Source organism: Variovorax sp. BGA-UO-ETr-C22, from assembly GCF_059567965.1.
On sequence record NZ_JCAQPA010000010.1, the window covers coordinates 1,187,377 to 1,242,145 of the forward strand.

The 54,769-nt window shown below is 69.2% G+C and carries 56 protein-coding genes (2 of these 56 running past the window's edge); 17 read left to right on the top strand and 39 right to left on the bottom strand.

All coding sequences use genetic code 11. The annotated features are described in order from the left end of the window. From AC57B8_RS18920 to AC57B8_RS18965, 10 genes are all read right to left on the bottom strand, one after another. Positions 1–175, bottom strand: partial view of an NADH:ubiquinone reductase (Na(+)-transporting) subunit F gene (locus AC57B8_RS18920; protein ID WP_496480414.1) — the 5' end (the start) only. 884 nt of this gene lie to the left of the window's left edge; only the first 175 of its 1,059 coding nucleotides appear in the window; its start codon is at positions 173–175; the stop codon falls past the left edge of the window. An 18-nt stretch (positions 176–193) separates the two neighbouring features. Continuing rightward, positions 194–556: a phenol hydroxylase subunit P4 gene (locus AC57B8_RS18925; protein ID WP_369645214.1), complete on the bottom strand. Its 363-nt coding sequence runs from the start codon at positions 554–556 to the stop codon at positions 194–196. A 95-nt stretch (positions 557–651) separates the two neighbouring features. Further along, complete coding sequence (locus AC57B8_RS18930; RefSeq protein ID WP_496480415.1) at positions 652–2,235, bottom strand: aromatic/alkene/methane monooxygenase hydroxylase/oxygenase subunit alpha; 1,584 nt, start codon at positions 2,233–2,235, stop codon at positions 652–654. 37 nt (positions 2,236–2,272) lie between these two features. After that, positions 2,273–2,569: an MmoB/DmpM family protein gene (locus AC57B8_RS18935; RefSeq protein ID WP_174250302.1), complete on the bottom strand. Its 297-nt coding sequence runs from the start codon at positions 2,567–2,569 to the stop codon at positions 2,273–2,275. A gap of 32 nt (positions 2,570–2,601) precedes the next feature. Beyond that, positions 2,602–3,606: an aromatic/alkene monooxygenase hydroxylase subunit beta gene (locus tag AC57B8_RS18940; protein WP_095746811.1), complete on the bottom strand. Its 1,005-nt coding sequence runs from the start codon at positions 3,604–3,606 to the stop codon at positions 2,602–2,604. Between the two features lie 43 nt (positions 3,607–3,649). Then, a complete protein-coding gene (locus tag AC57B8_RS18945; protein ID WP_495262382.1) occupies positions 3,650–3,919 on the bottom strand; it encodes a phenol hydroxylase subunit in 270 nt (89 codons plus the stop codon). 222 nt (positions 3,920–4,141) lie between these two features. Beyond that, on the bottom strand, positions 4,142–5,815 hold the full coding sequence (locus tag AC57B8_RS18950; RefSeq protein WP_496480416.1) for a sigma 54-interacting transcriptional regulator: 1,674 nt from the start codon (positions 5,813–5,815) through the stop codon (positions 4,142–4,144). A 172-nt stretch (positions 5,816–5,987) separates the two neighbouring features. Continuing rightward, on the bottom strand, positions 5,988–7,628 hold the full coding sequence (locus AC57B8_RS18955; RefSeq protein WP_496480417.1) for a 3-(methylthio)propionyl-CoA ligase: 1,641 nt from the start codon (positions 7,626–7,628) through the stop codon (positions 5,988–5,990). Positions 7,629–7,673: 45 nt separating this feature from the next. Then, on the bottom strand, positions 7,674–8,888 hold the full coding sequence (locus AC57B8_RS18960; RefSeq protein WP_496480418.1) for an ABC transporter substrate-binding protein: 1,215 nt from the start codon (positions 8,886–8,888) through the stop codon (positions 7,674–7,676). A 67-nt stretch (positions 8,889–8,955) separates the two neighbouring features. Beyond that, the gene (locus AC57B8_RS18965) at positions 8,956–10,194 is read right to left on the bottom strand and encodes an ABC transporter substrate-binding protein (protein ID WP_307696468.1); all 1,239 of its coding nucleotides are present in this window, start codon (positions 10,192–10,194) and stop codon (positions 8,956–8,958) included. 174 nt (positions 10,195–10,368) lie between these two features. On the opposite strand from AC57B8_RS18965, the gene AC57B8_RS18970 reads away from it, so the two are divergent. The 7 genes from AC57B8_RS18970 to AC57B8_RS19000 all read left to right on the top strand — a co-directional run bounded on the left by AC57B8_RS18970 (position 10,369) and on the right by AC57B8_RS19000 (position 16,829). Beyond that, entirely contained in the window at positions 10,369–11,622 is a 1,254-nt protein-coding gene (locus tag AC57B8_RS18970) for an acyl-CoA dehydrogenase family protein (protein ID WP_496480419.1), read from the top strand. Positions 11,623–11,645: 23 nt separating this feature from the next. Beyond that, positions 11,646–12,737 carry an acyl-CoA dehydrogenase family protein gene (locus AC57B8_RS18975; protein ID WP_496480420.1) on the top strand — a complete coding sequence of 364 codons (1,092 nt, stop codon included), beginning with the start codon at positions 11,646–11,648 and terminating at the stop codon, positions 12,735–12,737. An 11-nt stretch (positions 12,738–12,748) separates the two neighbouring features. Beyond that, positions 12,749–13,948 carry a CoA transferase gene (locus AC57B8_RS18980; RefSeq protein WP_492686507.1) on the top strand — a complete coding sequence of 400 codons (1,200 nt, stop codon included), beginning with the start codon at positions 12,749–12,751 and terminating at the stop codon, positions 13,946–13,948. Positions 13,949–13,950: 2 nt separating this feature from the next. Continuing rightward, on the top strand, positions 13,951–14,622 hold the full coding sequence (locus tag AC57B8_RS18985; RefSeq protein ID WP_492680382.1) for a nitroreductase family protein: 672 nt from the start codon (positions 13,951–13,953) through the stop codon (positions 14,620–14,622). 14 nt (positions 14,623–14,636) lie between these two features. Further along, on the top strand, positions 14,637–15,167 hold the full coding sequence (locus AC57B8_RS18990; protein WP_496480421.1) for a hypothetical protein: 531 nt from the start codon (positions 14,637–14,639) through the stop codon (positions 15,165–15,167). Between the two features lie 193 nt (positions 15,168–15,360). Next, a complete protein-coding gene (locus tag AC57B8_RS18995; protein ID WP_496480422.1) occupies positions 15,361–15,810 on the top strand; it encodes a hotdog family protein in 450 nt (149 codons plus the stop codon). A 41-nt stretch (positions 15,811–15,851) separates the two neighbouring features. Beyond that, positions 15,852–16,829 carry a Bug family tripartite tricarboxylate transporter substrate binding protein gene (locus AC57B8_RS19000; RefSeq protein WP_496480423.1) on the top strand — a complete coding sequence of 326 codons (978 nt, stop codon included), beginning with the start codon at positions 15,852–15,854 and terminating at the stop codon, positions 16,827–16,829. 22 nt (positions 16,830–16,851) lie between these two features. On the opposite strand, the gene AC57B8_RS19005 is transcribed toward AC57B8_RS19000, so the two are convergent. From AC57B8_RS19005 to AC57B8_RS19015, 3 genes are read right to left on the bottom strand one after another with little or no spacing between them, the layout of a single operon-like run. After that, entirely contained in the window at positions 16,852–17,838 is a 987-nt protein-coding gene (locus tag AC57B8_RS19005; RefSeq protein ID WP_157755190.1) for a Bug family tripartite tricarboxylate transporter substrate binding protein, read from the bottom strand. 41 nt (positions 17,839–17,879) lie between these two features. Next, a complete protein-coding gene (locus tag AC57B8_RS19010) occupies positions 17,880–20,000 on the bottom strand; it encodes an acetate--CoA ligase family protein (protein WP_496480424.1) in 2,121 nt (706 codons plus the stop codon). Between the two features lie 20 nt (positions 20,001–20,020). After that, positions 20,021–21,013 (bottom strand): tripartite tricarboxylate transporter substrate binding protein, encoded by a 993-nt coding sequence (locus AC57B8_RS19015; protein ID WP_062475192.1) that lies wholly within the window; start codon positions 21,011–21,013, stop codon positions 20,021–20,023. Between the two features lie 201 nt (positions 21,014–21,214). Between AC57B8_RS19015 and AC57B8_RS19020 the strand changes: the two genes are divergently transcribed. The 5 genes from AC57B8_RS19020 (at position 21,215) to AC57B8_RS19040 (ending at position 26,013) form a co-directional block, all read left to right on the top strand. Further along, complete coding sequence (locus AC57B8_RS19020) at positions 21,215–22,768, top strand: long-chain-fatty-acid--CoA ligase (protein ID WP_496480425.1); 1,554 nt, start codon at positions 21,215–21,217, stop codon at positions 22,766–22,768. An 87-nt stretch (positions 22,769–22,855) separates the two neighbouring features. Further along, positions 22,856–23,221, top strand: a complete 366-nt coding sequence (locus AC57B8_RS19025; protein ID WP_354344656.1) for a hypothetical protein — start codon at positions 22,856–22,858, stop codon at positions 23,219–23,221. 28 nt (positions 23,222–23,249) lie between these two features. Further along, positions 23,250–24,071 (top strand): helix-turn-helix transcriptional regulator, encoded by an 822-nt coding sequence (locus tag AC57B8_RS19030; RefSeq protein WP_496480426.1) that lies wholly within the window; start codon positions 23,250–23,252, stop codon positions 24,069–24,071. Positions 24,072–24,106: 35 nt separating this feature from the next. After that, on the top strand, positions 24,107–25,087 hold the full coding sequence (locus AC57B8_RS19035; protein ID WP_496480427.1) for a DMT family transporter: 981 nt from the start codon (positions 24,107–24,109) through the stop codon (positions 25,085–25,087). A gap of 8 nt (positions 25,088–25,095) precedes the next feature. Next, positions 25,096–26,013 (top strand): alpha/beta hydrolase family protein, encoded by a 918-nt coding sequence (locus AC57B8_RS19040; protein WP_496480428.1) that lies wholly within the window; start codon positions 25,096–25,098, stop codon positions 26,011–26,013. Positions 26,014–26,038: 25 nt separating this feature from the next. Here the strand turns inward: AC57B8_RS19040 and AC57B8_RS19045 are convergent, their stop codons facing one another. Next, positions 26,039–26,266 carry a hypothetical protein gene (locus AC57B8_RS19045; protein WP_062475204.1) on the bottom strand — a complete coding sequence of 76 codons (228 nt, stop codon included), beginning with the start codon at positions 26,264–26,266 and terminating at the stop codon, positions 26,039–26,041. A gap of 380 nt (positions 26,267–26,646) precedes the next feature. Between AC57B8_RS19045 and AC57B8_RS19050 the strand changes: the two genes are divergently transcribed. Beyond that, positions 26,647–26,967, top strand: coding sequence for a hypothetical protein (locus AC57B8_RS19050; protein WP_496480429.1), 321 nt, complete (start codon positions 26,647–26,649; stop codon positions 26,965–26,967). A gap of 14 nt (positions 26,968–26,981) precedes the next feature. Here AC57B8_RS19050 and AC57B8_RS19055 read toward each other — a convergent pair whose 3' ends face one another. The 3 genes from AC57B8_RS19055 to AC57B8_RS19065 form a co-directional block, all read right to left on the bottom strand. Then, on the bottom strand, positions 26,982–27,257 hold the full coding sequence (locus tag AC57B8_RS19055) for a hypothetical protein (protein ID WP_496480430.1): 276 nt from the start codon (positions 27,255–27,257) through the stop codon (positions 26,982–26,984). A 241-nt stretch (positions 27,258–27,498) separates the two neighbouring features. Beyond that, positions 27,499–28,551 carry a hypothetical protein gene (locus AC57B8_RS19060; protein WP_496480431.1) on the bottom strand — a complete coding sequence of 351 codons (1,053 nt, stop codon included), beginning with the start codon at positions 28,549–28,551 and terminating at the stop codon, positions 27,499–27,501. Next, a complete protein-coding gene (locus AC57B8_RS19065) occupies positions 28,548–29,558 on the bottom strand; it encodes a hypothetical protein (RefSeq protein WP_496480432.1) in 1,011 nt (336 codons plus the stop codon). The genes AC57B8_RS19060 and AC57B8_RS19065 overlap by 4 nt, the downstream gene beginning before the upstream one ends. A gap of 305 nt (positions 29,559–29,863) precedes the next feature. Here AC57B8_RS19065 and AC57B8_RS19070 point away from each other — a divergent pair, with 305 nt between their 5' ends. After that, on the top strand, positions 29,864–30,313 hold the full coding sequence (locus AC57B8_RS19070; protein WP_070062806.1) for a helix-turn-helix domain-containing protein: 450 nt from the start codon (positions 29,864–29,866) through the stop codon (positions 30,311–30,313). A gap of 17 nt (positions 30,314–30,330) precedes the next feature. After that, on the top strand, positions 30,331–30,723 hold the full coding sequence (locus AC57B8_RS19075; RefSeq protein WP_496480433.1) for a VOC family protein: 393 nt from the start codon (positions 30,331–30,333) through the stop codon (positions 30,721–30,723). A gap of 34 nt (positions 30,724–30,757) precedes the next feature. Here AC57B8_RS19075 and AC57B8_RS19080 read toward each other — a convergent pair whose 3' ends face one another. From AC57B8_RS19080 to badH, 17 genes are all read right to left on the bottom strand, one after another. Further along, positions 30,758–31,789, bottom strand: a complete 1,032-nt coding sequence (locus AC57B8_RS19080) for a phosphotransferase (protein ID WP_496480434.1) — start codon at positions 31,787–31,789, stop codon at positions 30,758–30,760. Further along, positions 31,786–32,595, bottom strand: a complete 810-nt coding sequence (locus AC57B8_RS19085) for an enoyl-CoA hydratase-related protein (protein WP_095947997.1) — start codon at positions 32,593–32,595, stop codon at positions 31,786–31,788. The genes AC57B8_RS19080 and AC57B8_RS19085 overlap by 4 nt, the downstream gene beginning before the upstream one ends. A 37-nt stretch (positions 32,596–32,632) precedes the next feature. After that, on the bottom strand, positions 32,633–33,850 hold the full coding sequence (locus tag AC57B8_RS19090; protein ID WP_496480435.1) for an ABC transporter substrate-binding protein: 1,218 nt from the start codon (positions 33,848–33,850) through the stop codon (positions 32,633–32,635). A 70-nt stretch (positions 33,851–33,920) separates the two neighbouring features. Continuing rightward, positions 33,921–35,204, bottom strand: coding sequence for an acyl-CoA dehydrogenase family protein (locus AC57B8_RS19095; protein ID WP_095947995.1), 1,284 nt, complete (start codon positions 35,202–35,204; stop codon positions 33,921–33,923). A 3-nt stretch (positions 35,205–35,207) separates the two neighbouring features. Next, positions 35,208–35,582 (bottom strand): DUF6285 domain-containing protein, encoded by a 375-nt coding sequence (locus AC57B8_RS19100; RefSeq protein ID WP_496480436.1) that lies wholly within the window; start codon positions 35,580–35,582, stop codon positions 35,208–35,210. After that, positions 35,582–36,598, bottom strand: coding sequence for a phosphotransferase family protein (locus AC57B8_RS19105; RefSeq protein ID WP_496480437.1), 1,017 nt, complete (start codon positions 36,596–36,598; stop codon positions 35,582–35,584). The genes AC57B8_RS19100 and AC57B8_RS19105 overlap by 1 nt, the downstream gene beginning before the upstream one ends. Continuing rightward, positions 36,588–37,616 carry a branched-chain amino acid ABC transporter permease gene (locus AC57B8_RS19110; protein WP_496480438.1) on the bottom strand — a complete coding sequence of 343 codons (1,029 nt, stop codon included), beginning with the start codon at positions 37,614–37,616 and terminating at the stop codon, positions 36,588–36,590. The genes AC57B8_RS19105 and AC57B8_RS19110 overlap by 11 nt, the downstream gene beginning before the upstream one ends. A gap of 4 nt (positions 37,617–37,620) precedes the next feature. Beyond that, positions 37,621–38,493 carry a branched-chain amino acid ABC transporter permease gene (locus AC57B8_RS19115; protein WP_056577629.1) on the bottom strand — a complete coding sequence of 291 codons (873 nt, stop codon included), beginning with the start codon at positions 38,491–38,493 and terminating at the stop codon, positions 37,621–37,623. Positions 38,494–38,506: 13 nt separating this feature from the next. Continuing rightward, positions 38,507–39,226: an ABC transporter ATP-binding protein gene (locus AC57B8_RS19120; RefSeq protein WP_095746832.1), complete on the bottom strand. Its 720-nt coding sequence runs from the start codon at positions 39,224–39,226 to the stop codon at positions 38,507–38,509. Further along, positions 39,223–40,041: an ABC transporter ATP-binding protein gene (locus AC57B8_RS19125; protein WP_095746833.1), complete on the bottom strand. Its 819-nt coding sequence runs from the start codon at positions 40,039–40,041 to the stop codon at positions 39,223–39,225. Before AC57B8_RS19125 ends, AC57B8_RS19120 begins: the two co-directional genes overlap by 4 nt. A gap of 91 nt (positions 40,042–40,132) precedes the next feature. Beyond that, positions 40,133–41,311, bottom strand: a complete 1,179-nt coding sequence (locus AC57B8_RS19130) for an acetyl-CoA C-acetyltransferase (protein WP_095746834.1) — start codon at positions 41,309–41,311, stop codon at positions 40,133–40,135. Between the two features lie 124 nt (positions 41,312–41,435). Beyond that, positions 41,436–42,218 (bottom strand): enoyl-CoA hydratase-related protein, encoded by a 783-nt coding sequence (locus tag AC57B8_RS19135; RefSeq protein WP_095746835.1) that lies wholly within the window; start codon positions 42,216–42,218, stop codon positions 41,436–41,438. A 4-nt stretch (positions 42,219–42,222) separates the two neighbouring features. Beyond that, positions 42,223–43,251, bottom strand: a complete 1,029-nt coding sequence (locus tag AC57B8_RS19140) for a Bug family tripartite tricarboxylate transporter substrate binding protein (RefSeq protein ID WP_496480439.1) — start codon at positions 43,249–43,251, stop codon at positions 42,223–42,225. A 42-nt stretch (positions 43,252–43,293) separates the two neighbouring features. Continuing rightward, positions 43,294–44,964 (bottom strand): cyclohexanecarboxylate-CoA ligase, encoded by a 1,671-nt coding sequence (gene aliA, locus AC57B8_RS19145; RefSeq protein ID WP_095746837.1) that lies wholly within the window; start codon positions 44,962–44,964, stop codon positions 43,294–43,296. Positions 44,965–45,015: 51 nt separating this feature from the next. Beyond that, positions 45,016–46,167: a cyclohexanecarboxyl-CoA dehydrogenase gene (gene aliB / locus AC57B8_RS19150; protein WP_095746838.1), complete on the bottom strand. Its 1,152-nt coding sequence runs from the start codon at positions 46,165–46,167 to the stop codon at positions 45,016–45,018. A gap of 19 nt (positions 46,168–46,186) precedes the next feature. Further along, positions 46,187–46,978: a 2-ketocyclohexanecarboxyl-CoA hydrolase gene (badI, locus tag AC57B8_RS19155; protein WP_095947987.1), complete on the bottom strand. Its 792-nt coding sequence runs from the start codon at positions 46,976–46,978 to the stop codon at positions 46,187–46,189. Positions 46,979–47,013: 35 nt separating this feature from the next. After that, the gene (badH, locus tag AC57B8_RS19160; protein WP_095746840.1) at positions 47,014–47,781 is read right to left on the bottom strand and encodes a 2-hydroxycyclohexanecarboxyl-CoA dehydrogenase; all 768 of its coding nucleotides are present in this window, start codon (positions 47,779–47,781) and stop codon (positions 47,014–47,016) included. Between the two features lie 135 nt (positions 47,782–47,916). Here badH and AC57B8_RS19165 point away from each other — a divergent pair, with 135 nt between their 5' ends. Continuing rightward, positions 47,917–48,426 (top strand): MarR family winged helix-turn-helix transcriptional regulator, encoded by a 510-nt coding sequence (locus AC57B8_RS19165; protein ID WP_139704429.1) that lies wholly within the window; start codon positions 47,917–47,919, stop codon positions 48,424–48,426. Between the two features lie 21 nt (positions 48,427–48,447). On the opposite strand, the gene AC57B8_RS19170 is transcribed toward AC57B8_RS19165, so the two are convergent. Continuing rightward, positions 48,448–49,605, bottom strand: coding sequence for an acyl-CoA dehydrogenase family protein (locus AC57B8_RS19170; RefSeq protein ID WP_095746842.1), 1,158 nt, complete (start codon positions 49,603–49,605; stop codon positions 48,448–48,450). A gap of 170 nt (positions 49,606–49,775) precedes the next feature. On the opposite strand from AC57B8_RS19170, the gene AC57B8_RS19175 reads away from it, so the two are divergent. Beyond that, positions 49,776–50,570 (top strand): enoyl-CoA hydratase, encoded by a 795-nt coding sequence (locus AC57B8_RS19175; RefSeq protein ID WP_095746843.1) that lies wholly within the window; start codon positions 49,776–49,778, stop codon positions 50,568–50,570. Positions 50,571–50,591: 21 nt separating this feature from the next. On the opposite strand, the gene AC57B8_RS19180 is transcribed toward AC57B8_RS19175, so the two are convergent. From AC57B8_RS19180 to AC57B8_RS19195, 4 genes are all read right to left on the bottom strand, one after another. Beyond that, positions 50,592–51,374 carry an SDR family NAD(P)-dependent oxidoreductase gene (locus tag AC57B8_RS19180; RefSeq protein ID WP_062478161.1) on the bottom strand — a complete coding sequence of 261 codons (783 nt, stop codon included), beginning with the start codon at positions 51,372–51,374 and terminating at the stop codon, positions 50,592–50,594. A 59-nt stretch (positions 51,375–51,433) separates the two neighbouring features. Beyond that, a complete protein-coding gene (fadB, locus tag AC57B8_RS19185; RefSeq protein WP_496480440.1) occupies positions 51,434–53,584 on the bottom strand; it encodes a fatty acid oxidation complex subunit alpha FadB in 2,151 nt (716 codons plus the stop codon). An 89-nt stretch (positions 53,585–53,673) separates the two neighbouring features. After that, a complete protein-coding gene (locus tag AC57B8_RS19190) occupies positions 53,674–54,090 on the bottom strand; it encodes an EthD domain-containing protein (protein ID WP_095746845.1) in 417 nt (138 codons plus the stop codon). Then, positions 54,087–54,769, bottom strand: the 3' portion of a protein-coding gene (locus AC57B8_RS19195) for an acyl-CoA thioesterase (RefSeq protein ID WP_095746846.1). Its footprint extends 145 nt past the window's final position; only the last 683 of its 828 coding nucleotides appear in the window; its start codon lies beyond the right edge, outside the window; the stop codon is at positions 54,087–54,089. Before AC57B8_RS19195 ends, AC57B8_RS19190 begins: the two co-directional genes overlap by 4 nt.

Below are 54,769 nucleotides of genomic sequence, written 5' to 3' on the forward strand. Positions count from 1 at the left end.
CGTCGCCGTGCTCGCACTCGCCTTCGAGCACCTGCACCTTGCAGGTGCCGCACACGCCGTGGCCGCAGGCGTGGGGCAGCCATACGCCGGCGCGCAGGCAGGCATCGAGCACGGTCTGCCCGTCGCGCGCCGCCACGGCCTGGCCGAGCGGCTCGATCATGATCTGGAAGCTCATGGCAAGGCCCTCCCGTGCTCAGCTGAACGAGCCGCCGATGCCCGTGAGCCCGGGCGTGCGAAAGCGCAGCGCCGACTTGTGGACCAGGCCGTTGTCGGCCAGCGACTTCGACGCGTCGGGCGCGAAGGGCTTGCCGGAGTCGAACCATTCGACCTTCGACCAGTCGACCTTTTCGAAGTCGGGGTGGCTGCCGTACACGCCGGGCAGCACGTCGCTGACGAGCGCGCCGAAGGGCATGGCCGCGGGCAGCGGCAGGCACACGGGGGCGCAGAAGAGCAGGTGGTCTTCCCAGCCGATGTAGAGCAGGCGGTTGCCATGGAAGCGGTCTTCGCTGTCCATGACGGTGCCGGTGTAGCCGGGGGCGAGTGCAACAACAGACATGTCGGTCTCCTTGTTTCGGGGTGAGCGCCGCCCACGCCGTGCGTTGGGCACGGCGGGAGCGCGGGGGTCGATGAGGGGTGGTGGGGCCTGGGTGCTCAGGCCACCTTGGGCTCGGCCGTCGACAGGTCCTGCCCTGTCCAGCGTTCCCAGTTGGCCTTGTCGGGCGAGGTGTTGAACTCGCCGTTGTCGGCGCCGACGTTGATGTGGTAGTAGTCGAGCACGGCCGCCAGCGGGTTGAAGCCTTCCACCGTCGGGTCGGTGCCCTCGGGGAAGCAGTTGCCCTGGTAGATCTGGTGCACCGGCAGCCAGGCCTGCACGTACTTCTCGGGCTCGCCGTCGAACACGTCCTTGCAGCCGTCGGAGCAGAAGTGGTACTTCATGCCGTGGTAGCTGCTCTCGCGGTAGCAGATCTTGGTGGGGTCGTCGGGCTCGGTGAAGGCCATCGGGATCTGGCAGGTCTGGCACAGCATGGGCAGCGTGTTGTTGAACCAGCGCTTGCCCTGCTTCTCCTGTTCGGCCAGCCACTCGAAGCGCGGGCGGTACAGGCTGTCGAAGGTCTCGGGGTACTTCTCGGCCAGCCAGCTCATCTCGTCGGGCTTGGGTGCCCAGACGTTGAAGTTGGCGGCATGGCCGTAGTTGTTGAAGATGGCCCAGGCCTCGTGCGAGATGCGGCTCTTTTCCTTCGAGGCCACCTCGTGGTACTTGGGCATGCGGATGCCGTAGCGCGCGAGGTCCTCGAACAGCGCGCCGCCGTTCTTCTCGAAGTACATCTCCCAGGCCTCGGACCAGCTCATGACGCGCTTGGGCAGCATGTAGTCCATCATCATCGCCACCAGCGTGAGCAGGCGGTAGCCGCGCCAGAACCACTTGTCGACCCACTTCTGCACGATGGGCACGTTGTCCGGGTCCTGCTCGAGGATGAACTTCACCACCTCCAGGCCCAGCGTCATGTGACGCGACTCGTCGCTCTGCGCCGAGAAGCCGAAGGTGACGGTGGCCATGTCGCCGTTGTAGGCGGCGCCGCTCATGAAGGGCATGAACAGCAGGTTGGTCAGCACGTACTCGAAGGAGAACGAGATGGCGGTGATGAACTCGAAGGGCCCCGCGCTCATCGCATCTTCGAAGTAGCTCTTGGGCACCGACAGATACCACACGCGGTCGTGCATGTGCTGCGGGTCGTGCAGGCCGTGGAAGTACTTGTTGAAGTGGCTGATGGTGTGGAACTGCGTCTGCGCATGGCGCAGCTCGTCGATCGACTGCATCTGGCAGGCCACGCGCGCGCCCACGCCGCGCAGCGAACGCCCGGCCATGGCATAGCCGCGGTGCGCCGCGTACTCCAGCGGCGAGACGCCGGTGAGGAACAGCTTGAGCGTGTTCAGGTAGCGCGGGTCGCTGATGTTGAACTGGCCGTTGTTCTGCTGGAATGCATCGATGATGGCGTAGAGTTTTTTCTCCTTCTCGCCCTGGAACTTCCAGTAGGCGTCCATCGTGAGGCGGAACGGGTCTTCCCACTTATCCCAATCGTGGATCTTGATGCCCTCGAACTTGTCGAACGGGAACACGTCGTCCATCGACTGGTAGGTGGTCTCCCAGCCGAGGCCGCGCGTCATCATGGCGTAGCGTTCCTTCAGGCCGAGGCGCGGGGTCGTGGGGGTCTTTGCTGCTGCTTGGGTGGTCATGGCGTGGTCCTTGGTCGTGGTCCGGTGAGGCCTGGGCTCAGGCGCCCCAGTGGAGGGTGAATTCGTCATCCGTCTCTTCGATGCTTCCGGACAGCGAGATCAGGCTCAGGTGCAGTTCCTGCAGGTCCCAGCGGCGCCCGACCAGGGCTTCGACGCTCTCGCGACGGATCACGAGGCGGCCGGGCGCGTCGATCTTCACCATCGCGGGGTACTCGGTGACGGTGGCCCCGGGGTTGTCGGCCACGATGGCCTCGACGATGGCGCGCGCGGCCTCGCCGGTCTGCAGGGCAATGAAGACGGGCGGGCGGGACACTTCGGCGGTGGCGGTGGTCATGGGTGGTCTCCTTGGTTCGATCGGTTCGGTCGTCAGGCGGCAGCGCCCGTGCGCACCAGCCGGGCCACGCGCGCGTCGAGCGCGGCATGCAGCGTCTTGAGCACCTCGGCGCCCTGCGCACCGAGCGCCAGCGCGGCCAGCGGCGCCAGCGCCTGCACGGCCTGGTCGCGCCAGCTGGCATACCACTGCGCGAGCAGCTCGGCGTTGGCGGGCGACTCGTCGGCGGCGGTCTTCAGCGTGGCGTCGACCCAGCGCACGTTCTCGTCGAACCACTCGTTCATGAACTCGGTCAGCATCGCCAGCGCGTTGCCGGTGGCGGCGCTGTGCGCGTTCACGTAGTGGCGGTAGACCAGCGGGTACAGCAGGCCGTCGAGCACGAGGTTCTGGGCCACGAACACCTCGAACCAGTCCTTGGTGACGAAGAGGTTCTCCATCAGGCGGCGCACGCCCTGCCAGGCCGGGTGCGCGAGCCAGGCTTCCTTTCCGGCGTCCAGCGCGCGACCCGAGTTGGCGTCGATCTGCAGGCCGACGCGCGAGAGGTACTGCGCGATGCCCAGGCGGTCCATGGCCGCGTAGATGAAGGGCTGCGTGATGGCCGTGCCGTAGCCGTAGCCGCAGCAGTAGCTGTGGTTCATGTTGGCGCCCCACTCGTAGTGGCGCAGCGGCACCAGCACCTGCTGCAGCGACTCGCGCACGCCCGCATCGGCCTGGGCCAGCAGCTGGCGCTTCTCGGCGAACTCGAACTGGCGGTCGGCGCCCTCCCCCTGGCGCGCGCGGGTCATGGTGTACACGCCGTAGTAGTAGTGGCGCGGGTCCTTGAAGCTGTACCAGTCGGCCATCACGAGCGCCGTGCGGCGCTTGTCGTACAGCGCGTGCTGCGGGTCCCACAGCGGCCGGTAGTGGAAGTTGGCGGTGGGCTGCATGTCCAGCGTGGCCTCCTGGTAGCGCGAGGCCGGCTTGTCGCCGAGCCGCCGCGCCACATGCGAGAAGGTCTGCCGGATCGGCCGGATGTCCGAGGTCTTGATGTCGACTTGCACGGGGTGTCTCCTTGGTTGTCGCGGGAAAAAAATGCGGGGGTCGTCAGTGGTCGATGCCGGGCGCGCCGAAGCGCCACTTCATGCGCTCGAAGTCCAGCCGCGCACCCTCTTCGGTGCTCAGGTGGCGCACCGTGTGGCGCGCGCAGAACTCGCGGAACTGGTCGAACTGCAGCACCAGCTCCACGGCCAGCTCGGGGTCGCCGATGGCGAACTCGAACTCCACGAAGCGCGTGCCGCGCGTGCCGGTGACGCGCACGAAGCACGGCTGGCCGGTCATCTGTGCGGCGCTGCCGCTGCGGGGGTCGGGCTGCATCGAGGGCATCACTTGTTCAATCCATCAACAGGTGGACGGCACCAGCGCCGCCCGGCCTGATAAGGGCAACGGGCGTGCCAGCGTGGCTAAGTGATTGATTTGCATGGGCCCGCTGCGCCTGCGGGCCCGAAGCACCGGGAAGTCCCGGATGCTGGTTTGATCATTTGCTGCGGTGCAGCTTGATCAAATGGTGAAAACCGGAAAACGCCGGCCGGCGTCCGCTCAGGACGTGGGCAGGCCTTCTTTCTTCAAGCGGTAGGCCAGCTGCGGGCGCGTGATGCCCAACAGGCGCGCGGCCTGCGACAGGTTGCCCTTGGCGCGCTGCATCGCGGTCTGCATGAGGCGCTGCTCGAGCGAGGCGATATCGATGTTCTGTTCCAGCACGCGCTGGCACAGCGCGTCGAGTTCGCTCGCGTCGGCGCCCGAAGCCGAGGCCCCCGTGGCGACCTTGCCGCTGGCGTCGAGCTGGTTGTCGGCCGGCGCGCCCGGCGGCTGCATCCACAGGTGGCAGGCCTCGATGTCGCCGTGGTCGGGCGCCAGCAGCACGGCGCGCTCGATCACGTTCTCGAGCTCGCGGATGTTGCCGGGCCAGGCGTGCTTGTGCACGTCGAGCGCGGCCTTGTCGGTCAGGCCGCGCAGCTTCTTGCCGTACAGCGCGCTGTACTTCTCGACGAAGCGCGCCACCAGCGCCGGGATGTCGGCGGTGCGCTCGCGCAGCGGCGGAATCTGGATCGGGAAGGTGTTGAGCCGGTAGAACAGGTCGGTGCGGAACTTGCCGGCCTGCATGGCCTGCTGCAGGTTGACGTTGGTGGCGGCCACGATGCGCACGTCGACCTGGGTCGGCTGCTCGGCGCCCAGGCGCTCGACCTCGCCGGTCTGCAGCACCCGCAGCAGCTTGACCTGCGCGGCCAGCGGCAGGTCGCCCACCTCGTCCAGGAACAGGGTGCCGCCGTGGGCGCGCTCGAAGCGCCCGGCGCGCGCATGGTGGGCGCCGGTGTAGGCGCCCTTTTCCACGCCGAACAGCTCGGCCTCGATCAGGTCGGCCGGAATCGCCGCGCAGTTGACGGCAATGAAGGGCTGCTTGCCGCGCGGCCCGTTGTCGTGCAGCCAGCGAGCGAACACTTCCTTGCCCACGCCGGTCTCGCCGAGCAGCAGCACGGTGATGGCGCTGTCGACCGCGCTGCGCATGAGCTCGAAGGCGGCGCGAAAACCCGGCGACACGCCGACCAGCTTCTGGTCGTACTCGCGGCGCGGCTGCAGGCGGCGCAGGTGCTGCAGGCCGAGGTTGAAGTCGATGAGCTTCTCGGCCACGTGGTGCTGGCGGAAGTACTCCAGGTAGTGCTCGTCGTTCCACGCCTCGGCGGCCTGGCCGACGATGCGGCAGCGGCTGTCGCCCATGCTGGTGCATTCGACTTCCTTGAACACCACCAGCCGCCCCATGAAGGCGGTGGTGTAGCCCGAGGCATAGCCGATCTGCGACCAGCACTGCGGGTCTTCCCCGTAGCCGAAGTCGGCCACGTGGGCTTCGCATTCCCATGAGTTCTCCCAGAGGAACTCGCCGTAGAAATGCTTGGTGGCCACGTCGAGGTCGACCTGCACCTTCTGCACCGAGACGATGCCCTCGATGGAATGCAGGCGCGGCCCGAGCATGAAGGCGTCTTCGGCGCGCATGCCGGCAAGGCGCTCGCGCACGGCCACCTCGCCGTCGCGCAGGCCGGAAGCAAAACCCATGCGCACCAGCAGGCCGCGCGCGCGCTCGATGCCCAGCGAGTCGAGCAGTTCGCGGCGCAGTTCGGCGAAGGCCCGGGCATGCATGAGCAGCATGCGCTGCTCGTCCAGCCAGATGTGGCCCGAGCCGGCGCTGAAGCGCAGGGGAGAAAGAAGTTCTCCCACCATGTCCCCTTTACTTGTCTGGAATCCGTTCCTCCTACATTCTCCTGCAAGGACGGACGACAAGGCTGCTCAATCAACAGGCAACGTGGTGCGAAGCCGCGCCAATGCTCGCTTTGCTGGCTCGCCTCCTCAGGCAACCCACAGAGTTATGCACAGAAAGAACGAACAACTGTCATCAAGTTGACTTGGCCGCGACGTAGCCCTTGAACTGCTCGCGCAGCTTGGTCTTCAGCAGCTTGCCGGTGGCTGTATGCGGCAGGCTGTCGACGAAAGCCACGTCGTCGGGCAGCCACCACTTGGCCACGCGCTGCGAAAGAAAAGTGAGCAGTTCCTCGCCCGTGACCTCTGCGCCTGCACGCTTCACGACGATCAGCAGGGGCCGCTCCTGCCACTTCGGATGCGCGATGCCGATCACCGCCGCCTCGGCCACGGCCGGGTGCGCGCTGGCGGCGTTCTCCAGGTCGATCGACGAGATCCATTCGCCGCCCGACTTGATGACGTCCTTGGCGCGGTCGACCAGCTGCACATAACCGTCGGCGTCGATGTTGGCCACGTCGCCGGTCGGAAAGAAGCCCTCGGCGTCGAGCACGTCGCCGCCTTCGCTGCGGAAGTAACCGCTCGCAATCCACGGGCCGCGCACATGCAGGTGGCCGAAGGCCACGCCGTCGTGCGGCAGGCGCTGGCCGTTCTCGTCGACGATCTTGAGCTCCACGCCCCACACGCCGCGGCCCTGGCGCATCTTGACCGTCGTCTGCTCCTCTTTCGGGAGCGCGAGGTGCTTGGGCAGCAGGTTGCCGATCACGCCGATGGGACTGGTCTCGGTCATGCCCCAGCCTTGCACGAAGTCGGCGCCGAAGTCGCGCTCGAAGCGCTCGATCATGGCGCGCGGCGTGGCGGCGCCGCCCACGCCGATGCGCTTGAGGCCGATGGCGCGGGTGTCGATCTCGGGGTGGGCGTCGAAGTACTGGAACAGCATGAGCCACACGGTGGGCACCGCCTGCGAGAAGCTCACCTTCTCGTCGCGCATGAGTTCGTACAGGCTCTGGCCATCGAGGTGCGGGCCGGGCATGACGAGCTTGGCGCCCACCATCGGCGCCGAGTAGGGCATGCCCCAGGCGTTGGCGTGGAACATGGGCACGGCCAGCAGCAGCGTCATTTGCGAGCACACGCCGAAGGTGTCGGGCGCGCATTCCATCAGCGAATGCAGCACGGTGGAGCGATGCGAATACAGCACGCCCTTGGGGTTGCCCGTGGTGCCTGACGTGTAGCACAGCGACGAGGCGGTGCGCTCGTCGAACTCGGGCCAGGTGTAGTCCTCGCTCTGCGCGCCGATGAGCTCGTCGTAGCACAACAGGTTGGGCACGTCGATGCTCGGCATATGCGCGCGGTCAGTCATGGCGACGAAGGCGCGCACGCTCTTGAGCTTGGGCGCGAGCTTCTCGACCAGCGGCGCGAAGCTGGTGTCGAAGAACAGCACCTTGTCTTCGGCGTGGTTGACGATGTAGTCGATCTGCTCCGGAAAGAGGCGCGGGTTCACCGTGTGCAGCACCGCGCCCGAACCCGACACGCCGTAGTACAGCGCCAGGTGCCGGTAGGTGTTCCACGCCAGCGTGCCCACGCGGTCGCCGGGCGCCACGCCCAGCGCCTTCATCGCGTTGGCCACCTGCTTGGAACGCCGCTGCACCTCGCGGTAGTTGGTGCGGTGCACCGGGCCTTCGACGGTGCGCCCGACGATCTCGACGTGGGGGTGGAAGGTGGCCGCGTGGTCGATCAGCGACGAGATCAGCAGCGGGCGGTCCTGCATCAGTCCGAACATGGTGGTGTGTCTCCTGTGGTTCTTTTGAGCGTGCGTCTGCGAAGGCTACTTCACGGCAATCGAATCGCCCATGGGCTCGAACTCCTTGCCGTTGAACTGCACCAGCTGCAGCGTGTTGAACGGAAAGTAGTCGGTGGCCGAGGTGTTCAGCGCAATGCCCGGCAGCAGCATGCCGGTGCGCATGTTCTTGAGCATGGTGGCCTGCTTGAGCACGTTCTCGCGCGTGAGGTTGTCGCCCGAGGCCTTGAGCACCGTCTCCATCGCCTGCGCCACGCCGTAGCCGTACACGCCGGCGGCGTTGTTCACGTCTTCGTTGGGGGCGTACTTCTTCATGAAGGCCAGGAACTCCTGCGTGGCCGGGTCGTTGGCCCAGCGCGGCTGCGCGGCGTCCTTGAAGAAGGCCATGGCCATGATGCCCTTCGACTTCTCCAGGCCCGCGGGCTCCAGCGTCATCTTCACGTAGGCCGACACGTAGGTGAGGTACTGCTGCTTGGGCTTCCAGCCGATGTCCCAGGCCTTGCGGATGGCCTGCGCGGCAAAGCGCGCGGTGGCGAAGTTGACGAACACGTCGGCACCCGACGACTGCAGCTTGATGATCTGCGAATCGACCGTCGGGTCGGCCACCTCGAACGAGGCCTCGGCCACCACCATCGAGGCCTTGTCGCCCAGGCCCTTCTTCAGGCCCTTGAGCAGGTCCTTGCCGAAGTCGTCGTTCTGGTAGAGCACGGCGATCTTCGCGTTGGGCATCGTCTTCAGGATGTTCTTCGCGTAGAGGCTGCCCTCGCCCTCGTAGCTGGGCATGTAGGGCGTGGTCCAGGGGTAGGCCTTGGGGTCGTTGAAGCGGTCGGCGCCCACGCCCAGGAACAGGTGCGGCACCTTCTTGGCGTTCATGTACCGCTGGATCGCCGCATTCGATGCCGAGCCCAGGTTGCCGTACACGGCGAGCACTTCGTCCTGCTCCACCAGCTTGCGCACCACCTCGGTGGTGCGCGGCGGCGTGTACTGGTCGTCGTAGCTGATGAGCGTCACCTTGCGGCCGTTGATGCCGCCCTTGTCGTTCACCATCTTGAAGTAGGCCTCGTTGACCTTGCCGACGATGCCGTACGAGGACACCGGGCCGCTGTAGGGCATGGCCATGCCGAGCTTGATCTCGGTGTCGGAGGCGCCGGTGTCGTACTTCTTCTGCGCGAGGGCCGCGCCGGCGGTGAACAGGAGGGCCGCGCCGCCCAGGGCGGCGGCCAGTCGAACGATGGAGGTCATGGAAGCTTCAATGAAAACAAAAGGGGAAATGAATGGCGGGCCAGCTGTGCGGCCCGCATGCCGTCGATCAATCGCCGAGCACCTTGCCGAAGGGCTCGTAGCGCGTGCCGTTGAAACGCACCAGCTGCATGCGCTCGATCGGGTAGAAGTCCGTCGGCGAGGTCTTCACCTCGATGCCCGGGTAGAGCATCGGCGGGCTGTACTGCAGGTTGGCCGCCACCTTCATGATGTTGGCGCGCGTGAGGTCGTCGCCCGCCTTGCGCAGCACCTGCTCCAGCGTCTGCGCCGACGAGTAGCCCAGCACGTTGAGCGAATCGCTCAGGTCGCCCGAGGGGTAGTACTTGCTGAACCAGGTCTTGTAGTCCTCGTACTCCTTGGAACCCTTCCACATGTCGTCGGCCGGGTCGCGCAGGTAGGTGGCCGAGATCACGCCCACCGCGTTCTCGGGGCCGGCCGGCTTGATCACCGCCGACACCGACACCGACACGCTCGACAGGTACTGCGTGGGCTTCCAGCCGATGTCGGCCGCCTTGCGGATCGCCTGCGCCGCGAACTTGGGCGTGGTGATGCTGAAGAAGGTGTCGGCGCCCGAGGCCTTCAGGTTGACCATCTGGCTGTCGATGGTCGGGTCGGTCACCTCGTAGGTCGACTGCGCCACGATCATCGTCTTGGCCTTGTCGCCCAGTGCCTCGAGAAAGCCCTTCAAAAAGTCCTTGCCGAAGTCGTCGTTCTGCATGAGCACGGCGATCTTCGCGTTGGGCTTGGTCGAGAGGATGTGTTGCGCGTAGATCTTGCCTTCGGTCTGGTACGTGGGCTGCCAGCCCATGGTCCAGGGGAAGGCCTTCGGATCGCCGAAGCGCGTGGCGCCCGTGGCCACGAACAGCTGCGGCACCTTCTTGGCGTTCATGTAGCGCTGGATGGCGAGGTTGTGCGCCGTGCCCAGCGGGCCGAAGAGCACCAGCACCTCGTCCTGCTCGACCAGCTTGCGTGCCTGCTCCACGGTCTTGGAGGGGTTGTAGGCGTCGTCCAGCGAGATGAACGTGACCTTGCGGCCGTTGATGCCGCCTTCGGCATTGAGCTTGGCGAAGTAGCCCGCCGCGGCCTTGCCGATGGTGCCGTAGGCCGACACCGGGCCGGAGTACGGAACGATGTGGCCGATCTTGATCTCGGTGTCGCTCGCGCCCGGGTCGTAGCGCTTCTGGGCCTGCGCGGTGAAGGCCGTGGCGAGGCCGAGCGTGGCGGCCAGGCCGGCGCCGAGCAGGCGGCGGCGCGTGCCGGGGCGGGCGGAAATGAGGGAACGTGTCATGGTGTTGTCTCCGTCGTTCTCGTGAAAAAGAAGCTGCGGCCGCGGGCCTCTTGCCGGCCTTGTATCGGTCTCTTGCGGACCTCGTGCGGCGTTCGGGCTGGATGGTAGGCAGCGCCTCCTGCGCGTCACATCGTCGGAACGGACGATTGAGAGCGGCTGAGGGTTGCCCCTAGCATGAGCCTCGACACGGAGACACACCCACCGCCGCGCAACGCGGCGCGCACCGAAGGCAAGCACCGCATGGACCTCACGCTCAATCCCCGCTACGAAGCCTTTCGCGACGAGCTGCGCGCGTTCCTCGCCACGCACGGCCACCGTTCGGCCTTCGCGCGCACCGCCGAACGCCCCGACGCCGACGCCCTTGCGTGGCAGCGCCTGCTGCTGGACCACGGCTACGCCGGGCGCACCGTGCCGCGCGACTACGGCGGCCACGGCGCGGCGCCCGACGTCATGGAGTCGCACCTCATCACCGAGGAGTTCGCGCGCGCCGGCGTGGCACCGCCGCTGGGCAACCAGGGCATCTCGATGCTGGTGCCCACCCTGCTCGAGCTGGGCAGCGAGGCGCAGCGGCGCGAGTGGATCGGCCCCACCCTGCGCGGCGAGGTGGTCTGGTGCCAGGGCTACTCCGAGCCCGGCGCGGGCTCCGACCTGGCCTCGCTGCAGACGCGCGCCACCGAAGACGGTGGCGACTTCGTCATCAACGGCCAGAAGATCTGGACCTCGACCGCGCACGTGGCCGACATGATCTTCTGCCTCGTGCGCACCGAGCCCGGCGCAGCGAAGCACGCCGGCATCAGCTACCTGCTGTTCTCCATGAAGACGCCCGGCATCGAGGTGCGCCCGCTCAAGACCATGACCGGCCACGCCGAGTTCAACGAGGTCTTCTTCACCGACGTGCGCGTGCCGCAGCACCAGATCGTGGGCCAGCGCGGCGACGGCTGGAAGGTGGCCAACGCCACGCTCAAGCACGAGCGCGGCTCGCTCGGCAATCCCAACCTCACGACCCAGCGCTACCAGGAACTCGCCACGCTGATGCAGGCCGAAACGGTCGACGGCACGCGCCTCATCGACCAGCCCGTGCTGCGCGACCGCCTGATGCGGCTGCAGGGCCAGGTGCTGGCGCAGAAGTGCCACGGCCTGCGGCTGCTCACGGCCGCGGCCAAAGGCGAAGACCCGGGCCTGGCCGCGCTGGTCGTGAAGCTGCAGGGCTGCGAGCTGCGCCACCAGCTGGCCGCGCTCGCCATCGACGCGCTGGGCGAACTGGGCCTCCTGATGCCCGGCAGCGCGCACCTGCGCGCGCAGGCGCTCTGGCAGGAGCGCTACATGTTCGACCTGGGTTTGATCATCGGCGGCGGCACCGCGCAGATCCAGAAAAACATCATCGCGGAACGCGGGCTGGACATGCCGCGCGAACCCCGCCTCGCCTGATCGCCATCGGAAGAAAGCACGCCATGGAATTCGCCCTCTCCGCCGACCAGAAGCTGCTGCAGGACAGCCTGCGCCGCGCGCTCGAACGCGCCTGTCCGCTCGACCGCGTGCGCCGCGTCGCGGCCGACGACCTGCCGCTGGACCGCGAGGTCTGGCGCACGCTGTGCGAGGTCGGCGTGCCGGCTCTGCTCGTGCCCGAAGCCTTCGGCGGGCTCGGCCTGTCCCTGCTCGACGCCGCGCTGGCCGCCGAAGAACTGGGCCGCCATGTCGCGCCCACGCCCTTCCTCGGCACCGCCGTGCTCGCGCCGCTGGCGCTGCGCGAGGCCGGCAGCGCCGCGCAGCAGGATGAATGGCTGCCGCGCCTGGCGGCGGGCGAATGCATCGCCGGCGTGGCCATCGCCGAGGCCGTGGCCGGCGCGCGCGACGGCGCGGGCGTGACGGCGACCCATGGCGTGCTCGACGGCAGCGCGCTCTTCGTGCTCGACGCGGGCGCGGCCGATGTGTTCATCGTGGCCGACCGCGCGGGCGGCCTGCACCTCGTGCGCGCCGATGCACAAGGCCTCACGCGCGGCGCGCTGCGCAGCATCGACGCCACGCGCCCGCTCGGCGAGCTGCACTTCGCGCAGGTGAAGGCAGAACGACTTCCCAACAGCAGCCCCGCCACGCTCGCGCGCCTGCGCAGCGCGGGCTGGGCCCTGCTCGCCGCCGACACACTCGGCGCGGGCGAAGCCATGATCGGCAAGGCCGTGGCCTACGCCAAGGAGCGCCGCCAGTTCGGCCGCGTGATCGGTTCCTTCCAGGCCGTGAAGCACCTGTGCGCCGAGATGGCCGCCGCGCTGGAGCCCGGCCGCGCGCTGGTCTGGTACGCGGCCCATGCCTTCGACGCATTGCCCGAAGCAGCCGCGCTGCTCGCCGCGCACGCCAAGTCGCACCTCAGCGAAACCGGCACCTTCGTCGCCCGCACCGCCACCGAGGTGCATGGCGGCATGGGTATCACCGACCTGCTGGGCCTGCATTACTGGTTCAAGCGCATCGGCTTCAACCGCCAGTTGCTCGGCGGGCCCGAGCGCGTGCGCCACCTCGCCGCCGAGATGCAGGGCCTCGTCGCCGCATGACCTCCCATCCCATGACCACACCATCCACCGCTCCCCGCATGCTCGAAGGCCTGCGCATCGTCGACCTCACCACGGTGATCTTCGGCCCCTACTGCACGCAGATCCTTGCGGACCTCGGCGCCGAGGTGGTCAAGGTCGAGCCGCCCGAGGGCGACAGCATCCGCATCATCGGCACGCCGCCCGTCACGCCGCTGATGAGCCCCGTGCACCTGCGGCTGAACCGCGGCAAGCGCTCGGTCGACTGGGACCTGAAGAGCGAGGACGGCCGCGCCGCGATGCGCCGCCTCATCGAGACCAGCGACATCTTCATCCACAACGTGCGCAGCGACGCCATCGCGCGCGCGGGCCTGTCGTACGACGACGTGCGCGCCATCCGTCCCGACATCGTCTACGTGCACTGCACCGGCTTCGACCAGCGCGGGCCGTATGCCGCGCTGCAGGCCTACGACGACATCATCCAGGCCGCCTCGGGCATCGCTTCGCTGCCGCCCAAGGTCGACGGCAACCCGCAGCCGCGCTACGTGCCGATGACCATGGCCGACAAGGTCTCGGGCCTGCATGCCGCGTACGCCGTGCTCGCCGCGGTGGTGCACCGGCTGCGCACCGGCGAGGGCCAGCAGGTGGAGGTGCCGATGTTCGAGTCGCTCGCCAGCTTCAACCTCGTGGAGCACCTGTGCGACAAGACCTTCGTGCCGCCCACCGGGCCCGCGCTGTACCCGCGCCAGATCGACCCCATGCGCCAGCCCATGCGCACGCGCGATGGCTACATCGCCATTGCGCCCTACCTGGACGACCGCTGGCTGCGCTTCTTCGAGGCCGCCGGCCACCCCGAGGTGCTCGAGGCGCCCGAGCTGGCCGACAAGGCGCTGCGGCGCAAGCACATGAGCCGCATGTACGAGGCCGCCGCCGCCATCTTGCCCGAGCGCACCACGGCCGAATGGCTCGACATATTGAAGAAGGCCAACGTGCCCGCGATGCGCGTGAACGACATCGCCGACCTGCCCGACGACCCGCAGCTGCAGGCCGCCGGCCTTTTCCGACAGCGCACGCATCCGACCGAAGGCGCGTATCTTGAAGTGCGCCCGCCGGTGCGCTTCTCGGGCTATGCCTACGCCGACCTGTCGCACGCCGCGACGCCCGGCCAGCACAGCGCCGAAGTGGCACGCGAGCTGGGCGTGACCCTCATGAACGAACGAAAGAACGCCGCATGACCATGACTGTCTACGACGCCGTCGCGAGCCGCCGCTCGGTGCGCGAATTTCTCGACCGCCCCGTGCCGGCCGACACCCTCCGCCGCGTGCTGCAGGCCGCGCTGCGCGCGCCCTCGGGCGGCAACCTGCAACCGTGGCACCTGCACGTGGTGGGCGGCGAGCGCCTGGACGAACTCAAGGCCCTCATGCGCACCCGCGTGCAGGAAACACCCGGCGGCGAGGGCAGCGAGTACGACATCTACCCGCGCGAGCTGGTCGCCCCCTACCGCGACCGCCGCTTTGCCGTGGGTGAAGCGATGTACGCGCGCCTGGGCATTCCGCGCGAGGACAAGGCCGCGCGCCTGAAATGGTTTGCGCGCAACTTCCAGTTCTTCGGCGCGCCGCTGGCGCTCTTCTGCACCGTCGACCGCCGCATGGGCCCGCCGCAGTGGTCCGACCTCGGAATGATGTTGCAGAACGTGATGCTGCTGCTGCGCGCCGAGGGCCTGGACAGCTGCCCGCAGGAATGCTGGGCCATCTACCCGCAGACCATTGGCCGCTTCATCGACCTGCCGCCCGAACGCATGCTCTTCACCGGCATGGCCATCGGCTACGCCGACCGCGACAAGCCCATCGACGCCCTGGAGACCGAGCGCGCCCCGCTGGACGACGTGGCCGAGTTCATCGGCATCTAGGAAGGCAATCACCCATGGACGATTGGGAAAGCGCCTGGGCGCCGATGGTGGCGCGCGTGGGCGAAGACTTCGCGAACGGCGTGATCCGCTGGGGCGTCGACGTGATCGAGGCCGGCGCCGTGCGCCGCTATGTCGAGGTTCTGGAGTTCGACTGCCCGCTGCACCACGGGCCCGACGCCGTCGCGCCATCGACCAGTCTCGCCAGCCTCACGCTGCCGCCCATGTGGGCCCCGGGCCAACCGCCCGTGTTCACCAGCGACGCGCGCAACGCCGAGCCCGAGCGCAGCCCGCTCAAGGGCACCCGCCCCGAGGGCATGCCGCCCACCACCGCCTACATGGCGACCGACTACGAGGTCGACTACCTGCAACCCGCGCGCCTGGGCGACCGCCTGGGCCGGCGCGGCAACCGGCTCGTGCGCTGCGAACCCAAGGCCACGAAGGTGGGGCGCGGTGCGTTCACGACGTGGGAGTACGACATCGTGAACCAGCGCGAGGAGGTGGTGGCCCGCTGCCGCTTCGACATGTACCACTACCTGCCGCACTAGCGAACAAGCATCCGATTCAGTGCGGCCTCTCGCACCGGCGCGCCGCGTCCCGTGCGCAGGGCATTGGGTGCTCCCCGCAGCGAAATCAAGGAGGAGGGGCGAAGCCCCGGGGGACACTCGCGGAGGGGAGTACCCGATGTCCTGTGCACGCGCCCTGAACCGACCCACAACGCCTCACAAGCAGAGCAACAAGATGAACTGGCAAACACAACGCCGCTGGGAAGAAGTCAACGAGGGCGACACCCTGGCCCCCGTGCCCTTCCCCCTCACCGTCTACCGCCTCGTGATGGCCGCCGGCGCCAACCGCGACTTCAACGCCATCCACCACAACACCGAGCACGCCCAATCGACCGGCGCCCCCGAGATGTACGCCAACGTCATGCTGCTGCAGGGCATGTGGGAGCGCGCGATTCGCGAGTACATCGGCACGGCCGGCGTGCTGCATGCCATCCGCGGCTTTCGCATGAAGTCGTTCAACACCGCGGGCGACACCGTCACCGTGCGCGGCCAGGTCGAGCGCAAGTGGATCGACGACAGCGCCGACGCCGCGCATCGCCATCGCCTCGACCTGCGCCTGTGGAGCGAGAACCGCCACGGCGTGTCGGTCGGCCCCGGCATTGCCGTCGTGAGCCTGCCGCCCTGACATCGCACCCACGCAGAAAAACCATCGGAGACAAGACAGACATGCACAGCAGATTCACCCGCCGCCACGCCCTCGCGCTGGCCGCCGCCCTGGCCACGAGCAGCGCCTTCGCGCAGCAGCCAACCTGGCCCGACAAACCCATCCGCATGATCGTGCCCTACGCCGCAGGCGGCGGCACCGACGTGTTCGCGCGCATCGTCGCCGAGGGCCTGGGCAAGCGGCTCGGCCAGAGCGTCATCGTCGACAACCGCCCCGGCGGCAACGGGCAGATCGGCATCACCGCCGTGCAGCGCGCACCGGCCGACGGCTACACCGTGCTGTTCTCGCTCACCTCCATCATCCAGAACCCGCTGCTGTACCCCAACGCCGGCTTCGATCCGTTCAAGGACTTCGTGCCCGTGTCGGAAGCGGGCCGCCTGCCCATCGTCTTCACCGTGAGCAACAAGCTCGGCGTCGACACCCTCGACGGCTTCGTCAAGCTCGCGCGCGCCGCGCCCGGCAAGTACTCGTACGGCTCCTACGGCAACGGATCGAGCGCCCACCTGTACGCCGAGGTGCTGCAGGACGCCGCGGGCATCCAGCTGCTGCACGTGCCCTACAAGGGCGAAGCGCCGGCCATCACCGACCTGCTCGGCGGCACCGTCGATGCCGTGTTCGTCTCGGCCAAGGGCGTGGGCCCGCACGTCGCGGCCGGCAAGGCGAAGTCCATCGCCGTGGTCGGCACCGCACGCGCCCCGCTCGCGGCCGGCGTGCCCACCTTCAAGGAACAGGGCTTCGCCGGCATGGAGTCGGTCGGCTGGTTCGGCATCTACCTGCCCGCCGGCACGCCGCAGCCCATCGCGCAGCGCCTGTCGACCGAGGTGGCCCAGGTGGTGCAAAGCCCCGAGCAGGCCGCGCGCATCGAAGGCCTGGGCGTGATCCCGGTCGGCAGCACACCCGCGCAGCTCACCGCCACCATGCGCGCGGACCATGCGCGGTGGAAGCAGGTGATCCAGGCCAAGAACATCCGGCTCGACTGAGGCGGATGCCCTGCGGCCCGGTTCACTCCAGCCGCAGGTTCATGTCCTTGATGAGCCGCGACCACAGCAGGTTCTCTCGCCTTACCGCCGCCATCAACTCACCCGGCCCTTCACCTGAAGGCTCCAGCCCCAGGCCGATCATGCGTTCCTGAAGATCAGGCTGCGCCACGGCCTGGCGCACGGCGCCGGCGAGCTTGTCGATGGCCGGTTGCGGCGTGCCGGTGGGCGCGAAGAAGCCCCAGAAGCCGCCGTGCTCGTAGCCCTTGAAGCCCTGCTCGGTGAAGGTGGGGATCTGCGGCGCGAGCGGCATGCGGCGCGTGCCGAACACGCCCAGCAATTTCGCGCGGCCCGACTTCGCGTGCGGCAGCGCCTCGCCCATGGTGACGAAGCCGCCCTGCACCTGGCCGCCGAGGATGTCGATCATCAGCGGCGCGCCGCCCTTGTAGGGCACGTGCGTCATCTGCAGGCCCTCGTCGCGCATCAGCTTCTCGCCGTAGAGATGGCCCGACGAGCCCTGCCCCGCCGAGCCGAAGCTCAGCTTGCCGGGCTGCGCCTTGGCCATGGCGACGAACTCGCGCATGCTCTTGGCCGGCACGCCCTCGCCCACCGCGAACACGAGCAGCCCGTAGTTCGACAGCGACACGGGCGCGAAGTCCTTGAACACGTCATAACCCGGCTTGGCCATCAGCAGCGGCGCGAGCACGAAGGAGTTGACGGCGAACAGCAGCGTGTGGCCGTCGGCCGGCGCCTTGGCCACGAAGGACGCGGCAATGGCACCGTTGGCGCCCGGCTTCGGGTCGATCAGCACCGGCTGGCCCAGCGGCTTGGCGATGCGTTCGCCGATGGTGCGCGCGATGCCGTCGACCAACCCACCGGCGGCCGACGACACGATCACCTTGATCGGCTGGGTCGGGTAGGCGTCGGCCGCCTGCGCCTTCGGCAAGGCACCGAGCGCGGGGGCCAGCAGTCCGCTCGCGCCCCATTGCGCGAATCGACGTCGTTGCAGCATGGAAGAAGTCTCCTGTTGGTTTTCTTGACGATGAAAGTCGTTCAGCCGGCAACGCCCCACACGGCCAGCGCATCGAGCGCCTCGACCGTGCGGCCTTCCACCCGCAGCGGGTTGACTTCGAGCGAGACCAGGTCGGGCCCGAGCGCGAGCGCCGTGTTGCCGATGGCGGCCACGGCTTCGGCGATGGCGTCGCGGTCGGCCGCTGGCGCGCCGCGCCAGCCGTCGAGCAGGCGCGCGCCGCGCAGCTCGGCCAGCATGTCCTTCACCTCGGCGGGCGTCACGGGCAGCAGGCGCAGGCTGGTGTCGCGCAGCGCCTCGACCCAGATGCCACCGAGCCCCACGGCGAGCGCCGGGCCCCACTGCGGATCGCGCACGGTGCCGACGAAGAGCTCAAGCCCGCCCTGGCGCATGGGCGCGACCAGGATGCCGTCGATCTCGGCCTCGGGCCGCGCGGCACGCACGCGCACATCCATCGCCTGCCAGGCGGCACGCACCGCGTCGGCGCCCTGCAGGTTCAGCGCCACGCCGCCGACCTCGGTCTTGTGCGCGATCTGCGCCGAGGCGATCTTCAGCACGACCGGGCCGCCGAGTTCCTGTGCAATGCGCGCGGCCTCGTCGGCGCTGCGCGACAGCCGCACGGGCACGACCGGCACGCCGCGCTGCGACAGCCACTCGAGCGTCTCGCGCTCCGAACGCAAGGGCTGCGTGGGTGGCGTGGCCGGCACTGCAGCAGCGACACCTTGCGCGCCCTGACGCCGGCGCAGCGTTTCCGACCAGCGACGCACCGCACCCGCCGCGCTCATCGCATGGTGGATGCCGCAGGCGATGTGGCGGATGCCGGTCTCGGCGATGAGCTCGCGCGACCGCTCGCTCACCTGCATCACGTAGTGGCTGCAGACGATGGCCGGCACCGGGCTGGCGGCCAGGCCGCGCGCCACCTGCGCGAGCACGGCGCGGTTCAGCGGCGTGTCGTTGGCCGGCGCGTTGGGCACGTCGGCCACGACGATGGCGGCGCCCAGCGCGGGGTCGCGCACCAGCGCTTCGAGCGCGTTGCCGAACAGCTCGGGCTGCAGCATGGCGGCGCCGGTCACGTCCAGCGGGTTCTGCGGCGTGCCGTAGCCCGGCAGCACCTCGCGCAGCGCGGCCTCGGTGCTGGGCGCAAGCGGCGTGAGCGCCAGGCCTTCTTCCTCGGCGCGCTCGGCAAAGATCTCGCACATGCCGCCCGACATCGACACGGCCGCCAGCCCACCGGCCGCGAAGGGCCCGGTCATGCTGGCGAAGGCGGCGGTGAACACCAGGTCTTCGATGGAGCGCACGCGCATCAGGCCCAGGCGCTGGCACATGGCGTCGAACACGCGGTCGTCGCCCACCAGCGAACCGGTGTGGGCCTGCGCGGCCTGCGCCGTGATCTCGCTGCTGCCCATCTTCAGCACCACGATGGGCTTGGCCACGGCCAGCGCGCGCTCGGCCGCTGCGGCAAAGCGCTGCGGGTCGCGCACGGTCTCGGCGAACACGGCGATGGAACGGGTGTGCTCGTCGTCCACCAGGTAGTCGATGACCTCGGCGATGTCGATGTCCGACTCGTTGCCGGTCGACACCATGCGGCTCAGGCCGATGCCGTGCACCTGCGCCATGAACGACAGCTGCCCCGCCAGCGCGCCGCTTTGCGACACGATGCCCAGCGTGCCCGCCGGCAGCGGCTCGCGCAGCGAGGCGGTCCACACGGCCGAGCGATCGACGAAGTTGACGAAGCCCAGGCAGTTGGGCCCGAGGATGCGCAGGCCGCGCGATCGCGCCTTGGCCGTGAGCTGGCGCTGGCGCTCGCGGCCTTCCTCGCCGGCTTCGGCAAAACCCGAGCTCAGCAGCACGGCGTTGCCGATGCCCGCGCGCTGCAGGTCGGCCAGCGCGTCGTCGAGCGCGTCGGCCGGCACCATGAGCAATGCCGTATCGACCGGCTCGCCGATGGCCTCGGCCGAGGTGGCCGCCGCCATGCCATGGAAGCTGCCGCCGCGCCGGTTGACCGGGTAGAGCTGGCCCGCGTAGCCCAGCGTGCGCAGGCTGGCGAGCGCCGCGTTGGACCACACCGAGCGCTCGGTGGCGCCGACGAAGGCGATGGCCTTGGGGTGGAGGAAGCAGTGAAGAGAAGAAGAGGAAGAAGTCATGGCGGGAAGGAAGGTCGGGTTCAGTCGTCGAGCTTGATGCGCAGGTCGCTCACGAAGCGCTTCTCGTCGGCGTAGGTCTTGTGCGCCCAGGCCGTGTAGGCGGGGCTGTCCATGTAGAACCTGACGTAGTCGTTGAGGTCGAGCGTGCGCAGGAACTCGGGGTCGTCCACGGCCTTGCGGAAGGCCTCCTGCAGCGCCTGCACCACTTTCGGGTCCATGCCGCGCGGGCCGGCGATGCCCCACGAGCCGTTGGCCACCACGTCGTAGCCCAGTTCCTTCACGGTCGGCACGTTCAGCCGCGTGGGCGAGCGCGCCTCGTTGAAGGTGGCCAGCAGGCGCACGCGCCCGCCCGCCACGGCGGCGCCGAAGCCGGCCTCGGAGACCGCGTCCACATGGCCGCCCATGAGCGCGTTGTACAGCTCGGCCGCGCCCTTGAAGGGAATGAAGTTGAACTTCACGCCGGCCAGCGCCGCCAGCCGCTCCATCGACACGTGCGAGGTGCCGCCGCGCCCGGTGGTGCCGTACGACACCTCGCCCGGCTTGGCCTTGGCCGCGGCCAGCAGCGCGTTCAGGTCTTTCCACGGCGCGTCCTGGCGCACCGTGATGCCCAGCGTGGCGGCCGTCACGTTGGCCACGTAGGTGAAGTCGGTGGCCGGGTCGTAGCTCACCTTCTGCAGGTGCGGCAGCCGGTACAGCGAACTCAGCATGAGCGACAGCGTGTAGCCGTCGGGCGCGGCCTTGCGCGCCATGGTGGTCGGCGCCAGCGTGGCGGCCACGCCGGGCTGGTTGAGGATCACGATCTGCTGCTTCAGCTCGCGCGAGGCCGCCAGCGCCAGCGCGCGCGCCTGCACGTCGGTGGCGCCGCCCGCGGGGTACGGCACCAGCAGCGTGATCGGCTGCTTGCCGAACAGGCCCTGGGCGCGCGCCAGGAAGGGCAGCGCGGTGCCCGCGGCGGCGAGCGCCGCGCCGTGGATCAGGCGGCGGCGCGCCGGGTCGGTCGGGAAGGAATGCATGGCTTGTCTCCGGTCGGTCGAACAGTCGAATCGTTCGTTCTTCGGCGATGGTCGCGCGCAGCCCTGTGCCGGTCACCGTCGCTTCGGACGACTTTGGCCGCCAGGGCGCATTCGATCCCGTCGCTTCCGACGATGCCGGCGCGGCGCGTCCCTTCCATACTCGGCGCACGACAACGAACCGACCGACGGAGACCGCAGTCCATGGACCTCACCCAGCCCCTGCACAAGGCCCTGCAGGAACGCCCCGGCGCCACCACCCTCGTGTGCGGCGAGCGCCGCAGCACCTTCGCCCAGTTCGTCGACCGCGTGGCGCGGCTCGCGGCCGTGCTGCAGTCGCTGGGCCTGCAACCCGGCGACCGCGTGGGCCTGCTGGCGCTGAACTCCGACCGCTACGTGGAGTACCTCTACGCCACCTGGTGGGCGGGCGGCGTGATCAACCCCGTCAACATCCGCTGGAGCGCGCGCGAGGTCGCGTACTCGCTGGACGACTGCGACACGCGCATCCTGCTGTCCGACGCGCACTTCGGCGCCGTGGCGCAGCAGCAGCGCGAACTCTCGCGTTCGCTGAAGACGCTGGTGCACTTCGGCGACGGCCCCGCGCCCGACGGCATGGCCGATGCCGAAGCGCTCATGGCGCAGATGCAACCCGTGCCCGACGCGCGGCGCGGCGGCGGCGACCTGGCCGCCGTGATGTACACCGGCGGCACCACCGGCCTGCCCAAGGGCGTGATGCTCACGCACGGCAACCTCTACACCGGCCAGCTCTCGGCCAACATGGCCGCCACGCGCCCCGCCGAGGCCGTGGGCCTGAACATGGCGCCCATGTTCCATGTGGGCGGCACCGGCCTCACGCTGCAGCTGATGATGCGGCTGTGCACGCAGGTCATCATCCCGGCCTTCGACGAAGTGAAGGTGCTCGAGGCGATCCAGAACGAGCGCGCCAGCGAGACCTTCATGGTGCCCACCATGCTCAAGCGACTCATCGAGCACCCGCGCTTCGCCGAGTTCGACACCACGCCGCTGCAGCTGGTGCTGTACGGCGCCGCGCCCATCGACGACGCGCTGCTGCTGCAGGCCATCGACAAGCTGCCGCGCGCGGGCTTCTGCCAGCTCTACGGCATGACCGAGCTGTCGCCCGTGGTCACCGTGCTGCCCACCTGGTTCCACCACCCCGACCAGCCGGCCGCGCGCCGCCGCTCGGCCGGGCGGCCCGTGCCCATCGCCGAAGTGCGCATCGTCGATGCCGAAGGCCGGCCCGTACCGAACGGCACCGTCGGCGAGATCGCCGCGCGCGGGCCGATGGTGATGGCCGGCTACTGGAACAAGCCCGAGCAGACCGCCGAGGTGCTGCGTGACGGCTGGATGCACACCGGCGACGGCGGCGTGATGGACGCCGACGGTTTCATCTACGTCGTCGACCGGCTCAAGGACATGATCGTGAGCGGCGGCGAGAACATCTACTCGGCCGAGGTCGAGAACGCCATCACGCAGCTGCCGCAGGTGTCGATGTGCGCCGTGGTCGGCGTGCCCGACGACCAGTGGGGCGAGCGCGTGCATGCCGTGGTCGTGCTGCGCGCCGGCGAGGCCCTGAGCGCCGAGGCGCTGGTGGCGCACTGCAAGACGCTGATCGCCGGCTACAAGTGCCCGCGCAGCGTGGAGTTTCGCGAAGAGATTCCGCTGTCGCCGGCGGGGAAGATGCTCAAGTACAAGCTGCGCGAGCCGCACTGGGAAGGGCGCGCGCGCAAGGTGGGGTAGCGCGCCGGCGGGTGTGTCTGGGTGTGTACGGGTGTGTTTCACCTGCTTGGGGTATGGTGGCGGGCCGCCACCTGCACCCACTGCGACATGCACCGCCGCCTCCTCGCTCTCGCCCTGCCCTGCTTTCTGCTCCTTGGCCTGTCGCCCGCCTTTGCGAACGGCAGCCTGCAGTGCGACGGCCGGCCGTACGCGGTCGAGATCCAGTTCAGCCTCTCGACCGGCCAGCTGACCGAGCTGATCGTGGCGAACACCGCCTCCGGTGCCGACGAGACCGAGCGCTTCAGCCTGCAGCAGCGCTTTGTCGACCATCGCCGCCAGTTCATGCGCGCGCGCGGCACCGGCCTGGACCGTCCGCAGGTGGCCGTGGCGCTGCGCGTGGCCGGCGCGACCGGCACGCTCAGCTACCGCGGCACGCAGTACGAGCTGCGCTGCAACTGGACCGCGCTGGGCTGACCCACCCTGTCGTGGGTTCACGCCTCGCATGCCGCAAGACCGCACCCTTCTCTATGCCGGACGCGGGTTCGAGGTGGCGCATGTGCGCCTGCACGCGCCGCAGGGGCCGGCGTGGAGCGACCTGTACACCGTGGCCTCGCCGCGCGTGGTCTTCCCCATCGGGCGCACGCGGCTCGACGTGCGCTCGGGCGATCACACCTGGCTGACCGACGCGCTCACCGCCATCCGCTTCGGCGACGCCACCGCCTACCGGCTGCGGCCCGAGACCGCGACCGTGCGGCACAGCCTCGTGGTCAGCGGCCAGGCATCGGTGAGCCCGGCCCACGGTGAAAGCGCGGCGGGCGTGAGCGTCTGCCTGCTGACCCCGCAGGCGCTGTACCGCATGCACGCGGCACGGCGCCAGTTGCCGGACACCGACAGCGCACAGGCCGCGGCCCTGGTGGCCGCGCTCGTCGCCGAGCTGGGCAGCGCGCCGCACCAGGCGCCCTGGCACGGCGCCGTCGCACGCGCACGGCAACTGCTGCTGTCCGAAGGCAGCGGCCCGGGTGCGCGGCCTGCTCTCTCGCTGGACGAACTGGCCGAGGCCGTGTCGCGCTCGCCCTTTCACCTGGCGCGGCGCTTTCGCCAGCAGACCGGCCTGAGCCTGCACCAGTACCGCCAGCACCTGCGGCTGGCGGCGGCGATGGAGCGGCTGGCCGACGGCGAGCGCGACCTGGCCGGCCTCGCGCACGACCTGGGCTACTGCAGCCAGAGCCACCTGGGCGCCGTGTTCCGGCGCGCCGTCGGCGTCACGCTCGGCGAGGCCCGCCGCGTGCTCGGGCCGGCCGGCGCAGCAGGCGCACGAATCTGATAGCTTTCGCGCCGGCCGGGCCACAGACTGGCCCGATGACGCCATCGCCTCGCACCCTCTGGACCGGCGCACTCGCCGCGCTGGCCGCCGCCCTCATCGGCAGCGCTTGGCAGCTGCTGTCGCGCCACGGCGTGACTGCCACCGCGCTCGGGCCGATGGACCTTGCACTGCTGCGCTACGGCATTCCCGCGCTGCTGCTCAGCCCGCTGTGGCTGCGCGGCAGGCTCGTGCCGCCGGGTGCGTCGCGCGGCGCGCTCGTGCTGCTCGTCGTCGGCAGCGGCCTGCCCTTCGGCCTGCTGGTGCTGGCCGGCGCGCAGTGGGCGCCCGCCAGCCACATGGGCATCTTCATGGCCGGCAGCCTGCCGCTCTTCACCGCGCTGGGCGCGTGGGTCTACCGGGGCGAGCGCGTGCACGGCCTGCGCCTGCTCGGACTGGCCGGCATCGCCGTCGGCATGGCCGTGTTCGCGGCGGGCAGCTTCGGCGAGGGCCTGCGCCAGCAGCACTGGCGCGGCGACCTGCTCTTTCTGCTGGCGGCCCTGCTGTGGACCGTCTACTCCCTGGCCTTCGGCCGCTGCGGCATGAGCGCGTGGCAGGGCGCGGCCTTCGTCAACGGCGCGTCGACCCTGCTGCTGTTGCCGCTGCTGTGGCTCGCCGGCCCGCCGCGACTGTTCGCCGCGCCATGGACCGACATCGCGATGCAGGCCGCAGGGCAAGGCGTGGTCGCCGGCCTGCTGGGTCTGGTGGTCTACGGCGTGGCGATCACGCGGCTGGGCGCCGCACGCGCCGCGCTGTCGTCCGCGCTCGTGCCCGTGCTGACCACGCTCGGCGCGGCGTGGTGGATGAACGAGCCCGTCACGCGCCCCGCGCTGCTGGCGCTGTCGTTCGTGGTGCCCGGCGTCGTGCTCGCGAGCGGCGCGCTGCGGTGGCGGGTGCCGGCGCCGCGCGACAGCGAACGGCAGGCCCCTGGGCAGAATGCGGCGGCGCCCTTGCCCACTTCCGAAAGCACTCGCCCATGAAGAAAAAGATGAATCGCCTTCGCACCGCCGCGCTCGTGGCCGCCTCGTTCGCGTCGCTCTTCGCGTTCTGCGGAGCGGGCTGGGCGCAGCGGCCGGAGCCGCCGCAACAGCCGCAAGCACAGCAGCAACCCCCGGCATCGCCACTGCAACGCAGCATCGTGCGCGTGCCCACGCCCTTCGTCGAGAACGGCGCGCCCGTCACGCTCGAGATGGTCATCTACAAGCCCGACGGCGCCGGCCCGTTCCCCACCGTCGTGTTCAACCACGGCTCCACCGGCATCGGCAACGACCCGACCTTGTTCAAGCAGACCTGGGCCCCCGAGCGAACCGCCCGCTGGTTCACGCAGCGCGGCTGGCTCATCGCCTATCCGCAGCGGCGCGGACGCGGCCAGTCGGACGGCCTGTACGACGAAGGCTTCACCGCCAAGCGCGAGCACTACAGCTGCGAGCCCGCCATCGCCCTGGCCGGCTTCGACCGCGCCGTGGCCGACCTCGACGCCGCCGTCGCGTGGCTGCAGCGCGACCCCGACGTCGACACCCGCCGCATGGAAATCGCAGGCCACTCGCGCGGCGGCATCCTCGCGGTTGCGTATGCGGGCCTGCACCCCGACATGTTCCAGGGCGTCATCAACTTCGTCGGTGGCTGGATGGGCGACAAGTGCCCCGGCAACGCCGCCGACACCATCAACCCCGCCACCTTCCGCCGCGGCGCGGCCTTTGCCAAGCCCACGCTGTGGCTCTACGGCGAGAACGACCCGTTCTACGCGATGTCGCACAGCCGCAAGAACTTCGAAGCCTTTCGCGAGGCGGGCGGCAAGGGGCGCTTCGAGAGCTTCACGCTGGAGGGCGGCGCGAGCGGGCATGGGCTGCTCGGGCAGCAGGGGCTGTGGGGGAAGGCGGTGGAGACGTATCTGGCGGCGCCGTGAGGTGGTGGTGCGGCGCCTCGGTGCGCTAACGGCGCAGATCGGCTGCTGCGGCGTTCAGTTGCGCGATGAAGTCAGGAAGAGGAATGCGTGAGCCCAGGCTTCCGTCCTTCGCGGGGAACGCAACGCAGAGCTGGTCTCGCCCTTCCTCGCGGTCGAGCAGCAGCAAGAACTGGCCGTCGAAACTCAGTTCCGCGACGAGGTGCTCGTGCGCCGTGTCGCTCAGGATGGTGGTTTCCCATTTCTCGTTGTTCATGTCTGCTCTGCGGAAGAAAGATGACGATGCCGTGCGCTGTGGGTTGAGGCTCGACAGGGCCGGATGATAGGTCGGCAGGCCTGCGAATCCGCCCTCGACCGTCTCGAGTTGGCCATGGCTATACTGCGCCGGTCACGTCATCAACATGGCGTGATCGGGATTGGCGTCCCGATGAAATCACTGCGACGTAAAGCCGCAGTCACCCCGCAGGGTCTGCGGCTTTGTCGTTCGTGCTTCCCTTTTAGGCGGCTCGATGGGCGGGCGCGAGCCCGGCCGGTTTCACGCAAGTGGTTTCCCGGTACGCCAACCCGTCGAGCTGCCGCCCTCAATTGGCGTTGGGTGCGTCGGTTTCAGCAAACCGAAACCCTTGGAGGCCATTCATGGCTGCATCTGCATCTCCTCGCGCGTCCGCGCACGCGTCTTCGCTTTCTGCATCTTCCGAAATCGCCAGTGCCGAGTCGCTCGCGCTGCAGGCGTGTGATGACGTCGACAGTCTTCACGCGGTGCAACGGGCCTACGCGTGCATCGAGAAGCTCATCGTTCCGCAGCGTGTGGGGGATACGGAAGAAGTCTTTCCGACGCGCACGGAGTTGGGGGCGTTGGTGCGGCTGGTGAATGAAGAACTGCAGCGGCGGATCGAAGCTGCTGATGCCACGACTCAGTCACTGCGTGCGGCGCTTGGTGAAGGCGGTGTGCAATGAGCGCCTCGCACGATTCACTCCTCTTCAAACCGGCTCGAAACGGAAGCTGAAAGAGCCAGCGGTGCGCCGACGGGCCGGGGATAGCCCACTTCGCTCAGGATTTCATCGAAGTCCAGGTGCAGCAGTTCGACAAGCTTGTCGATATCCCGCAGTTTCATGGTCCCGTTCGCCATCCAGGTTTCGGCACGCTGTTCGGACGTGCCGAGCGCACTCGCTATGTCGCCGAGAGTGAACCCGGCAGCGGCAAGCTCTCTTCGAAGAATGGCGAGTAAATGCGGCGTTCCGTGCATCGCTGGACTGGCAGTAGTGATGCCCGCGCTTGAATCGCGCGGAGCTGCTCAGCGCGATTGTTCCGAGCATGGCGCTGATCGCGACGTGTTATCCGGGAGGTAGCATCTCTTGGCACTCCGGGTATCCCGGTATCGCGAACCTTGCCCAAGGCTCAGACCATTGCAACTGGTCGTGGCTCAGACGCCGCTTCGGATGAACGGCGGTGTCAGGCGCCTGACCTGAGGGAGGGTCTTTCGCCAATCAGCGCGACGAAACACCGTCAGGCCCGCCAGCACGACGCCGCCTCCAAATCACGGCGTCCGCCAAGTAGTGATGGAAGTTCAAGACGAAGTGCGCAATAAGAATGGTCGGAAGTCCCAGCCAAAGAAGGCTCTCTCCCACATGATCGGCGGCCACGAACAAACCAGCTCCTCCGATTGAACACGTCAGAAAAAATGTCGCCGGCGACTTCAGAACCCCAACCAACGACTTGCGACGCATCGAAGCACTGTCTGATTCTTCGCTGCGTTGTCCCTTCATGGCTTCGGGCCGCCGTTGGCGATAGACGAATATCAGGTACTGAATGTTGTGCCAGACGTTGACCACCAACCAGCCCACCGTGATGTCGCTGATCCCGACATAGGCAACCAGCGAAATCACCAGGTGCGAGAGCACGAAGCTGTTGAAGGGCTCATTCGCCGGCTTCTCGCTCCTGGCCTGCACCATCAGGCGAGCGAACCAGAACAATGCACCGGCGATGGCCGCGATGCCCACTGCAAAGGCCAACTCCTGCGGAACGGGAGGAAACCAGATGGGGTACCCCAGGAAGCTTTGGGGCGCCTGCGCGCTGCGATGCAGGTACCCCCACGCGGGAAACAAATAGACCAGCAAATAGGGCAGCTTCCGGAAAGGCACCTGCAGCCGACGGTCATGGCGTCTGGCGATTCCATAGCTTTGGCGAGCAACATGGAACGTCTGAAGCACGAAATACAGGGCGAGCAGCCCGGCTGCTTCATAGGCCAGCGCGATGACCGTCAAAGCCGCCAATATCAAGAGAGGTGCGACAACGATCAGGACCCAACGCAGGCGAAGGCGCGAATAGATCGCGCCGATGCGCGTGTAGGTCGCAACCAGATGAGGGTTCGCCAGCAGCCATACATTGATATAGAGAATGGCCAGCATCATCGGCGCGGACCACAATGCCAGCGCTCCGGCCGACAGCGCCACGAACAGGTTGCCAAAGATGAACCAATGCTCCTGGCGCATCGCGGCGTGGGTGCCGCTCCCAGCCGCAAGCTGCGCCTGGGCGGTCATGTCGCCGCAACCGGCATGGGCGGAGGACGTGGCGACCCGAGGGGCGCTGGTTTGGGCGGCACCGAGAACACGGAGCGAGGTCGCAGATAACGTTCGAGTTCAGTACGCATGCTTTCGTATGCCGCATTCCGCACTGCCGTGAATCTCGACTCGAGGCTCGCACGGCTCACGACGCCAGACAGACCCACGGGGGGAAGTTGCTGGTGCGGATCGAAGTATTCGATGACCTCGCAGGGGTAGCAATGGCCGTCCGCGTCGTACTGGCTGAGGACCTTCACCTTGTAGACCACCCCGCCCTCCTTGGCCGGATCCACGGGAAAACTGAAAGCCAGAATGAGCTCGGGGGCCTTCGGAGGAGCCTCGCCTTCAATGGGCTGGAAGCCGGCGCCCTGGTAAGCGCGAACAATGTTCTCCTTGAGGCTGGGCAAACTGAGGCCAACGAAGGCGTTGCCGAACAAGGTCTTTTCCCCTTCCCATTGCCGCTTGTAGTCGAACCGAAACGCAGGGTCGATATGTTCGCGCCCGACAGACTCGATCGTCGCGTACGCGTTATCGATCGCCGGCAAGAGCCGCGCGCTCAGGTCGTACTGAGCCATCCACGGAAGCGCCTTGACCTCTGGCGCGTTTTTTATCTCGAAGAATCTCAAGTAGCATGGATTGCACTTCTTCTTTCCATCGAGCAACTCCTCGGCAGATACGAGAACTGTCGGCACGAACCGCCACTTTGGATCGGCATTGAATTTGAACTCGAAGATCGTCGACTTGTTCTTCTGCTGGCCCACAGCCACAAGAGAGAAGTCCGACTTCTGGAATGCCTTGTTCACCATCGACCTGAATTCCGCCCCGCTGATATTTCGGTAGGCGGCGACCGGAAGAGCGGGCCTTGCGCTCTTGTAGCTGAGATCCAGAACGCTTCGATACAGCTCCGGCTGGGCGAATGCGGTCAGCCCGACCAGCAAGAAGCATCCGCCAAGCAAAGCTTTTCGAATGCCGGAAGTAAATACCATGTGTGCTCCCTGTAACAGCGCCCGTGTGTGCGTGGACTCGCCATTGGCGCAAATTGATTTTTTGACGAATGTCCAATACCGGCCGATAACGCGGCCCCGAATCGTCGCATGGAACCTCTCTGCGAGATAGGCACGGCCTTGGTTAAACGCCCCAGACAAGCATCCATCGGCACGATGGAATTCGGCGTTTAGCGAAAAAGTTCCGAGACCCATTGGGGGCTCAAACACCTGTTGCCCGCAAACGACGGCATCCGCCTACAGAGCTCCCCCTCCATTTGTGTCCCCAAATTGAGCACAATCCCCCCATGCCAAACATCGCCTCCATCCTCAAAGCCGAAATCTCCCGTGTCGCTCGCAAGGAAGTGCGAGCGGAAATCGAAACCCTCAAGAAGGCCTCCGTCGCGCACCGGGCATCGATTGCCGACTTGCGCCGTCAGGTGAGCGCGCTCGAAAAGGAATTGCGCAAAGTCGCCAAGGGCTCCGCGCGCCAGGCGCCGGCCGCCGCCGGTGCTGCGGGCGACGACGCCGACGCAGGCGGCCCCAAGCGCCGCTTCAGCGCCAACCGGCTGGCCGCGCACCGCGCCAAGCTCGGGCTTTCGGCGGCGATCTATGGGCAGCTGGTCGGCGTGTCGGGCCAGACGATCTATCACTGGGAACAAGGCAAGGCGCGCCCGCGTGCGGCGCAGCTGGAGCGACTGGCCACGGTGCGGGAACTCGGGGCGCGCGAGATTGCTGAGCGGCTGGAAGCGCAGTAAGTAACGCGCCCTCGCTCATGAAACTCGGCTACACCATCGTCTACGTTCCCGAAGTCGCCCAGTCGCTGAAGTTCTTCGAGCAAGCCTTCGGCCTGCCCACGCGCTTCCTGCACGAATCGGGCACTTATGGCGAACTCGAAACTGGCGAGACCACGCTGGCGTTCGCCGCGCACGCGCTCGGCGATTCCAACTTTCCGGGCGGGCATGTCGCCGCTTCGGATTCCGCCCAACCACTGGGCATGGAGCTGGGCCTCGTGACGCCCGACGTGCCCGCCGCCCACAGCCGCGCGCTCGCGGCCGGCGCCACGCAGCTGTCGGCACCGGTGACCAAGCCCTGGGGGCAGGTGGTCTCGTACGTGCGCTGTCCCGACGGCACGCTGGTCGAGCTGTGCTCGCCCATCGGCGGCTGACGGGCGCCCTGCCCGCTCGCCAGTTCGCTGGCGGCTAATCGATCAACGCCACCGCCCGCCGCGCAAACCCCGCGGCCTGCGCGCCCACCTGCACCGCATCTGCCGCCGCCGCGCTGCCGCTCTTCGCACGCGCCGCGATGCCTTCGAGGATCACGGCGAAGCGGAACAGCGAGAACGCCAGGTGGAAGTTCGTCACCGGCTCGGCGCAGCCGCCGGCCTGCTGGTAGTGGGCGATGTACTCGGCCTGCGTGGGAATGCCTTCGGCCGCGAGGTCGATGCCCTGCATGCCTTCGAACTCGTCGGCGCCGGTGTGCCAGGCCATGCAGTTGTAGGCCACGTCGGCCAGCGGGTGGCCCAGGGTGGACAGCTCCCAGTCGAGCACGGCGATCACGCGCGGCTCGGTGGGGTGGAACATGAGGTTGCCGAAACGGAAGTCGCCGTGCGCGATGGTGGTCTGGTCGCCCGGTGGCAGGTTGGCCGGCAGCCAGGCGATGAGGCGGTCGATGTTGGCGTCTTCGCGGGTGCGCGACGCCTCCCACTGCCGGGTCCAGCGCGCGATCTGGCGCTGGAAGAAGTTGCCGGGGCGGCCGTAGTCGGTGAGGCCGACGGCGGCCAGGTCGACCGCGTGCAGGCGCGCCAGGGTTTCGGCCATGGCGAAGTAGTACGCGCGGCGCTCGGCGGGCGCGATGCCGGGCAACGCGTAGTTCGACAGCACGCGGCCCTCGAGCTTCTCCATCACATAGAAGGGCGTGCCCACCACGGCGCGGTCGTCGCAGTACAGCACGGTGCGCGGCACGGGCACGTCGGTGGCGGCCAGTGCGCGCAGCACGCGGTATTCGCGGTCGACGGCGTGGGCCGAAGGCAGCAGCTCGCCGGGCGGCTGCTTGCGCAGCACCAGCGCGCGGTTGTCGAAGTCGACGAAGAAGGTGGGGTTCGACTGCCCGCCGCCGATGCGCGCCAGGCGCATCGGGCCTTCAAGGTCAGGCAGCGCCTGCCGCAGGTGGCGCTGCAGGCGGTCGGCGTCGAACTCGATGCCTGCGGTGGTGGCGTCTGCAGCTGCGCTCATGGCCGACGGAACACGGGCTCGCGTTTCTCCAGGAAGGCTTTCACGCCTTCGGCGAAGTCGGGCCGGTCGATCAGCTCGCGCTGGCGCTCGGCCTCGTGGCGCATCTGGCCGACAAGCGACTGGCTCGCGGCCGATTCGTACACGGCGCGGATTTCGTGCGCCGCGTGTGCAGGCAGGCGCGCGAGCCGCTGCGCGACGGCCACGGCCTGGGCGCGCAGTTCGGCGTCGTCCACGCAGGCCCACACGAGGCCCCATTGCGCGGCCTGCTCGCCCGACAGGCGCTCGCCGAGCAGCGACATGCCGACGGCGCGCGCGCGGCCCACGAGCCGTTCGAGGAACCAGGTGGTGCCCAGGTCGGGCACGATGCCAAGGCGCGGCATGAAGGGCAGGTAAAAGTAGGCCGATCGCGCCACCAGCACGACGTCGGCAGCCAGCGCCACGCCCACGCCGGCGCCCGCGGCGGGGCCGTTGACGGCGTTCACCACGGGGAAGGGCATGCTGCGCAGGTCTTCGATGAGGCGGTTCGACATCGCCTCCATCGCGTCGGCCGTGCGCTGGCCCAGGCTGCCGGGCGCGCTGGCGTCCATGCTGCCGAGGTCTGCGCCCACGCAGAACGATTTGCCGACGCCGGTGAGCACCACGGCGCGCACCTCGCCTTCGTCGCGCAGCTGTGCGAGCCGCTGGCGCAAGGCCTCCTGCAGCGGCTGGGTGAGCGGGTTGAGGCGCTTGGGAATGTTGAAGCTGAGGATGGCGACGTCGCCGTCTCGCTCGTACAGAAGGGGGTCCTGGTCGTCAGGCTGGCTCATGGGTGGGCTCCGAAGGGCGTGAGTAGAAATAAGGGGTTCACTTCATGTTCAGCGCGGGCCCGACCGGGTCGAGGTCCACGCCGTTGAAGCGCACGGGCTGCATCGACGCATAGGCGTGCAGGTCGGCGGCCGAATTGGCCATGGCCACGCCGGGCAGCAGCATCGAGATGCGCGGGCTCTTGAGGGTGCTGGCGGCCACGCGCACGCTCTCGCGCGTGGGGTTGGCGCCGGCCTCGCGCAGCACGTGGGCCATGAGCTGCGCGACGATGTAGCCCGACACGCCGCTGCCGTTGCTCGGGTCGACGCCGCTGGCGTGGGTCTTGAGCAGCTCGAGGTACTCGAGCACCTCGGGGTCGCGGCTCCAGCGCGGGCTCATGGGCTCCTTGTAGACGGCGAGCGCGACCACGCCCTTGGCCTTGTCGGCGCCCGCGGGCTCGAAGGCCATCTTCACGGAGGCGGCGGCAAAGTTGAGATACCGGTCGGGCGTCCAGCCCACGTCGGCGACCTTGCGGATGGCCTGCGCGGCGGTGCGCGCGGTGGCGGCCATCACGAGCACGTCGGCACCCGACGACTTGAGCTGCACCACCTGCGAATCGACGGTGGGGTCGGTCACCTCGAAGGTGGCCTGCGCCACGATCTTGGCCTTGCCCTGCTTCGACAGGCCTTCCTGCAGGCCCTTGAGCACTTCGCGCCCGAGGTCGTCGTTCTGCATGAGCACGGCGATCTTGGCGTCGGGGCGGTTCTCGAGGATGTGGCGCGCGAACACGCGGCCCTCGCCCTGGTAGCTGCCGAGGAAGGGCACGGTCCACGGGTACTTGGCGGCGTCGTCGAACTGCGAGGCGCCCGACTGCACGAACAGCTGCGGCACTTTCTTCGCGTTCATGTAGCGCTGGATCGCCATGTTGGGCGCGGTGCCCAGGTTGCCGAAGATGGCGAGCACCTGGTCTTCCTCGACGAGGCGGCGCGCCACCTCCACGGTCTTGGGCGGCGAGTACTGGTCGTCGTAGATCAACAGGCGCACCTTGCGCCCGTGGATGCCGCCCTGCTCGTTGAGCTTCTTGAAGTAGGCCTCGGCCACCTTGCCGACCACCGAGTAGCCCGACACGGGCCCCGACAGCGGCATGGGCATGCCCAGCACGATCTCGGCGTCGCTCACGCCGGCCTCGGGCTTCTTCTGGGCCAGGGCCGGCAGGCTGATGCAGAGTGTGGCAAGGCCAGCGGCCAAGGCGGTGCGGCGGGAAAGCGGATGAACCATGTCGCGTGTCTCCTTCTGTGTTGCTGAGTGGCCGGGTGGCCTGCGTCGTCAGTCGTCGTCGGAAAGCGGTTCAGGCCGTGGCCCGGTTCGGCCCCATGTAGCCGAAGAGGTGGCCCGCCACCTTGCGCATCTGGATCTCTTCCGAGCCCTCGGTGATGCGGTAGCGGCGGTGGTGGCGGTAGATGTGTTCGAAGGGCTTGTGGCGCGAGTAGCCGATGCCGCCGTGCACCTGCATCGCGCGATCGGCGGCCTCGCACACCAGGCGGTTGGCCCAGTAGTTGCACATCGAGACCTTGTCGGACAGCTGCTTCTCGACCTGCGGCTTGGGCATCTGGTCCATCTGCCACGCGGTCTTGCGGATCAACAGGCGCAGCATCTCGACCTGCGTGGCCAGCTCGACCAGCGGAAACTGGATGCCCTGGTTGCGCGCCAGCTCCTCGCCGAAGGGCTTGCGCTCGCGCGCGTACTTGACGCTCTCGCGCACGCAGTAGTCGGCGGCGCCCAGGCTCGACGCGGCCTGGCGGATGCGGTTCTCGTGCACGAAGTGCTGGGCAATGGCCAGGCCGCCGTCGAGCGGGCCGAGCACGGCGTCTTCGGGCACCCACACGTTCGTGAAGCTCACGCGCGGGTGGTCGGTGGGCATGTTGAAGGTCCAGAGGTACTCCTCGATCTTCACGCCCTCGGCCTTCGCGGGCACGAGCAAGGCGCTGATGCCGCGCGCGTCGCCGTCGCGCCCGCTGGTGCGCGCGAACAGCACGCAGTGGGTCGCCGTGTGCATGCCGGTGGTCCACATCTTTTCGCCGTCGATGCGAAAGCCGGCGCGGCCATGGCGTGCCTCGGGCACGGCGCGCGTTTCCATGTGGGTGGCGTCGGAGCCGTGCTGCGGTTCGGTGAGGCCGAAGGTGAGGCGCACGCGCTCGTCGAGCATGCCCTGGATGAGTTCGTCGCACTGCGCGGGCGTGCCGAAGTCGCGGATGGCCAGCACGAAGGGGTTGTTGGCGACGATCGAGTGTTCGTTCTGCAGGTCGTTGTGCAGGCCCAGGCCGCGCGCGGCAAAGTGCTCGCGAATCACGGCCATCCAGAGGTTGCTGCCGTCGCGCCCGCCGAATTCGGCGGGCAATGCAAAGCGCAGGTGGCCCGCGCGGTCGGCGCGGTGGCGTGCCTCGGCCAGCAGCGCCTCCCACTCGGGGCGCGGCAGGCCGCCGTTCTCGAAGTCGGTGCGGGCCCATTCGCGGCGGTGGTCGAAGAAGCGCTCGTTGTCGTCCTGCGCCTGCAGCGGTGCGATCTCGCGGTCGATGAAGGCGTCGAGTTCCGCGAGGTAGTCGACGAGGTCGCGGGGCAGGTCGAAGTCCATGGCTCAGTCTTTCTTCTTCGTGCCGGCGGCATAGCCGGGCTGGTCGATGGCGAGCTTGTCGCGCGTGGTCTGGCGCAGGTGGTCGATCAGGCCGGGGGTGGCGGGGTCGAATTCGCCTGTGGCGATGCGGGTGCAGAGCAGGCGGTTGGCTTCGGCCAGGTCGGCAGGTGTGCCGGGGCCCAGCAGCGCGTGCAGTCGCATCAACTCACTGGCCTGCGCGACGGGGCCAAGCAGCACTTCGCGCCGCACGATGTCGAGCGTGTTCGCGGCCACGCGCGCATGGAACGCGACCTGCCCTTCGGTCGCCGGCACCACCTGCTCGCGCAGGAAGGCGGCGACGGCCTCGAGCAGCTCGGCGGTGTCGGGGCGGTCCTGCATCAGGCGGCCTCTTCCTCGGGGGCGAGCAGCGCCAGCAGGTCCGACTCGGCCTCCGACGCGCGGCGGCCGATGGCGGCCTTCTCGACATCGCGCTCGCGGCCGCTGAGCCACGCATGCACCATGGCTTCGCAGACGATGCCCCACTTGAGCGTGCCCAGCACCTCCCACCAACGCACGCGCTCGGCATCGATCTGACCGCCTTCGGCCGTGTAGCCCTCGAAGAGCTGCTCGCGCGTGCCGAAGCCGCCCACGGGCAGCGCGCCGTGGCCGAAGCGCCAGGAGCGCACGCACATCCAGCCGAGGTCTTCCATGGGGTCGCCGAAGTGCGCGAGCTCCCAGTCGAGCACGGCGCGCAGGCCCTCCTCGCCGACCATCAGGTTGCCGTTGCGGAAGTCGCCGTGCACGAGCACCGGCGCGGGCACGTCGGCCGGTGCATTCGCGCGCAGCCAGCGGAACGCGAGTTCGAACACGGGGCGCGCGGTGCCGTGGCTGCGGTGCAGGCCGATCTGGAAGTCGAGCTCCGCGCGTGCGGCGGCCATGCGCAGCGGCGGCAGGTGATGCGCGGGCAGGCGGTGGATGCGCGCCATGGCGGCGCCGCACTGGCGCGCGAGCACGCGGCGCGCGCCAGCCAGGCGCTCGTCGCGCACGATGCGGCGGCCCAGGGTCTCGCCCTCGATGCGGTCCATGACGAAGCCTTCGCCGAGCCCGTCGGCCGGCTGCAGCACATGGCGCACGCCGGGCACGGGCACGCCGCCTGCGCGTGCGGCCTCGATGAGCTGCGCTTCCGCCGCCAGGCCCGCGGTGCCCAGGGCGCGCGCGCCGCTGGCATCGGCCGCGCGGCGCAGCACCAGCGGCTGGGCCTGGCCCGCGCCGCCTGTCGCCACATCGAAAGCCCAGGTCTGCTGGCTGGCGCCGCCCGAGAGCCGGCGCACGGCCTGCACCGGATGCGCCTCGGGCACGAGCCGCCCGGCCAGCCGCTGCAGTGCGTTCGCGATCAGCGTCGCGTCATCGTGCACGGGCGAAGCGTGCCTGGAGCTTGCGCAGCAGCCCGACCACGCCGCCGGGCATCGCGAACATGAAGGCGATCAGCACCACGCCGTACACCGCCCAGGGTGCGGCCTTGGAGACCTTCTCGGCCAGCGAGGGCACGAACATGATGAAGATGGCGCCGAAGATCGCGCCGTACAGCGTGCCCACGCCGCCCACCACGATGCCCACCAGCAGCGAGATCGACAGGAAGAGCGTGAACGAATCGGGCGCCACGAACTGCACCGCAATGGCCGACAGCGCGCCGCCCACGCCGGTGTACGCGGCCGACACGCCGAAGGTCATGGCCTTGTAGTGGCTGTTGTCCACGCCCATCGCCTCGGAGGCCATGGCGTGGTCGCGGATGGCGCGCATGGCCCGGCCGCTGCCGCTTTGCAGCAGGTTGTGTGCAATGAAGAACATCACGACCGCGACGAACAGCGAGAACAGGTAGAGCCACTGGTCTTCGTTGAGCGGCAGGCCGAAGGGCGCGGCAGGCTTCATGAGCACGATGCCCTGCACGCCGCCGGTCCAGGCCTCGAGGTGCTTGTACTTGAGCAGCTGCGGCATCGCCACGCCGAGCGCAAAGGTGGCCAGCGCCAGGTACAGCCCTTCGAGCTTGAGCGCGGGCCGCCCGAACAGGTAGCCGACGATCAGGCACACCACGGCCGCCGCCGGCACCGTGAGCCAGTACGGCACGCCCGCGTGCTCCATGAGGATGCCGGTGGTGTAGGCGCCAATGGCATAGAAGGCGCCGTGGCCCAGCGAGATCTGGCCGTTGTAGCCCGTGAGGATGTTCAGGCCCAGCAGCGCAATGGCATACGAGATCACCATGGTCGCCTGGAACAGCTGGTAGCCGCGCGCCACGAAGGTGATGCCGATGGCCAGCACGATCAGCAGGCCGACCCACATGAGCGGCGAGCGCGAGGGCTTGGCAGTGCGTGCATCGGCCGACCCGGCGAGCGGTGCCATGGCGGTCGGCAGGGAGGAAGCTTGGGGAGAGTTCATGCGATCAGACCCGGGTGACCAACTTGCGGCCCATGAGGCCGGAAGGCTTGACGATGAGCACGCCGACGATCAGCACCAGCGCCACCGACAGCTTGAGTTCGGTGCCCACCACGTAGGTGCCGATGAGGTTCTCGAGCACGCCGACGATGAAGCCGCCGAGCACTGCGCCCACGGGGCTGTCGATGCCGCCGATGAGCGCACCGGCAAAGGCGTAGAGCAGCACGCCGGTCATCATGTGCGGATCGAGGAAGACCACGGGCGCGACCATCATCCCGGCCACCGCGCCGATGGCGCCGGCCAGGCCCCAGCCCAGCATCAGCATGCGCCCGACGTTGATGCCCACCAGCCGCGACGAGGCCGCGTTCTGCGCCGCGGCGCGCATCGCCAGGCCCAGCGGCGTGAAGCGGAAGAACGCGAACAGCAGCAGCACCACCAGCAGCGTGACGCCGATGGCGCCCATCTCGTGCGCCGACATCATGGCGCTGCCGAACCACGCGTCCGACGGGAACGGGCTAGGGAACTGCTTGATGGTGTAGCCGAAGAGCCAGCCCGCCAGGCTGTGGAAGATCACCAGGAGGCCGATGAACACCACCACCACCGACAGCGCCGGCTTGTCGTGCATGGGCCGGATCACGGTGAACTCCACCACGGCCGCGAGCACGAAGGACAAGGCCACGGTCGCCACGAAGGCGGCCCAGTACGGCAGGCCGGCCTGCATGAGGCTCCAGGCGATGAAGGTCGAGAACATCGCCATCTCGCCCTGCGCGAAGTTGATGTGGTGCGTGGCCTGGTAGATCATCACCAGCGCCAGCGCAACGCTGGCGTAGATGCCGCCGGTGGCCAGGCCCGCCAGCAGTTGGTGCAGGAATGCGTTCATCGGTGTGTGGCCCTTATTCGCCCAGGTACGCTTTGCGCACGGCGTCGTTGCGTCGGATGTCGGCGGCGCTGCCCGAGAGCACGATGCGGCCGGTTTCCAGGAGGTAGGCCGAGTCGGCCAGGTCGAGCGCGAGCTTGGCGTTCTGCTCCACCAGCAGGATCGACACGCGCTCTTCCTTGTTGATGCGCCGCATGATCGAGAAGATGTCCTTCACGATGAGCGGCGCGAGCCCGAAGGAGGGCTCGTCGAGCAGCAGCAGGCGCGGCTTGCCCATGAGCGCGCGGCCGATGGCGAGCATCTGCTGCTCACCGCCCGACAGCGTTCCGGCCTGCTGCGCGCGGCGCTCGCGCAGGCGCGGGAAATAGTCGAACACGCGCTCCATGTCGGCGTCGATGCCGTCCCTGCTGGCACGCGCGTACGCGCCCAGGCGCAGGTTCTCCTCGGTCGTGAGGCCCAGGAAGGTGCCGCGCCCGTCGGGCACGTGGCCCACGCCGGCCTTGGCGATCTGCTCGGTGGAGCGGCCGTCGATGCGCTGGCCGGCCAGCATGATGCGGCCCTCGGTGCTCACCATCATCTGGCACAGCGCGCGCAGCGTGGTGGTCTTGCCGGCGCCGTTGGCGCCCAGCAGCGCCACGACCTGGCCGGTGGGAATGTCGAGGTCGATGCCCTGCAGCACGCGCGTCGGGCCGTAGGCCGCGTGCAAGCCGCGCACTTCGAGGATGTTCGTCGTCATGCCATCGCCTCCGCTTCTGCTTCCTCGCCCAGGTAGGCGCGGATCACCTCGGGGTGCGCGCGCACCTCGGCCGGCGTGCCCTCGGCGATCTTCTTGCCGAAGTTCAGCGCCACCACCTTGTCCGACACGCCCATCACGAGGCTCATGTGGTGTTCGACCAGCAGCACCGTCACGTTCAGGCGGTCGCGGATGTCGCGGATCAGCGTGCCCAGGCTTTCGAGTTCTTCGTGGTTCAGGCCGCAGGCCGGCTCGTCGAGCAGCAGCAACTGCGGCTCGGCCGCCAGTGCGCGTGCCAGCTCGACGCGCTTCTGCGTGCCGAAAGGCAGGTCGGCCACTTCGCGTTCGGCCACGCCCTCGAGGTCGAGAAAGTGGATCAGCTGGTCGGCCCGCGCCCGCGCCTGCGACTCGATGGCCGCCACGCCGGGCAGCCGGAAGGCGTTGCGCAAGAAGCCCGCGTGGTGCTTGCTGTGGCAGCCCACCAGCACGTTGTCGCGCACGGTCATCGTGCGAAACAGCGCCAGGTTCTGGAAGGTGCGCCCGATGCCCAGGCCCGCCATGCGGTGGCGCGGCATGCGCGTGAGCGGATGGCCGTCGAACTCGATGCGGCCGGCGCTGCACTCGTACAGGCGCGAGAGACAGTTGAACAGCGTGCTCTTGCCCGCCCCGTTCGGTCCGATGAGGCCGCAGATCTGGCCCCGCCGCACGTCGAACGAGACGCCGTCGAGCGCCACGATGCCGCCGAAGCGCACCGACACCGCGTCGATGCGCAACAGGGGGGTGTTCTCTTTGTCTCCGCGATCGGTGTCATGAATCATGCGTCGATCTCTTTTTGTGAGGGAACGGAAAAGGTCAGCGCCGCCCCCGCGGGCGCTGCCAGGTTGGCGGCGCAAGGGCCGCCCGGCTTCGTCAGAGCCGTTCGATGATCGTGACGTTGGCCATGCCGCCGCCTTCGCACATCGTCTGCAGGCCGTAGCGCTTGCCGCGCTGGCCCAGGGCGTTCACGAGCGTGGTCATCAGCTTGGTGCCCGAGGCGCCCAGCGGGTGGCCCAGCGCGATGGCGCCGCCGTTCACGTTGATGCGGGCCGGGTCGGCGCCCAGCGCCTTGAGCCAGGCGATGGGCACGGGCGCGAAGGCTTCGTTGACTTCGTACAGGTCGATGTCCTCGATCTTCATGCCGGCTTTTTGCAGCGCGCGCTGCGTGGCGGGCAGCGGGGCCTCGAGCATGATGACCGGGTCGTGGCCCAGCACGCTCATGTGGTGGATGCGCGCCAGCGGCTTCACGCCCAGCGTCTTCAGGCCGCGCTCGTTCACGACCATGAGGCCGCTGGCGCCGTCGCAGATCTGGCTGGCGGTGGCCGCGGTGCAGCGCCCGCCTTCGGCGATGAGCTTGACGCCCGCGATGCTCTCCAGCGTGGCGTCGTAGCGGATGCCTTCGTCGGTGGTGTGCAGCTCGCCGGTCTCGGTGCCGTCGGCCATGCGCACGGCCACGGGCACGATCTCGCGCTCGAAGTGGCCGGCCTTCGTGGCGGCAATGGCGCGGTGGTGGCTTTCGAGCGCATAGCGGTCGAGCGCGTCTTTCTCGATGCCGTAGTTGCGCGCGATCATCTCGGCGCCCGTGAACTGGCTGAACTGGATGCCGGGGTAGCGCTTTTCCATGCCGGGGCTCACGTAGAAGCCCAGGTTGTTCTTCAGCGGCAGCGTGGTGGGCAGGCCCATCGGCACGCGGCTCATGCTCTCGACGCCGGCGGCGATCACGATGTCCATCGTGCCCGACATCACGGCCTGCGCCGCGAAGTGCAGCGCCTGCTGCGACGAGCCGCACTGGCGGTCGACCGAGGTGGCGGGCACCGACTCGGGCAGGCGCGAGGCCAGCACCGCGTTGCGCGCCACGTTGGAGGCCTGCTCGCCGGCCTGGCCGACGCAGCCCATGATGACGTCCTCGATCAGGGCAGGGTCGGCATCGGTGCGCTCCACGAGGGCGTTGAGCACCTGGGCGGCCAGGTCGGCCGGGTGCCATCCGGCGAGGCGGCCGTTGCGGCGGCCGCCGGCGGTGCGCGCGGCGGCGACGATATAGGCTTCAGGCATGTGAAATCTCCGGTGAGTGATCGGTTCGCGTCCTGCGCATTGTTGGCGCCACGCCGCCGCGCAGCGTCGTCGGAACCGACGATTTTGGGCGCCATGCCGGGCGCCATGCCGGGCGCCCCGCCCCTCACCGGTGGCCGAACACGGGCGGGCGCCGCGCCAGGAAGGCGCGCAGGCCCTCGCGCGCGTCCTCGGTGGCGAAGCGCGCGTGCAGCTGGCGCCGCTCGAACAGGATGCCTTCGGACAGCGACGACTCCCACGCGCGGTTGACCGACTCCTTGATCGCCACCAGCGCTGGCAGCGAATAGCCCGCGATGCGCGCGGCCAGCGCCAGGGCCTCGGGCATGAGCGCCTCGGGCGCGACCACGCGCGACACCAGGCCGCAGCGGTCGGCCTCGGCCGCGTCGAGCACGCGCGCGGCCAGGCACATTTCCATCGCCTTGGCCTTGCCGATGGCGCGCGGCAGGCGCTGGGTGCCGCCGGCGCCCGGCAGCATGGCGAGCTTGACCTCGGGCAGCGCGAAGCGCGCCGACTCGGCGGCCAGCACGATGTCGCAGGCCAGCGCCAGCTCGCAACCGCCGCCGTAGGCCACGCCGGCCACCGCGGCGATCACGGGCTTGCGCACCCGGCGGATGGTTTCCCAGTTGCGGGTGATGAAGTCGTCGCGCACCACGTCGGCGTAGCCCCAGTCGGCCATGGCCGCGATGTCGGCACCGGCGGCGAAGGCGGTGTCGCCGCCGGTGACGACGATGGCGCCGATGCCCGCGTCGGCATCGAAGGCCAGCAAGGCGGCGCCGAGGGCGTCCATGAGCGCGTCGTCCAGCGCGTTGAGTTGGCGTGGGCGGTTCAGCGTGATCACGCCGACGCGGCCGTCGACATGGGTGAGCACGGGGGCGTCGGGCGTGGTCATGGGCTCAATCGACCACGATCTTCTGGCGCGCGATGAGCGCGGACAGCATGGCGCCTTCATCAGCCAGCAGCTTGCGGAACTCGGGCGTGCTCATGGCCACGGGCTCGGCACCCAGGTCGCCGTAGCGCGACTTGACGGCGGGCAGCGCGAGCGCCTTGCCGAGCTCGGCGCTCATGCGGGCCAGCACCTCGGGCGGCGTGCCGTTGGGTGCCCACATGCCGAACCAGATGTCGAGGTTGGCGCCCGGAAAGCCCTGCCCGCCCACCGTGGGCACCTCGGGGAAGAAGGGCGAGCGCTTGGCACTCACGATGCCCAGCAGCTTCGCCTTGCCGGCGCGGATGTGCTGGAAGGCGATGCCGGGGTCGCAGACGAAATCGGCCTGGCCCGAGAGCACGTCCTGCAGCGCGGGCGCCGCGCCGCGATAGGGCACGTGCGTGACCTGCGTACCGGTGGCCTGCTTGAACAGCTCGCAGGCCAGGTGCGGCGGCGTGCCCGCGCCGGCCGAGGCGTACGAGAGCGTGCCGGGCTTGGCCCGCGCCAGCGTGACCAGTTCGCGCACGTCCTTCGCGGGCAGCTGCGGCTTGGCGACGAGGTACATCTGCGTGCGCCCGACCGTGGTCACCGGCGTGAGGTCGCGCGAAGGCAGCAGGCTCGCCTTGAAGAGCGAGGGGTTGGCGGTCTCGACCGAGGTCGGCGCGATGAGGAAGGTGTGGCCGTCGGGCGCGGCGCGCACCACCTCGGCGGCCGAGATGTTGCCGCTGGCGCCGGGCTTGTTGTCGATGAGCACGGTCTGGCCGAGCGACTCCGACAGCGACTGCGCGAGGATGCGCGCCATCACGTCGGTGCTGCCGCCGGGCGCAAAGCCGACGACCACGCGGATGGGCTTGGACGGCCACGCGCCCGCAGCCCCGGTGGGTGTGGTTGCAGGCGCCTGGGCCCAGGCCGCATGGCCGGCGAGCGCGAGGCCACCCAGTGCGGCCACGGCGCGGCCCAGCCGCCGGCCCACGCCGGCGGCGAATTGCTTCTTGTGCATGTGTTGTCTCCGTTGTGGTGTCGAAAGGATCGGCAGGTGCGCTCAGGCGGCCGGGGCGCCCGATTCGTCCGCGCGCAGCAGGTCGCGCAGCTTGAATTTCTGGATCTTTCCGGAGGGCGTGGAGGGCATGCTCTCGCGCACCACGAGGCGCTCCGGGATGTACTGCAGCGCCACCTTCTCGGCCTTGAGGAAGGCAACGATCGACGGCAGGTCGACCTGCCGCCCCGGCCTGGGCACCACCACCGCGCAGGCGCGCTCGCCCAGGCGCTCGTCGGGGTAGGCGACCACGGCGGCCATGGCCACGTCGGGGTGGCGGTACAGCAGCGACTCGATCTCGACCACGGGGATGTTCTCGCCGCCGCGAATGATCACGTCCTTGGTGCGCCCCGCGATGCGCACGTAGCCGCGCTCGTCGATGCGCGCGAGGTCGCCGGTGTCGAACCAGTCGGCCGCATCGGTGCCGTTGAGCTGCGGGCGCTTCAGGTAGCCGCCGAAGTTGGAGCACGCGCGCAGCAGCAGCTTGCCGATCTCGCCCGCCGGCAGCGCGAGGCCGTCGACATCGACCACCTTGAGCTCCACGCCGGGCAGCGGGCAGCCGTCGGTGTGGATGGAACGCTCGTCGTCGTCGTCCAGCCGCGTGAGCGTGACGGCGCCGTTCTCCGTCATGCCCCAGGCCGAGACGATCTTGGCGCCCAAGGCCTGGCGCGCCTGCTCGACCAGCGCGCCCGGAATGGGCGCCCCGGCGCACAGAAAGGCGCGCAGCGTGGGCACGGCCGTGCCCGACTCGGCCACGGTCTTCGACAGGTCGGAGAGAAAGGGCGTGGACGCCATGGTGAAGCTCACGCCCTCGACATTGATCGACGCGATGGCCTGCTTCGGCTCCCAGATGTCCTGCAGCACCACCGAGGCCTGCAGCACGATGGGCATCATGAGCCCGTACATGAAGCCGGTCTGGTGCGCCATGGGCGAGGCCATGAGCACCACGTCGCCGGCGCCCAGGCCCAGGCGCTGCGCGTAGGGCACGATGTTGGCCATGGTGGTGTTGGCCGAGTGCATCACGCCCTTGGGCTCGCCGGTGGTGCCCGAGGTGTAGATGAGCTGGGTCACGTCGTCGGGGCCGGGCCGGTGCTGCTGCAGGATCTGCGCGGCATCGGGCTCCTGCTCCCATGCGGGGCCGGCCAGCAGTGCCTCGAAGCTGTTCGCGCCGCTGCCGCCGACCACCACCACCTGCGCCAGGTCGGGCAGGCCGGCCTGCAGGCCCGTGGCCATCTGTTCGAAGTCGAAGCCCCGGAAGCGCGCCGGCACGATCAGCACCTTGGCCGCGCCGTGCCGCAGCATGAACGACAGCTCGCGCTCGCGGAAGATGTGCATCAGCGGGTTCATCACCGCGCCGATGCGCGAGCAGGCCAGGTAGGTCAGCGTGAACTCCCACCAGTTGGGCAGCTGGCAGGCCACCACGTCGTTGCGGCCCACGCCCAGCCGCGTGAGGCCCACGGCGATGCGGTCCGCCATGCGGCCCAGCTCGCGGTAGGTGAAGCGCACGGTGGCGCCCTCGCCCTCCCCGTCCTTCACGCGCACCGCGGTGAGCGCCACCTTGTCGGGACAAGCGGCGATGCAGGCGTCGAGCGCATCGTTGATGGTGCGGTCGTGCCACAGGCCCTGGGCCACCATGCGCGCGCGGCGCGGGGGCAGCAGTACGGCGTCGAATTCCATGATGTCTTGTCTCCTCTTGTTGTGCGAACCGGAAAGCCAGGGAACCGCCGACTACGCCGGCACCGCCGAGCGCCCGGCGCGCGTGCGGGCGACGATGGTCTTCATGATCTGGGCCGTGCCGTCGCCGATCTGGAAGCCCAGCACGTCGCGCAGGCGCTGCTCCATCGGCCCGCGGTCGTAGCCGCCGTGGCCGAACATCAGCAGGCACTGGTGGATGGCGTCGTAGGCCAGCTTGGGGCCCCACCACTTGCACATGGCGGCCTCGGCGGTGTGCGGCGCGCCCTTGTCCTTGAGCCACAGGGTCTGCAGGCACAGCAGGCGCGCGGCCTCGATCTGCGTGTCGAAGTCGGCCAGCGGATGCGACACGCCCTGGAACGCCGACAGCGGCTTGCCGAAGGCTTCGCGCTGCGCGACGTACTCCCAGGTTTCTTCCAGCGCCACGCGCGCCACGGCCAGCACCTGCAGCCCGATGAGCGCGCGCGAGAAATCGAAGCCCTGCATGACCTGCACGAAGCCCTTGTTTTCTTCGCCCAGCCGGTGGTCGACGGGCACGCGCACGTTCTCGAAGAACAGCGAGCCGCGCCCGATGGCGCGCTGGCCGTGGCAGTCGAAGCGGTTGCGCGTGACACCGGGCAGGTCCATCGGCACCAGCAGCGCGGTCACGCCGTGGGCCGCCGACTCGATGCTGCCGGTGCGCCCGAACACCACGGCCGCGTCGGCCTGGTCGGCGGCCGAGATGGAGGTCTTCTCGCCGTTGAGCACGTAGTGATCGCCCACGCGCTCCACGCGCAGGCGCAGGTTGGCGGCGTCGGAGCCGCCGCGCGGCTCGGTCAGCGCAATGGCGAACAGCGCCTCGCCCTGCGTGAGCTTGGCCAGCCACGGCGCCACCACCTCGGGCCGGCCGTGCTCGCACAGGATCTGCCCGTTGAGCGAGGCCAGCAGGTTGATGTAGCTCAGGCTCAGGTCGGCGCGGGCGATCTCTTCGTGGATCACGCCGGCCGCCAGGCAGCCCAGGCCCTGGCCGCCGTGGGCCTCGGGCAGCTCGGGCGCGATGAAGCCCATCTCGCCCATCTCGCGCATCAGCGCGCGGTCGAGCACGCGCGTGGCGTCGCGCTCCAGGAAGCCGGGCGCCACGCGCCCGGTGGCGAAGCGGCGCGCATGCTCGGCCAGCGTCGCCAGGTCGTCGTCGATGTACGGGTTCATCGCGGTGGTCCTGCTGCGGCTACTTGGCGTACTTGCGGAACTCGGGCTTGCGCCGTTCCTGCAGGGCCGCGACGCCCTCGCGCGACTCTTCGGTGTCGTAGTACAGCTTGAGCGCGTACATGCCCAGGCCCGCGATGCCGGCCTGGTGCGCCGTGTCGGCGTTGAAGCTGCGCTTGGCGATGGCCAGCGCGGTGGGGCTGCGCTCGCAGATTTCCTCGGCCCACTTCTGCACCTCGGCGTCGAGCTGCTCGTGCGGCACCACGGCGTTGGCCAGGCCCATGGCCACGGCCTCGGCGCCGCTGTAGCGGCGGTTCAGGTACCAGATCTCGCGCGCCTTCTTCTCGCCGACCACGCGGGCCAGGAAGGCGGTGCCGTAGCCCGGATCGACCGAGCCCATCTTCGGGCCGACCTGGCCGAACACGGCTTTCTCGGAGGCGATGGTCAGGTCGCAGATGGTGCACAGCACGTTGCCGCCGCCGATGGCAAAGCCCTGCACGCGCGCGATGACGGGCTTGGGCACGTTGCGGATGGCGTCGTGCAGCTCTTCCATCGGCAGGCCGATGGTGCCGCGCCCGTCGTAGTTGCCGTTGTGGGCCGACTGGTCGCCGCCGGTGCAGAAGGCCTTCTCGCCGGCGCCGGCCAGCACGATGGCGCCCACGCCGCGGTCGTAGCCCGCGCGGTTGAGCGCGCGGATGATCTCGTCGCAGGTCTGGCCGCGGAAGGCGTTCATCTTCTCGGGGCGGTTGATGGTGATCCACGCCACGCCGTTGCGCACGTCGTAGAGGATGTCTTCGAAGTCGGGGGATGCCATGGGGGTCTCCTGAAAGGTGTCGGGTGTGTGGGGGGTCAGCCGTTCATCGTCAGGCCACCCGAGACGCTGAGCACCTGCCCGGTCACGAAGGCCGCGTCGTCGCTGGCGAAGAAAAGAATGGCGCCCGGCAGGTCGTTCGGCTGGCCGATGCGGCCCAGCGGAATGGAGCGCGTGAAGGCCTCCATGAGCTTCTCTGGGTTGCCCGCGCCTTCCTTGTATTCGGCGAAGAGCGCGGTGTCGGTGGGGCCGGGGCACACCACGTTCACGGTGATGCCGTGGCGCGCGTGCTCGCGGGCGATGGTCTTGGAGAACGCCACCAGCCCGCCCTTGCAGGCCGCGTACACCGCCTCGCCCGAGGAGCCCACGCGCGCCGCGTCGGAGGCGATGTTGACGATGCGCCCCGCCTTGCGCGCGGCCATGCCGGGCAGCACGGCGTGGTGCATGTGCAGCGCGCCGGTGAGGTTGATGGCGATGAGCTTGTCCCACTGCGCGGGCTCGGTCTTGGTGAAGGGCTTGAACACGTCCCAGCCGGCGTTGTTGACCAGCACGTCGACCGGGCCGAAGCGCGCCACCACGGCGGCCACGGCCGCGTCGACGCCGGGGCGGTCGGTGATGTCGCAGCGGAAGGCCTGCGCCTGGCCGCCGTCGGCGCGGATCTGCGCGGCCACCGCTTCGGCGGCCTCGAGGTTCATGTCGAACACCGCCACGCGGGCGCCGTCCTGGGCGAAACGGCGGCTGGTGGCGCCGCCGATGCCGCCACCGCCGCCGGTGACGATCACTGTCTTGTCCTGAAATCGCTGCATCTGGTTCTCCTGGGGTGCGAGGGCTTGCTATATCGTTGGGCCGTTGGGCGCCACTTTTGAGGCATTTACGTAAATACGTTGACGTATTATGAGATGCTGCCGTGGCGTCGCGCAAGCCTTTCCGAAAGAAAAAACATGCCAAACACTAGCGAAAACACCGACGCAGCACGCATGGCGCTGGCCAATCGGGTGTTCTTCCGCCTCTATCAATGCGCAAACATGTTGCATAAAACCGGCAGCCGCGCGGTCGAGGCCGAGGGCCTGACGACGCAGCAATGGGCCGTGCTCGGCGCGCTGTCGCGCGACGAGGCCGAGGGGGGAATGAGCGTGGGGGACCTGGCGCGCTACCTGAAGGTCAGCCGCCAGAACCTGTCGGGCCTGGTCAGCCGCATGGAGCGCGACGGGCACGTGACGACCGCGCCCGACAGCCGCGACCGGCGGTCACGGCTGGTCACGATGACCGGGTCGGGGCAACACGTGTGGAAGGTGGAAGCGCAGCCGAAGATCTACGCCTACTACGAGCAGGTGCTGGACGGGTTCTCGGTGAACGACGTCACGCACACCCTGCACTACCTGCTGAAGCTGCTCGACAACATGCAGCGGGTGGACGATGCGCAGGGGGGAGCGGAAGAGCCGGCGGAGTGACGCCGGCCCCCGCGGCCTGAATCAGGCCTTGGCCAGGCGCTTGGCCATGCTCCAGCGGTGCACTTCCGACGGACCGTCGTAGATCCGGAAAGCCCGCATGTCGCGAAAGATGCGCGCGGCCACGGTCTCGTCCGAGACGCCGCTCGCGCCGAGGATCTGCACCGAGCGGTCGACCACGCGCCACTCGGCCTCCGAGCACAGCACCTTGGCCACGCTCGACTCGTGGCGGCCCTTGCCGCCCTGGTCGAGCACCCAGGCGCAGTGCCAGATGGTCAGGCGCGAGACGTGCAGGTCCATCTCGTTGTCGGCCAGCATGAAGCCCACGCCCTCGTGCTCCACCAGCGCATGGCCGAAGGCCTGGCGGCGGCGGGCGTAGTCGGCGGCGAGCTCGTGCACGCGGCGCGCGGCGCCGAGCCAGCGCATGCAGTGCGTGAGGCGCGCGGGCGCCAGCCGCACCTGCGCGTAGCGAAAGCCCTCGCCGATCGCGCCGAGCACGTCGGCGGCCGGCACGCGCAGGCCGTCGAAGCGCACCACGCCGTGGCCGCCGGTGAAGCAGCTGTCGAGTGCGTCGATCTGCCGTTCGATCACGATCTCGGGCTGGTCCATGTCGGCCAGGAACATGGTCGACGACCCGTCTTCCATGCGCGCCATGATGATCGCGAAGCCCGCGCCGGTGGCGCCGGTGATGAACCACTTGCGCCCGGTGATCACGTAGTGGTCGCCGTCGCGCACGGCCACGGTCTGCATCATCGACGGGTCGGAGCCGGCGCCGGGTGGCGGCTCGGTCATGCAGAAGCACGAGCGCACGTGGCCGTCGATGAGCGGCTGCAGCCAGCGCGCCTTCTGCGCCGGCGTGGCCACCACCTCCATCAGGTGCACGTTGCCTTCGTCGGGCGCGTGGATGTTGAGCGCCACCGGGCCTAGCGGCGAATAACCCGCCTCCTCGAACACGATGGCCTTGTCGACGTGCGACAGGCCCAGTCCGCCGTGCTCCTTGGACGCGTGCGGCGTGAGCAGGCCGGCGCGGCGTGCGCGCGCCACCAGCTCGTCGCGCAGCGCCTCGGCGGGGCCGTGCGAATCCTGCCGGGGGTCGGATTCGAGCGGAATCACCTCCTCGGCGATGAAGCGGCGCGTTCGTTCCTGCAGGTCGAGCTGGGCCGGGGTGAGGCTGAAGTCCATGGTGGGACGCTCCTTCTTTCTCTGTGAAATTCAAGGATGGACGGATTGAAGACAATGCGGCGCATGGTGCCGACGCGGGCGCGGGTTTCGAGTCGTGAGCGGGACAAACCCGCCGGATTCGTCCGTTCCGACGATGCCGCGGCCCGGCCTGCGCCCAACACTGACACGCCATGAACACACCTGCAACCGACAACGACGCCGACAACGTCCTCCTGCTCACCCGTCCACAGGACGGCTGCGCCTGCCTCACGCTGAACCGCCCGCAGGCCATGAACGCCCTGTCGCTCGCGCTGCGGCGCGCGCTGGTGCGCACGCTCGACACGCTCGCGCAGGACGACAGCGTGCGCGTGCTCGTCCTCACCGGCGCGGGCCGCGCCTTCTGCGCCGGCCTGGACCTGCGCGAGATCGACCCCGGCGCCATCACCGGCGACGCCGGCACCGACGTGGCCACCGCGCTCGCGAACTTTCCACGCCCGGTGATCGGTGCCGTGAACGGCGCGGCCATCACGGGCGGCCTCGAGGTGGCACTGGCCTGCGACCTGCTGATCGCCTCGAGCGAAGCGCGCTTTGCCGACACCCACGCGCGCATCGGCGTGATCCCGGGCTGGGGGCTGTCGCAGCGGCTGTCGCGGCTCATCGGCATTGCGCGTGCGAAAGAGATGGCCTTCAGCGGCAACTTCGTCGGTGCCGAGCAGGCCGAGCGCTGGGGGCTGGTCAACCGCGTGACGACGCCCGAGCAGCTGATGCCCGAGGCGCTGGCGTTGGCCGCCGACATCGCGAGCGCGCTGCCCGAGATGCTGCCGGTCTACAAGCGCCTGATCGACGACGGCCATGCGCGCAGCTTCGCCGAAGGCATGGCGCTGGAGCAGGCCGCCACGCGCGACTGGGCCGCGTCGCTCACGCCCGAGGTGCTGCGCGCACGGCGCGAGGCGGTGCAGGCGCGGGGGCGTGCGCAGAAGGGCTGACGACAGCCCTTCGCCCGGGCGTCAGCGCGGCGCCATCCGGATCGCGCCGTCCAGCCGCACGCTCTCGCCATTGAAGTAGCCGTTGGTGATCATCAGCTCGGCCAGCGTCGCGTACTCGGCCGGGTTGCCCAGGCGCTTGGGGAACGGCACCGAGGCGGCCAGCGCGGCCTTCACGTTGTCGGGCGCGCCCTGCAGCAGCGGCGTGTTGAAGATGCCCGGCAGGATGGTGTTCACGCGGATGCCCTCGCCCATGAGGTCGCGTGCGATGGGCAGCGTCATGCCGACCACGCCGGCCTTCGAGGCGGTGTAGGCGGCCTGGCCCATCTGGCCGTCCTGCGCCGCGACCGAGGCGGTGTTGACGATGGCGCCGCGCTCGCCGTCTTCCAGCGCATCGAGCGTAAGCATGCCGGCCGCCGACTTGGCGATGCAGCGGAAGGTGCCCACGAGGTTGATCTGGATGATGCGGTCGAAGTTGGCGAGCGGAAAGTGCTTGATCTCGCCCGAAGCCTTGTCGCGGCTCGCGGTCTTCACCGCGTTGCCGGTGCCGGCGCAGTTGACCAGCACGCGCTCCTGGCCGTGCGCGGCGCGCGCCTTGGCAAAGGCCGCGTCGACCTGCTCTTCCGACGTGACATCGACCTTGCAGAACACGCCGCCCAGCTCCTTGGCCAGGGCCTCGCCCTGCTCCACGTTGAGGTCGAACAGCGCGACCTTCACGCCGTGGCTGGCCAGGCGGCGCGCGGTGGCGGCCCCGAGGCCCGAGGCGCCGCCCGTGACGACGGCGGCAATGCTGGAATCGAGTTGCATCTCTTGTTGTCCTTGGATAGAGAGAGAAAGGAAGAAAGAAAACCGAAAACGCCTGCCGTTCAGACCGGGTAGTAGCGCAACTTGCGCGCCGCCATCTCGCGCATCCGCGCCGTGGGCGCATACGGCGCGCCGAGCGCCGCATGTTTGTCGCACAGCGCGACCACGCGGTCCAGCCCCAGCCAGTCGGCGTACTTGAGCGCGCCGCCCGCGTAGGCCGGAAAGCCCACGCCGAGCAGCAGCGCCATGTCGAGCTCGGCCGGCGTGGCGACCACGCCGTCTTCGAGCGCGTGCGCGGCCTCGACCACCATCGGCAGCATCATGCGTTCGACGATCTCCGTGTCCGCGAAGTCGCGCCGCCCTTGCGGCTGCAGCGTGGCGACCAGCGCATGCGCCTCGGGCGCGGCCGACTTGCGCGGGCGGCCCGTGGGGTCGTTCTCGTAGCGGTAGAAGCCCGCGCCGTTCTTCTGGCCGTAGCGCTTGTTCGCCACCATGAGCTTCACGGCGTTGCGTTCGAGGGCCGGCATGCGCTGCGGGTAGCCCGCGGCGATCACGTCGCCCACGTGCGCGCCCACGTCCATGCCCACCACGTCCTGCAGGTAGGCCGGACCCATGGGCCAGCCGAAGGCTTCCATCGCGCGGTCGACCGCCTCGAAGTCGGCGCCATCGGCCACCAGCTGCACGAAGGCGTTGATGTACGGCGTGAGGATGCGGTTGACCAGGAAGCCCGGGCAGTCCTTCACCACGATGGGCGTCTTGCCCATGGCCACGGCATAGCCCACGGCGGTGGACACGGCGGCGTCGCGCGTCTTCGCGCCCTGGATCACTTCCACCAGCTGCATCACCGGCACGGGGTTGAAGAAGTGCATGCCGACAAAGTCCTCGGGACGCGCGAGCGGCTGGGCGATGTCGTCGATGCGCAGGCTCGAGGTGTTCGAGGCGATCACGGTGCCGGGCTTCACACTGCGCTCCAGCGCGGCCAGCACCTTGCGCTTGACCTCGAGGCTCTCGACCACGGCCTCGACCACGCAGTCCACCGTGTCGAAGCCGGCCTCGTCGAGCTGCGGAACGATCGACGCGCGGATGGCATCGGCTTTTGCCTGCGCGAGCCGGCCGTTCTTGACCTGCTTGGCGAGCTGCTTTCCGGCCTCGGCCATGCCCAGGTCGAGCTGCGGCTGCGCGATGTCCTTCATGCGCACCGGCGTGCCGCGCAGCGCGCTCGTGTAAGCGATGCCGCCGCCCATGATGCCGGCGCCGAGCACGGCCGCCTGCTTCACGGGACGGCCTTCGCGCGCGTGGCGCTTGTAGAGCTTCTTGAGCGCCTGGTCGTTGAGAAAGGCCTGCACCAGCGAGGCGGCGGCCTGCGTCTTCGCGACGCGGCCGAAGGCGGCCGATTCGAGGTCGAGTGCGCCCGCGCGGTCGCGGCCGGCGGCCTCGGCCATCATTTCGAGCGCAATGAGGGCTGCGGGCTGGTGCTTGCCGCTGCGCGCCGCCACCTGCGTGCGCGCGGTCTCGACCAGCGCGCCCGCCTCCTGGGCCGACAGCGCCAGCGGCGCGCGCTTGCGTTGCTGCGCGGCCTGCCAGTCGATCTCGCCGCGCACCGCACGCTGCAGCAGCGCGAGCGCACGGTCTCGCAGGGCCTCGGGCGCGGCGACCTCGTCGGTCACGCCCGCGGCCAGCGCAGCCGGCGCCTTGGCCGGCCTGCCGCTCGCCACCCAGTCGATGGCCGTGGCCAGGCCCGCCAGGCGCGACAGCCGCACCGTGCCGCCGAAGCCGGGGAACAGCCCGAGCTTCACCTCGGGCACGCCGACCTGGGCCGTGTCGGCCATCACGCGCAACGGCGCGAGCATCGCCAGCTCCAGCCCGCCGCCGAGTGCGAAGCCGTTGATGGCGACCACGCTGGGCACGGCCAGGTCTTCGAAGGCGTTGAACAGCTCGTTGCTGGCGCGCACGCCGCGCGCGATGTCGGCCTCGGCCTGCTGGAAGGTGGCGCCGAACTCGGTGATGTCAGCGCCGACGATGAACACGTCTTTCGCGCTCGTCACCAGCACGCCGCGCACATCGGGCGAGGCCGCGATGCGCTCGGTGGCCTGGCGAAACTCGTCGACGGTGCGCGCGTCGAGCTTGTTGATGGCCTCGCCGCGCCGGTCGAAGCGCAGCTCCACCAGCCCGTCCTGCAACGGCAGGACTTCGATACTTTCGCCTTGGAACAAAGGGGGTCTCCTCGCGGCCGGCGACACGCCAGCCTGTGGGAAAAAGTTTAGGGACGCGCCCTGCGCGCAGGCATCGTCCGAAGCGACGATTACAGGCGGCCGCGCGCCTGCAGGTAGTCGCGCACCGCCTCGGCGGCGGGGTCGCCGACCACGGCGAATTCGTCGGTGAAGAAGATCGGCGAAGCGGCCAGGTCGATGAAGCGGCGTTCGTCCGCCAGCAGCTCGGCACTCGCGCGGCGGGCGTCCTCGCGCCGCGCGCCGGTGCGCGCTTCGAGGCTGTCCCACCACAGCTCGGCCACGCCGTCGAAGGGCGCGGGACTGCCGCGCGGCACGGCCAGCGGCTGCACGAGTGCGTCGTCGAGCGTGTGCGACTGCACGTAGCGCCGCAGCCCCAGCACCTCGGCGCGCTCGGCGACGAGCGGTGCATGCACATTTCGCCAGTGGTGCTGGAACTGCGCGCGGTCCAGGTGCGGCAAGCGCCGCAGGCAGAAGACGAGCTTGATCATCGGCGCACCCGGATCAGCCCTTCCTGCGCGACCGAGGCCACGAGCCGGCCGGCGCGGTCGAACAGCGCGCCGCGGCAGAAGCCCCGCGCATGCTCGGCCGAGGGCGAGTCGGCGTCGTACAGCAGCCAGTCGTCGCAGCGGAAATCGCGGTGGAACCACATCGCGTGGTCCAGGCTCACGCCCTGCACGCCGGGTTGCTGAAACGCCAGGCCGTGCGGCTGCATCGCCACGCCCATGAAGCTGTAGTCGGAGGCATAGGCCAGCATCGCCTGGTGCAGCAGCGGGTCGTCGGGCAGCACATCGGCGGTGCGCAGCCAAAGCTGGCTGCGCGGCGGGCGCGGGCCGGCCGTGACCGGGTCGCGCGGGTCAACGTAGCGGAACTCGATCGGTCCTTCGACGCGCACTCGAGGGCCGGCGCGGGGCGTGAGGTCTTCGGGCGGCGGCGCCTCGGGCATCGCGCACTGGTGCGACACGCCCGCCTCGCGCCGGTGGAACGAGGCCGACATGTGGAAGATCGGCTCGCCATGCTGGATGGCGACCACGCGCCGCGTCGTGAAGCTCGCGCCGTCGCGGATGCGGTCGACGTCGTAGACGATGGGCGCGGCCTTGTCCCCCGCGCGCAGGAAGTAGCCGTGCAGCGAATGCGCCGCATGCCCGTCGACCGTGCGGGCCGCGGCCA

Bases quoted from the DNA above. Each gene is read 5' to 3' on its own strand.
- AC57B8_RS18995 (WP_496480422.1), top strand. From the start codon at position 15,361: ATGAACTGGCAAACACAACGCCGCTGGGAAGAAGTCAACGAGGGCGAC.
- AC57B8_RS19055 (WP_496480430.1), bottom strand. From the start codon at position 27,257: ATGCACGGAACGCCGCATTTACTCGCCATTCTTCGAAGAGAGCTTGCC.
- AC57B8_RS19045 (WP_062475204.1), bottom strand. From the start codon at position 26,266: ATGAACAACGAGAAATGGGAAACCACCATCCTGAGCGACACGGCGCAC.
- AC57B8_RS19030 (WP_496480426.1), top strand. From the start codon at position 23,250: ATGCCGCAAGACCGCACCCTTCTCTATGCCGGACGCGGGTTCGAGGTG.
- AC57B8_RS19015 (WP_062475192.1), bottom strand. From the start codon at position 21,013: ATGCATTCCTTCCCGACCGACCCGGCGCGCCGCCGCCTGATCCACGGC.
- AC57B8_RS19060 (WP_496480431.1), bottom strand. From the start codon at position 28,551: ATGACCGCCCAGGCGCAGCTTGCGGCTGGGAGCGGCACCCACGCCGCG.
- AC57B8_RS18980 (WP_492686507.1), top strand. From the start codon at position 12,749: ATGACCACACCATCCACCGCTCCCCGCATGCTCGAAGGCCTGCGCATC.
- AC57B8_RS19080 (WP_496480434.1), bottom strand. From the start codon at position 31,789: ATGAGCGCAGCTGCAGACGCCACCACCGCAGGCATCGAGTTCGACGCC.
- AC57B8_RS19175 (WP_095746843.1), top strand. From the start codon at position 49,776: ATGAACACACCTGCAACCGACAACGACGCCGACAACGTCCTCCTGCTC.
- aliA (WP_095746837.1), bottom strand. From the start codon at position 44,964: ATGGAATTCGACGCCGTACTGCTGCCCCCGCGCCGCGCGCGCATGGTG.
- AC57B8_RS19095 (WP_095947995.1), bottom strand. From the start codon at position 35,204: ATGGACTTCGACCTGCCCCGCGACCTCGTCGACTACCTCGCGGAACTC.
- AC57B8_RS19140 (WP_496480439.1), bottom strand. From the start codon at position 43,251: ATGCACAAGAAGCAATTCGCCGCCGGCGTGGGCCGGCGGCTGGGCCGC.
- AC57B8_RS18960 (WP_496480418.1), bottom strand. From the start codon at position 8,888: ATGACCTCCATCGTTCGACTGGCCGCCGCCCTGGGCGGCGCGGCCCTC.
- AC57B8_RS19090 (WP_496480435.1), bottom strand. From the start codon at position 33,850: ATGGTTCATCCGCTTTCCCGCCGCACCGCCTTGGCCGCTGGCCTTGCC.
- AC57B8_RS19005 (WP_157755190.1), bottom strand. From the start codon at position 17,838: ATGCTGCAACGACGTCGATTCGCGCAATGGGGCGCGAGCGGACTGCTG.
- AC57B8_RS19120 (WP_095746832.1), bottom strand. From the start codon at position 39,226: ATGACGACGAACATCCTCGAAGTGCGCGGCTTGCACGCGGCCTACGGC.
- AC57B8_RS19020 (WP_496480425.1), top strand. From the start codon at position 21,215: ATGGACCTCACCCAGCCCCTGCACAAGGCCCTGCAGGAACGCCCCGGC.
- badI (WP_095947987.1), bottom strand. From the start codon at position 46,978: ATGGCATCCCCCGACTTCGAAGACATCCTCTACGACGTGCGCAACGGC.
- AC57B8_RS19070 (WP_070062806.1), top strand. From the start codon at position 29,864: ATGCCAAACATCGCCTCCATCCTCAAAGCCGAAATCTCCCGTGTCGCT.
- AC57B8_RS18945 (WP_495262382.1), bottom strand. From the start codon at position 3,919: ATGCAGCCCGACCCCCGCAGCGGCAGCGCCGCACAGATGACCGGCCAG.
- AC57B8_RS18965 (WP_307696468.1), bottom strand. From the start codon at position 10,194: ATGACACGTTCCCTCATTTCCGCCCGCCCCGGCACGCGCCGCCGCCTG.
- AC57B8_RS18985 (WP_492680382.1), top strand. From the start codon at position 13,951: ATGACTGTCTACGACGCCGTCGCGAGCCGCCGCTCGGTGCGCGAATTT.
- AC57B8_RS19075 (WP_496480433.1), top strand. From the start codon at position 30,331: ATGAAACTCGGCTACACCATCGTCTACGTTCCCGAAGTCGCCCAGTCG.
- AC57B8_RS19000 (WP_496480423.1), top strand. From the start codon at position 15,852: ATGCACAGCAGATTCACCCGCCGCCACGCCCTCGCGCTGGCCGCCGCC.
- AC57B8_RS19025 (WP_354344656.1), top strand. From the start codon at position 22,856: ATGCACCGCCGCCTCCTCGCTCTCGCCCTGCCCTGCTTTCTGCTCCTT.
- AC57B8_RS18950 (WP_496480416.1), bottom strand. From the start codon at position 5,815: ATGGTGGGAGAACTTCTTTCTCCCCTGCGCTTCAGCGCCGGCTCGGGC.
- AC57B8_RS18970 (WP_496480419.1), top strand. From the start codon at position 10,369: ATGAGCCTCGACACGGAGACACACCCACCGCCGCGCAACGCGGCGCGC.
- AC57B8_RS18930 (WP_496480415.1), bottom strand. From the start codon at position 2,235: ATGACCACCCAAGCAGCAGCAAAGACCCCCACGACCCCGCGCCTCGGC.
- AC57B8_RS19115 (WP_056577629.1), bottom strand. From the start codon at position 38,493: ATGAACGCATTCCTGCACCAACTGCTGGCGGGCCTGGCCACCGGCGGC.
- AC57B8_RS19125 (WP_095746833.1), bottom strand. From the start codon at position 40,041: ATGATTCATGACACCGATCGCGGAGACAAAGAGAACACCCCCCTGTTG.
- AC57B8_RS19190 (WP_095746845.1), bottom strand. From the start codon at position 54,090: ATGATCAAGCTCGTCTTCTGCCTGCGGCGCTTGCCGCACCTGGACCGC.
- AC57B8_RS19010 (WP_496480424.1), bottom strand. From the start codon at position 20,000: ATGACTTCTTCCTCTTCTTCTCTTCACTGCTTCCTCCACCCCAAGGCC.
- AC57B8_RS19050 (WP_496480429.1), top strand. From the start codon at position 26,647: ATGGCTGCATCTGCATCTCCTCGCGCGTCCGCGCACGCGTCTTCGCTT.
- AC57B8_RS19130 (WP_095746834.1), bottom strand. From the start codon at position 41,311: ATGCCTGAAGCCTATATCGTCGCCGCCGCGCGCACCGCCGGCGGCCGC.
- AC57B8_RS18935 (WP_174250302.1), bottom strand. From the start codon at position 2,569: ATGACCACCGCCACCGCCGAAGTGTCCCGCCCGCCCGTCTTCATTGCC.
- AC57B8_RS18975 (WP_496480420.1), top strand. From the start codon at position 11,646: ATGGAATTCGCCCTCTCCGCCGACCAGAAGCTGCTGCAGGACAGCCTG.
- AC57B8_RS19065 (WP_496480432.1), bottom strand. From the start codon at position 29,558: ATGGTATTTACTTCCGGCATTCGAAAAGCTTTGCTTGGCGGATGCTTC.
- AC57B8_RS19180 (WP_062478161.1), bottom strand. From the start codon at position 51,374: ATGCAACTCGATTCCAGCATTGCCGCCGTCGTCACGGGCGGCGCCTCG.
- AC57B8_RS19170 (WP_095746842.1), bottom strand. From the start codon at position 49,605: ATGGACTTCAGCCTCACCCCGGCCCAGCTCGACCTGCAGGAACGAACG.
- AC57B8_RS18925 (WP_369645214.1), bottom strand. From the start codon at position 556: ATGTCTGTTGTTGCACTCGCCCCCGGCTACACCGGCACCGTCATGGAC.
- AC57B8_RS19035 (WP_496480427.1), top strand. From the start codon at position 24,107: ATGACGCCATCGCCTCGCACCCTCTGGACCGGCGCACTCGCCGCGCTG.
- AC57B8_RS19085 (WP_095947997.1), bottom strand. From the start codon at position 32,595: ATGAGCCAGCCTGACGACCAGGACCCCCTTCTGTACGAGCGAGACGGC.
- AC57B8_RS19135 (WP_095746835.1), bottom strand. From the start codon at position 42,218: ATGACCACGCCCGACGCCCCCGTGCTCACCCATGTCGACGGCCGCGTC.
- AC57B8_RS18955 (WP_496480417.1), bottom strand. From the start codon at position 7,628: ATGTTCGGACTGATGCAGGACCGCCCGCTGCTGATCTCGTCGCTGATC.
- AC57B8_RS19100 (WP_496480436.1), bottom strand. From the start codon at position 35,582: ATGCAGGACCGCCCCGACACCGCCGAGCTGCTCGAGGCCGTCGCCGCC.
- badH (WP_095746840.1), bottom strand. From the start codon at position 47,781: ATGCAGCGATTTCAGGACAAGACAGTGATCGTCACCGGCGGCGGTGGC.
- AC57B8_RS19165 (WP_139704429.1), top strand. From the start codon at position 47,917: ATGCCAAACACTAGCGAAAACACCGACGCAGCACGCATGGCGCTGGCC.
- AC57B8_RS18990 (WP_496480421.1), top strand. From the start codon at position 14,637: ATGGACGATTGGGAAAGCGCCTGGGCGCCGATGGTGGCGCGCGTGGGC.
- AC57B8_RS19110 (WP_496480438.1), bottom strand. From the start codon at position 37,616: ATGAACTCTCCCCAAGCTTCCTCCCTGCCGACCGCCATGGCACCGCTC.
- aliB (WP_095746838.1), bottom strand. From the start codon at position 46,167: ATGAACCCGTACATCGACGACGACCTGGCGACGCTGGCCGAGCATGCG.
- AC57B8_RS19040 (WP_496480428.1), top strand. From the start codon at position 25,096: ATGAATCGCCTTCGCACCGCCGCGCTCGTGGCCGCCTCGTTCGCGTCG.